The 53939-nt window shown below is 68.0% G+C and carries 62 protein-coding genes (1 of these 62 running past the window's edge); 29 read left to right on the forward strand and 33 right to left on the reverse strand.

Features of this window, described 5'->3' with window-relative positions:
- Nucleotides 1–143 precede the first annotated feature (143 nt).
- The 8 genes from ABT313_RS44230 to ABT313_RS44265 form a co-directional block, all read right to left on the reverse strand.
- Nucleotides 144–1148, reverse strand: coding sequence for an ImmA/IrrE family metallo-endopeptidase (locus tag ABT313_RS44230; protein ID WP_350867032.1), 1005 nt, complete (start codon nt 1146–1148; stop codon nt 144–146).
- Nucleotides 1126–1467: a hypothetical protein gene (locus ABT313_RS44235; protein WP_350867034.1), complete on the reverse strand. Its 342-nt coding sequence runs from the start codon at nt 1465–1467 to the stop codon at nt 1126–1128. The genes ABT313_RS44230 and ABT313_RS44235 overlap by 23 nt, the downstream gene beginning before the upstream one ends.
- Nucleotides 1460–1699, reverse strand: coding sequence for a colicin E3/pyocin S6 family cytotoxin (locus tag ABT313_RS44240; RefSeq protein ID WP_350867036.1), 240 nt, complete (start codon nt 1697–1699; stop codon nt 1460–1462). The genes ABT313_RS44235 and ABT313_RS44240 overlap by 8 nt, the downstream gene beginning before the upstream one ends.
- Nucleotides 1700–1938: 239 nt before the next feature.
- Complete coding sequence (locus ABT313_RS44245; protein ID WP_350867038.1) at nt 1939–2577, reverse strand: DUF6338 family protein; 639 nt, start codon at nt 2575–2577, stop codon at nt 1939–1941.
- Entirely contained in the window at nt 2577–2774 is a 198-nt protein-coding gene (locus ABT313_RS44250) for a hypothetical protein (protein ID WP_350867039.1), read from the reverse strand. Before ABT313_RS44250 ends, ABT313_RS44245 begins: the two co-directional genes overlap by 1 nt.
- A gap of 545 nt (nt 2775–3319) precedes the next feature.
- Complete coding sequence (locus ABT313_RS44255) at nt 3320–4141, reverse strand: P-loop NTPase family protein (protein WP_350867041.1); 822 nt, start codon at nt 4139–4141, stop codon at nt 3320–3322.
- Between the two features lie 113 nt (nt 4142–4254).
- Complete coding sequence (locus tag ABT313_RS44260; protein ID WP_350867043.1) at nt 4255–5964, reverse strand: SulP family inorganic anion transporter; 1710 nt, start codon at nt 5962–5964, stop codon at nt 4255–4257.
- Nucleotides 5965–5982: 18 nt separating this feature from the next.
- The gene (locus tag ABT313_RS44265; protein WP_350867045.1) at nt 5983–6651 is read right to left on the reverse strand and encodes a GAP family protein; all 669 of its coding nucleotides are present in this window, start codon (nt 6649–6651) and stop codon (nt 5983–5985) included.
- A 118-nt stretch (nt 6652–6769) separates the two neighbouring features.
- Between ABT313_RS44265 and ABT313_RS44270 the strand changes: the two genes are divergently transcribed.
- Together ABT313_RS44270 and ABT313_RS44275 are read left to right on the forward strand one after the other, a co-directional pair.
- Complete coding sequence (locus ABT313_RS44270) at nt 6770–8662, forward strand: alkyl/aryl-sulfatase (RefSeq protein WP_350867047.1); 1893 nt, start codon at nt 6770–6772, stop codon at nt 8660–8662.
- A gap of 34 nt (nt 8663–8696) precedes the next feature.
- A complete protein-coding gene (locus ABT313_RS44275) occupies nt 8697–9155 on the forward strand; it encodes a DUF4395 domain-containing protein (RefSeq protein ID WP_350867049.1) in 459 nt (152 codons plus the stop codon).
- A 9-nt stretch (nt 9156–9164) separates the two neighbouring features.
- Here ABT313_RS44275 and ABT313_RS44280 read toward each other — a convergent pair whose 3' ends face one another.
- Complete coding sequence (locus ABT313_RS44280) at nt 9165–9791, reverse strand: histidine phosphatase family protein (protein ID WP_350867050.1); 627 nt, start codon at nt 9789–9791, stop codon at nt 9165–9167.
- Nucleotides 9788–10714 (reverse strand): phosphotransferase, encoded by a 927-nt coding sequence (locus tag ABT313_RS44285; protein ID WP_350867052.1) that lies wholly within the window; start codon nt 10712–10714, stop codon nt 9788–9790. Before ABT313_RS44285 ends, ABT313_RS44280 begins: the two co-directional genes overlap by 4 nt.
- A gap of 67 nt (nt 10715–10781) precedes the next feature.
- Between ABT313_RS44285 and ABT313_RS44290 the strand changes: the two genes are divergently transcribed.
- Nucleotides 10782–11330, forward strand: a complete 549-nt coding sequence (locus tag ABT313_RS44290; protein ID WP_350867054.1) for a hypothetical protein — start codon at nt 10782–10784, stop codon at nt 11328–11330.
- On the opposite strand, the gene ABT313_RS44295 is transcribed toward ABT313_RS44290, so the two are convergent.
- Both ABT313_RS44295 and ABT313_RS44300 read right to left on the reverse strand, forming a co-directional pair.
- The gene (locus tag ABT313_RS44295) at nt 11270–11734 is read right to left on the reverse strand and encodes an NUDIX hydrolase (protein WP_350867056.1); all 465 of its coding nucleotides are present in this window, start codon (nt 11732–11734) and stop codon (nt 11270–11272) included. The genes ABT313_RS44290 and ABT313_RS44295 overlap by 61 nt on opposite strands.
- A gap of 10 nt (nt 11735–11744) precedes the next feature.
- Nucleotides 11745–12239 carry a hypothetical protein gene (locus ABT313_RS44300; RefSeq protein WP_350867058.1) on the reverse strand — a complete coding sequence of 165 codons (495 nt, stop codon included), beginning with the start codon at nt 12237–12239 and terminating at the stop codon, nt 11745–11747.
- Nucleotides 12240–12302: 63 nt separating this feature from the next.
- On the opposite strand from ABT313_RS44300, the gene ABT313_RS44305 reads away from it, so the two are divergent.
- A complete protein-coding gene (locus ABT313_RS44305) occupies nt 12303–12887 on the forward strand; it encodes a mycothiol transferase (protein ID WP_350867059.1) in 585 nt (194 codons plus the stop codon).
- 128 nt (nt 12888–13015) lie between these two features.
- Here the strand turns inward: ABT313_RS44305 and ABT313_RS44310 are convergent, their stop codons facing one another.
- The 4 genes from ABT313_RS44310 to ABT313_RS44325 all read right to left on the reverse strand — a co-directional run bounded on the left by ABT313_RS44310 (nt 13016) and on the right by ABT313_RS44325 (nt 17602).
- On the reverse strand, nt 13016–14863 hold the full coding sequence (locus ABT313_RS44310; RefSeq protein WP_350867061.1) for a heparinase II/III domain-containing protein: 1848 nt from the start codon (nt 14861–14863) through the stop codon (nt 13016–13018).
- A 356-nt stretch (nt 14864–15219) separates the two neighbouring features.
- The gene (locus ABT313_RS44315) at nt 15220–15978 is read right to left on the reverse strand and encodes an SGNH/GDSL hydrolase family protein (protein ID WP_350867063.1); all 759 of its coding nucleotides are present in this window, start codon (nt 15976–15978) and stop codon (nt 15220–15222) included.
- 49 nt (nt 15979–16027) lie between these two features.
- Nucleotides 16028–16936 (reverse strand): SGNH/GDSL hydrolase family protein, encoded by a 909-nt coding sequence (locus ABT313_RS44320; protein WP_350867065.1) that lies wholly within the window; start codon nt 16934–16936, stop codon nt 16028–16030.
- 291 nt (nt 16937–17227) lie between these two features.
- Nucleotides 17228–17602, reverse strand: coding sequence for a VOC family protein (locus ABT313_RS44325; protein WP_350867067.1), 375 nt, complete (start codon nt 17600–17602; stop codon nt 17228–17230).
- 120 nt (nt 17603–17722) lie between these two features.
- Here ABT313_RS44325 and ABT313_RS44330 point away from each other — a divergent pair, with 120 nt between their 5' ends.
- Nucleotides 17723–18133 carry a VOC family protein gene (locus ABT313_RS44330; RefSeq protein WP_350867069.1) on the forward strand — a complete coding sequence of 137 codons (411 nt, stop codon included), beginning with the start codon at nt 17723–17725 and terminating at the stop codon, nt 18131–18133.
- 75 nt (nt 18134–18208) lie between these two features.
- Complete coding sequence (locus tag ABT313_RS44335; protein WP_350867070.1) at nt 18209–18718, forward strand: DinB family protein; 510 nt, start codon at nt 18209–18211, stop codon at nt 18716–18718.
- A 3-nt stretch (nt 18719–18721) separates the two neighbouring features.
- Here ABT313_RS44335 and ABT313_RS44340 read toward each other — a convergent pair whose 3' ends face one another.
- Complete coding sequence (locus tag ABT313_RS44340) at nt 18722–19210, reverse strand: carboxymuconolactone decarboxylase family protein (RefSeq protein ID WP_350867072.1); 489 nt, start codon at nt 19208–19210, stop codon at nt 18722–18724.
- A gap of 166 nt (nt 19211–19376) precedes the next feature.
- On the opposite strand from ABT313_RS44340, the gene ABT313_RS44345 reads away from it, so the two are divergent.
- Nucleotides 19377–20273, forward strand: coding sequence for an RNA polymerase sigma-70 factor (locus ABT313_RS44345; protein WP_350867074.1), 897 nt, complete (start codon nt 19377–19379; stop codon nt 20271–20273).
- Nucleotides 20274–20290: 17 nt separating this feature from the next.
- Here ABT313_RS44345 and ABT313_RS44350 read toward each other — a convergent pair whose 3' ends face one another.
- Complete coding sequence (locus ABT313_RS44350) at nt 20291–20602, reverse strand: hypothetical protein (RefSeq protein WP_350867076.1); 312 nt, start codon at nt 20600–20602, stop codon at nt 20291–20293.
- Between the two features lies 1 nt (nt 20603).
- A complete protein-coding gene (locus tag ABT313_RS44355; protein WP_350867077.1) occupies nt 20604–21563 on the reverse strand; it encodes a 2-hydroxyacid dehydrogenase in 960 nt (319 codons plus the stop codon).
- Between the two features lie 90 nt (nt 21564–21653).
- On the opposite strand from ABT313_RS44355, the gene ABT313_RS44360 reads away from it, so the two are divergent.
- The 4 genes from ABT313_RS44360 to ABT313_RS44375 all read left to right on the forward strand — a co-directional run bounded on the left by ABT313_RS44360 (nt 21654) and on the right by ABT313_RS44375 (nt 24324).
- Nucleotides 21654–22658 carry a magnesium and cobalt transport protein CorA gene (locus tag ABT313_RS44360; RefSeq protein WP_350867078.1) on the forward strand — a complete coding sequence of 335 codons (1005 nt, stop codon included), beginning with the start codon at nt 21654–21656 and terminating at the stop codon, nt 22656–22658.
- 75 nt (nt 22659–22733) lie between these two features.
- Nucleotides 22734–23102 (forward strand): hypothetical protein, encoded by a 369-nt coding sequence (locus ABT313_RS44365; RefSeq protein WP_350867080.1) that lies wholly within the window; start codon nt 22734–22736, stop codon nt 23100–23102.
- 69 nt (nt 23103–23171) lie between these two features.
- Nucleotides 23172–23855, forward strand: a complete 684-nt coding sequence (locus tag ABT313_RS44370) for a hypothetical protein (RefSeq protein WP_350867082.1) — start codon at nt 23172–23174, stop codon at nt 23853–23855.
- Nucleotides 23856–23907: 52 nt separating this feature from the next.
- Nucleotides 23908–24324, forward strand: coding sequence for a VOC family protein (locus tag ABT313_RS44375; protein ID WP_350867084.1), 417 nt, complete (start codon nt 23908–23910; stop codon nt 24322–24324).
- A gap of 11 nt (nt 24325–24335) precedes the next feature.
- On the opposite strand, the gene ABT313_RS44380 is transcribed toward ABT313_RS44375, so the two are convergent.
- Entirely contained in the window at nt 24336–25655 is a 1320-nt protein-coding gene (locus ABT313_RS44380) for a Gfo/Idh/MocA family protein (protein WP_350867085.1), read from the reverse strand.
- A gap of 79 nt (nt 25656–25734) precedes the next feature.
- Between ABT313_RS44380 and ABT313_RS44385 the strand changes: the two genes are divergently transcribed.
- A complete protein-coding gene (locus ABT313_RS44385) occupies nt 25735–26733 on the forward strand; it encodes a LacI family DNA-binding transcriptional regulator (RefSeq protein ID WP_350867087.1) in 999 nt (332 codons plus the stop codon).
- On the opposite strand, the gene ABT313_RS44390 is transcribed toward ABT313_RS44385, so the two are convergent.
- The gene (locus ABT313_RS44390; RefSeq protein ID WP_350867089.1) at nt 26730–27218 is read right to left on the reverse strand and encodes an Lrp/AsnC family transcriptional regulator; all 489 of its coding nucleotides are present in this window, start codon (nt 27216–27218) and stop codon (nt 26730–26732) included. The two genes, ABT313_RS44385 and ABT313_RS44390, sit on opposite strands and share 4 nt — an antisense overlap.
- Before the next feature lie 118 nt (nt 27219–27336).
- On the opposite strand from ABT313_RS44390, the gene ABT313_RS44395 reads away from it, so the two are divergent.
- The 3 genes from ABT313_RS44395 to ABT313_RS44405 are packed head-to-tail and all read left to right on the forward strand — an operon-like array spanning nt 27337 to nt 30681.
- Nucleotides 27337–28425 (forward strand): thiamine pyrophosphate-dependent dehydrogenase E1 component subunit alpha, encoded by a 1089-nt coding sequence (locus tag ABT313_RS44395; RefSeq protein ID WP_350867091.1) that lies wholly within the window; start codon nt 27337–27339, stop codon nt 28423–28425.
- 4 nt (nt 28426–28429) lie between these two features.
- On the forward strand, nt 28430–29416 hold the full coding sequence (locus tag ABT313_RS44400; RefSeq protein WP_350867093.1) for an alpha-ketoacid dehydrogenase subunit beta: 987 nt from the start codon (nt 28430–28432) through the stop codon (nt 29414–29416).
- The gene (locus tag ABT313_RS44405; protein ID WP_350867094.1) at nt 29413–30681 is read left to right on the forward strand and encodes a dihydrolipoamide acetyltransferase family protein; all 1269 of its coding nucleotides are present in this window, start codon (nt 29413–29415) and stop codon (nt 30679–30681) included. Before ABT313_RS44400 ends, ABT313_RS44405 begins: the two co-directional genes overlap by 4 nt.
- 8 nt (nt 30682–30689) lie before the next feature.
- Here ABT313_RS44405 and ABT313_RS44410 read toward each other — a convergent pair whose 3' ends face one another.
- A complete protein-coding gene (locus ABT313_RS44410; RefSeq protein WP_350867096.1) occupies nt 30690–31397 on the reverse strand; it encodes a TetR/AcrR family transcriptional regulator in 708 nt (235 codons plus the stop codon).
- A gap of 107 nt (nt 31398–31504) precedes the next feature.
- Here ABT313_RS44410 and ABT313_RS44415 point away from each other — a divergent pair, with 107 nt between their 5' ends.
- Both ABT313_RS44415 and ABT313_RS44420 read left to right on the forward strand, forming a co-directional pair.
- Nucleotides 31505–32623, forward strand: coding sequence for a glycoside hydrolase family 113 protein (locus ABT313_RS44415; protein WP_350867098.1), 1119 nt, complete (start codon nt 31505–31507; stop codon nt 32621–32623).
- 12 nt (nt 32624–32635) lie between these two features.
- A complete protein-coding gene (locus tag ABT313_RS44420) occupies nt 32636–33736 on the forward strand; it encodes a dienelactone hydrolase family protein (RefSeq protein WP_350867100.1) in 1101 nt (366 codons plus the stop codon).
- On the opposite strand, the gene ABT313_RS44425 is transcribed toward ABT313_RS44420, so the two are convergent.
- Complete coding sequence (locus ABT313_RS44425; protein ID WP_350867102.1) at nt 33632–34861, reverse strand: MFS transporter; 1230 nt, start codon at nt 34859–34861, stop codon at nt 33632–33634. The genes ABT313_RS44420 and ABT313_RS44425 overlap by 105 nt on opposite strands.
- 124 nt (nt 34862–34985) lie before the next feature.
- Here ABT313_RS44425 and ABT313_RS44430 point away from each other — a divergent pair, with 124 nt between their 5' ends.
- Both ABT313_RS44430 and ABT313_RS44435 read left to right on the forward strand, forming a co-directional pair.
- Nucleotides 34986–35435 carry a MarR family winged helix-turn-helix transcriptional regulator gene (locus tag ABT313_RS44430; RefSeq protein ID WP_137256382.1) on the forward strand — a complete coding sequence of 150 codons (450 nt, stop codon included), beginning with the start codon at nt 34986–34988 and terminating at the stop codon, nt 35433–35435.
- A gap of 1 nt (nt 35436) precedes the next feature.
- Nucleotides 35437–35625 (forward strand): DUF3099 domain-containing protein, encoded by a 189-nt coding sequence (locus ABT313_RS44435; protein ID WP_137256383.1) that lies wholly within the window; start codon nt 35437–35439, stop codon nt 35623–35625.
- On the opposite strand, the gene ABT313_RS44440 is transcribed toward ABT313_RS44435, so the two are convergent.
- The gene (locus ABT313_RS44440; RefSeq protein WP_350867105.1) at nt 35591–36544 is read right to left on the reverse strand and encodes a cation diffusion facilitator family transporter; all 954 of its coding nucleotides are present in this window, start codon (nt 36542–36544) and stop codon (nt 35591–35593) included. The genes ABT313_RS44435 and ABT313_RS44440 overlap by 35 nt on opposite strands.
- Nucleotides 36544–37428, reverse strand: a complete 885-nt coding sequence (locus tag ABT313_RS44445) for a LysR family transcriptional regulator (protein ID WP_350867107.1) — start codon at nt 37426–37428, stop codon at nt 36544–36546. Before ABT313_RS44445 ends, ABT313_RS44440 begins: the two co-directional genes overlap by 1 nt.
- Nucleotides 37429–37498: 70 nt before the next feature.
- Between ABT313_RS44445 and ABT313_RS44450 the strand changes: the two genes are divergently transcribed.
- Entirely contained in the window at nt 37499–38551 is a 1053-nt protein-coding gene (locus ABT313_RS44450; protein ID WP_350867109.1) for an SDR family oxidoreductase, read from the forward strand.
- Here ABT313_RS44450 and ABT313_RS44455 read toward each other — a convergent pair whose 3' ends face one another.
- The gene (locus ABT313_RS44455; protein ID WP_350867110.1) at nt 38552–39208 is read right to left on the reverse strand and encodes a hypothetical protein; all 657 of its coding nucleotides are present in this window, start codon (nt 39206–39208) and stop codon (nt 38552–38554) included.
- Nucleotides 39209–39335: 127 nt separating this feature from the next.
- Here ABT313_RS44455 and ABT313_RS44460 point away from each other — a divergent pair, with 127 nt between their 5' ends.
- From ABT313_RS44460 to ABT313_RS44480, 5 genes are all read left to right on the forward strand, one after another.
- Nucleotides 39336–39941, forward strand: coding sequence for a helix-turn-helix domain-containing protein (locus tag ABT313_RS44460; RefSeq protein WP_350867112.1), 606 nt, complete (start codon nt 39336–39338; stop codon nt 39939–39941).
- A gap of 109 nt (nt 39942–40050) precedes the next feature.
- Nucleotides 40051–41211, forward strand: a complete 1161-nt coding sequence (locus ABT313_RS44465; RefSeq protein ID WP_350867114.1) for an NAD(P)/FAD-dependent oxidoreductase — start codon at nt 40051–40053, stop codon at nt 41209–41211.
- Entirely contained in the window at nt 41208–42947 is a 1740-nt protein-coding gene (locus ABT313_RS44470) for a 2Fe-2S iron-sulfur cluster-binding protein (protein WP_350867116.1), read from the forward strand. The genes ABT313_RS44465 and ABT313_RS44470 overlap by 4 nt, the downstream gene beginning before the upstream one ends.
- Nucleotides 42944–43846 (forward strand): dihydrodipicolinate synthase family protein, encoded by a 903-nt coding sequence (locus ABT313_RS44475; protein ID WP_350867118.1) that lies wholly within the window; start codon nt 42944–42946, stop codon nt 43844–43846. The genes ABT313_RS44470 and ABT313_RS44475 overlap by 4 nt, the downstream gene beginning before the upstream one ends.
- Nucleotides 43843–44844: a proline racemase family protein gene (locus ABT313_RS44480; protein WP_350867120.1), complete on the forward strand. Its 1002-nt coding sequence runs from the start codon at nt 43843–43845 to the stop codon at nt 44842–44844. Before ABT313_RS44475 ends, ABT313_RS44480 begins: the two co-directional genes overlap by 4 nt.
- On the opposite strand, the gene ABT313_RS44485 is transcribed toward ABT313_RS44480, so the two are convergent.
- From ABT313_RS44485 to ABT313_RS44495, 3 genes are read right to left on the reverse strand one after another with little or no spacing between them, the layout of a single operon-like run.
- The gene (locus ABT313_RS44485) at nt 44841–46544 is read right to left on the reverse strand and encodes a glycoside hydrolase family 32 protein (protein WP_350867121.1); all 1704 of its coding nucleotides are present in this window, start codon (nt 46542–46544) and stop codon (nt 44841–44843) included. The two genes, ABT313_RS44480 and ABT313_RS44485, sit on opposite strands and share 4 nt — an antisense overlap.
- A gap of 6 nt (nt 46545–46550) precedes the next feature.
- The gene (locus ABT313_RS44490; RefSeq protein WP_350867123.1) at nt 46551–46904 is read right to left on the reverse strand and encodes a UBP-type zinc finger domain-containing protein; all 354 of its coding nucleotides are present in this window, start codon (nt 46902–46904) and stop codon (nt 46551–46553) included.
- Nucleotides 46905–46948: 44 nt separating this feature from the next.
- Complete coding sequence (locus ABT313_RS44495; RefSeq protein WP_350867124.1) at nt 46949–47581, reverse strand: HD domain-containing protein; 633 nt, start codon at nt 47579–47581, stop codon at nt 46949–46951.
- A gap of 35 nt (nt 47582–47616) precedes the next feature.
- Here ABT313_RS44495 and ABT313_RS44500 point away from each other — a divergent pair, with 35 nt between their 5' ends.
- Nucleotides 47617–48591, forward strand: a complete 975-nt coding sequence (locus ABT313_RS44500) for a GlxA family transcriptional regulator (protein ID WP_350867126.1) — start codon at nt 47617–47619, stop codon at nt 48589–48591.
- A 3-nt stretch (nt 48592–48594) separates the two neighbouring features.
- On the opposite strand, the gene ABT313_RS44505 is transcribed toward ABT313_RS44500, so the two are convergent.
- From ABT313_RS44505 to ABT313_RS44515, 3 genes are read right to left on the reverse strand one after another with little or no spacing between them, the layout of a single operon-like run.
- The gene (locus ABT313_RS44505; protein ID WP_350867128.1) at nt 48595–49431 is read right to left on the reverse strand and encodes a 5-oxoprolinase subunit C family protein; all 837 of its coding nucleotides are present in this window, start codon (nt 49429–49431) and stop codon (nt 48595–48597) included.
- Nucleotides 49428–50033 (reverse strand): 5-oxoprolinase subunit B family protein, encoded by a 606-nt coding sequence (locus ABT313_RS44510; protein WP_350867130.1) that lies wholly within the window; start codon nt 50031–50033, stop codon nt 49428–49430. Before ABT313_RS44510 ends, ABT313_RS44505 begins: the two co-directional genes overlap by 4 nt.
- On the reverse strand, nt 50033–50785 hold the full coding sequence (locus tag ABT313_RS44515) for a LamB/YcsF family protein (RefSeq protein WP_350867132.1): 753 nt from the start codon (nt 50783–50785) through the stop codon (nt 50033–50035). The genes ABT313_RS44510 and ABT313_RS44515 overlap by 1 nt, the downstream gene beginning before the upstream one ends.
- 98 nt (nt 50786–50883) lie before the next feature.
- Here ABT313_RS44515 and ABT313_RS44520 point away from each other — a divergent pair, with 98 nt between their 5' ends.
- The 3 genes from ABT313_RS44520 (at nt 50884) to ABT313_RS44530 (ending at nt 53528) form a co-directional block, all read left to right on the forward strand.
- Nucleotides 50884–51606 carry a GntR family transcriptional regulator gene (locus ABT313_RS44520; RefSeq protein ID WP_350867134.1) on the forward strand — a complete coding sequence of 241 codons (723 nt, stop codon included), beginning with the start codon at nt 50884–50886 and terminating at the stop codon, nt 51604–51606.
- A gap of 77 nt (nt 51607–51683) precedes the next feature.
- Nucleotides 51684–53108 (forward strand): aminopeptidase P family protein, encoded by a 1425-nt coding sequence (locus ABT313_RS44525; protein ID WP_350867136.1) that lies wholly within the window; start codon nt 51684–51686, stop codon nt 53106–53108.
- A gap of 192 nt (nt 53109–53300) precedes the next feature.
- Nucleotides 53301–53528: a hypothetical protein gene (locus ABT313_RS44530; RefSeq protein WP_350867138.1), complete on the forward strand. Its 228-nt coding sequence runs from the start codon at nt 53301–53303 to the stop codon at nt 53526–53528.
- Nucleotides 53529–53531: 3 nt separating this feature from the next.
- Here ABT313_RS44530 and ABT313_RS44535 read toward each other — a convergent pair whose 3' ends face one another.
- Nucleotides 53532–53939, reverse strand: partial view of an alpha/beta fold hydrolase gene (locus tag ABT313_RS44535; protein ID WP_350867141.1) — the 3' portion only. Its footprint extends 1002 nt past the window's final position; only the last 408 of its 1410 coding nucleotides appear in the window; its start codon lies beyond the right edge, outside the window; its stop codon occupies nt 53532–53534.

A 53939-nucleotide genomic window follows, 5' to 3' on the forward strand; every position in this document is an offset into this window, starting at 1 on the left:
GCCCTGCCACCTACGAATCAACCCACGCCACCCACCAACAGGTAGCGTGAACCAACCTCACACCAACCCTGTCCGTCGAACCGGGTCAACGCCAGACCTGGGTTGGCAGCTATCAGGGCGATCGGTCAGGTATGGCGAGAGGGCTATCGGTCTCTACGGCGCTTTTCGGCGTATTGGATGGCTCTCATGACCAAGTAGAGGTCGAAATCGGCGGTACCGATGAGGTCAGCGCACAGAGAGTCATTGGCGAGGCGATACCGGAGCAGTGTGAGGATGTCATCAGCCCGCAACAGATCGGGAGCATGTGAGAGCAGGCCTGCGGTCTTCGCACTGATCTTCACGGACATCGACGCAACTTGGTCCACTGGGTAGATGGGTTCGAGTGCGTCTCGCAAAACCTCTGCAACAGATCTGGAGTCGTCAGGAGCCGTTGTGCCGGTAGCGATCTGCGCTGTTTGCCACCACTCGATCATCTGCCCCTGGTGCGTCACGACTCCCTTCGCCAGAGCCGTCTTGTCCAGATAGGTCGGGTTCAGAGATCCGAACTCATCTTCGACCACATGCGCTCGGGTCCCGCGGCTGCTGACGTAGGGCCGCTGTAAGCCGGGAACGCGGAACGTGTAGCCAGGCGGCAGGTGCTTGGACAAGGCGATGATTCCTGCGGACGCTGACACATCGGCGGCCGCCAATTCTTCCAACAGCTCCGGCACCTCGCGGTATCCATCGGTGATGGAGTGCAGAAATCTCTGTGGGATGAGCAGCCGGGAGGCGAACCGGTTCGCTTCCCATTCTTGTCGCTCCGCGAGTGTGCGGCCAAGGTCCCTGTCGCTGCCTTCAGGCGCGACAGAGGATGGCGCAGTGGGATCTTGGTGGCATTCAACTATGTCGACGTGCCACGAGATCCGGATGTGGCCGTACTCATGTGCGGCCGTAAATCTCTTGCGAAAGGTGGGACTCTGCTGCCTGAGAAAGATCTTTGGCCGCTTCGAGTTCAGTTCCACTGCGAGGCCGTCACAGTTGAATGCCCACTCAATCTCCTCGACATCGGCGAACTCTCGCGCGAGAGCCAGGATGTCGATTGGCGGGCGGAGGTCTAGTCGCTCAACGAGCGTGTCGGCAAGCCGTTCAACTGCGGTCGGTGGGCTCATACCGTCCGGTTTGCTTCAACCATGCAAGCAACTTCTTGGCCTCGTCGTCGTTCTCGGCTCGTGCTGCCGCAGCAGCTGCGGTCGCCACATCTCTGATCTCTGCAACCGAACGATGATGTTTTCGAGCAGCGAACACGAACCGGAGCGACTGAGGGTGCTCAACCCACAACGCGTACTCAGCCGCGGTTAGACCCAGGAACTGTGACACTGAGTCAGGCGCTCCGGGAGTGTCGTGCCAGGCTTCGATGTAGTCGTCGATGTCGTCTGGCAAAGCACGACCCTGCAGAACTGCGTCAACGAACGTGGCTGTCTCAGACATCGATCCTCCTCCCTTTGCGTGGCTCCTTTATCATGGTACCGGTCCTTGCGTCCAGTGCGCCGATATGGTGTCCGCGCGAGTTGAAAACCTCAATCTCGCCGTGGAGTGGATCCCACGTGTACAACCGCCCATCTTTGGAACGCCAGCGTTTCTCACCGTTGAACGCACCCAGAGGCTCCAACTGGTCGAGATAGCACGGGTCCGGTCTTGGCTTGTAGAAGCCACCTGCCACCCCCTCGCCCCACCCTCCTGTCGCCGACTATTCGCGATGCACGAACGACTGGGCCCCCGCCCCCGGATAGCTTAGCCAGGAATCCGCCTGTACGCGCGCGGTGCCCTCGAACGGCGTGGCCCGCGTGGCTGAAACTCACGTGGGTTCTCGATCGCGACGAGCACGCCCGCAGGACCGTCAGATACTCGGTGTCTCGATCCGGCGTAGTTCCATACGGCTGGATGTCGTCCGTGAATCCGCTATTGTTTAGCTTCTGGCCCTTCGATGACCACGATGTGGTCGATCTTTCGGAACGGCATGATCAGACGATCGATCGACACCCAGCGAGGCGGCTTCCCAACTGCATCGGTGATTCGGATCGGCTTAGCTAATGCGACGTCGCGTTGGTCGCCTAGATCGTCCAGGCTGTAGGAATGAAGACGCCCCTCAACTAGGCGTCCGTCCGTGAGTTTGAGTCCGACCCACGGCAGTGTTCCCCTTGAGCGGGTGCCTAGCGCGTGGACCCATACGTTGCCTTCCGGGCGAAACTCTGGGCGACTGCGGCGCCGCTGGACGAAGTGAAGTCCAACCGAGAGGGCGGTCGCCAGCACGAGTGAGAGCGCGACGGTGCCGATGGCAGCGCGAGCGTGCTTCGCTAGGTAGTCGCTCCCGCATGTCGCCCACTCTCCGACGTCGAGTGTGAATGGCAGAGGCACGAGAGCGACTGCCAGCAGGGAGACGCCGGTGGTCGCAAGACCGATCGCGACAATCTCGATGAGTTCGCTCAGAGCGCCGGCGCCGGAGGTCGGTGGTCGGAAGCGGCTCAGCAGCCGCCGGTTGAGCCAGCCAGGGACCAGCGCAACAGCAATGAGGAGGGCCGGCAATGCGGTCGGTAGCACTACTCGCCAGAACCGGTATCGGCTGAGGGCTGCGTCTCGACGGTTGTAACTGGGTCAAGCGTTGCGGGCGGTGGGACGTAGTCGGCTTCGAAGCCGGGGGTGATGATCACCTGTGCGCCCTCGCGCACCTCTGTGGGTCCCGAGATCGAGGTGGTTTGGTGGTTGCTGGCGGCCGGATGGCTCTTATCATCAGTCATGCGGATCAGTATGGCCACGAGTGAGGACAGTTCTGATTCTCGACTCACCGTCCGCCTTGCTAACACGACTGCTAACAAGCCAGTGGATCAGGCTGGACTCAGGTAGACGTTGCCCCCTGGTCTGAGCGCTCGACCATGGCCCGAGGTGTGCCGATGGACACCGGTCGCGGGACTCGTAATGAGAAGGTCGTCGGTTCGATTCCGACAGGCGGCTCCACCAGAAGTACGCGCTGACCTGCGCAAACCCGGTTCGACACGGAACCGGGTAGTCCGGCCGGTTGCAGTTCGAGTTGCAGTTTGGTCGTTCTCACGGTGTACCGCCCGGCCACTCACGTCTCCCGTTGGCCCGTCTCTGACTGGCTGTGGGTTCCCGCATCGCCCCGCTAGCAATCATGGAAGGGACGGTCCGGCACGGCACGCGTCAAGGGCGCGCACACTACGCGCGTCGGCTACGCCGATCTTCGACCCTTGACCCGCACCGCACCTAAGGTCGGCAGCTATCGGGGCGATGCGGGAGGTCTGCCCGATCCGTTGACACGTAACCGTCAAGCGGTGCCGGGGCTGTCTCGGGCTGTGACCCACCAGCCGTTGGACAGTGCGAGTCGCCCAGACCGACAAGCACTGCGTTGCTCTGTGACCCACTGCTCCAAGTCGTCCACCGATTGGGCTATTGATCGCCCAGTGGTGTCGAGTAAATGAGTCTCCCACCGGGGATCATCCTTGGTCCATGCCGACCACCGATCCCAGGACATATCCGGCCAGCCGCCGTCGACGATCACGTCCGGGCGGTAGCGAGGATCTTCCGCATGTCCACGGTGCCAGGTGCTCCAACCGACGAACGCATCAACGACTGCAGGGGACCACTTGTCGCCGTCGCGTGAACTGAGACGCCGACGCCTCTCGTTATCTGCGACGTCCACCAGACACACCGCGATGCCATCGAGCAGCGGCGCGGATGGTGAAGCCAAGATCTCACCGAGCGGCGACTGTCCGGTCAGAAGAAGATCCAGCCCGCGGCTTTGATACTCCAGAGCTCGGCCGATCCACAGTTCCGTTGTTCGGTGTCGCCACTGTGTGTCCGCATCCTCCGGTACGCCGATCTCGTCGTGGTCATGGACAACCAGGCCATGCAGTCTGGTACCCAAGGCGTGGGCCAGCGTCGTCTTGCCCGAACAACTCGAACCGGTCAGCGTCAGCAACATCCCACCAACCTTGGCAGCCTCGCTGCTCCCGAGCGACTGATTTCCTCCGACGACAGTTGCAGTAGCAGTTGCAGTACGCGGCCGTTCGCGATCGTTCAAGGAAGGCCAATCGCCCTGTAAATAAGGCAATTCGAACCACAGCGAACAGACGCGAACGATGGTCACAAGCACTCGTAATGAGAAGGTCGTCGGTTCGATTCCGACAGGCGGCTCCACGTAGAACCCCAGGTCAGAGGCCACGCTCTGCCTGGGGTTTCTCTTTCCGGACGGGCCGGGCGTCACGTGTTCGGGCGGTGGGATTGGTTGCGGGCGGCGGTTAGTGCGGTGTCGATGTCTCGGTAGATCGTGAGTCCGGGGTCGTTCTGGGTGTGGTGGAGGACGTCGCGGACCTGGCCGATGTCGCGGGCGAAGTAGAGGCGGACGCCCTGTGAGGCGAGATCGTGGGTGAGTTGGTCGAGCATGCCGGCCGCGGTGACGTCGATGAAGGGTGTGGTCTCGCCGTCGAGCACCACGGCGTTGACCCCGGCCACGGCGAGGGCGCGAACATGATCGCGGATATGGTCCGCGTTGGCGAAGAAGAGCCCGGACTCCACGCGGACCACCACGATCCCCGGTTCCGGGTGAAGGTCGGGGTGCCGGTCAGCGTCCACCCATAGTCCGTTCCCGTCGGCGACGCGGACCAGGCGAGTCAGGTGCGGCCGACTGGCCCGGAACAGTAGCAGCGTCATCGACACGGCGATGCCGATGACCAGACCCGGCAGGGTGTCGAAGACCAGGACGCCGAGCATCGCCATGAGCGCGGCGAGGAAGTCCGCGCGGGCGGCCGGTCCGTAGATGCCGGCGAGCCGTTCGGTCCAGACGCGGTAGAGCCGGCGCAGCGCGGGGATGTCGATCAGTTCGACGACCGCGGCGATGACGACGGCGGCCAGGGTCGCCTCCGGCAATTGCTCGAACAGGCTGGTCAGGAACAGCAGCGTCACCACTGTGAGGGCGGCGACGGTCAGGCCGCTGAGCTGAGAGCGGGCTCCGGCTCCACCGTTCACCGCGGTCTTGGACAGACTGCCGTTGACGACCATCCCCGAGGCGAGGCCGGAGCCGAGGTTGGCCACGCCCAGGCCGGCGAGCTCGCGGTTGGCGTCGATGTCGTAGCCCGCCTGAGCGGCGTACGTCTTGGCCGCCGCCAATCCCTCGGCGAACCCGATCAGCAGAACGCCCCCAGCCGGCCCCACCAAGGCGAGATAGTCATCGATCCCCAACCCGGAGGGAAGACCTAGTGCCGGCAGGCCGGACTCGATCGGCCCGACGATCGCCACACCGTGCTGGTCGAGGTCGAGCACGGCAACGGCGATGATGCCGAGCAGGACCGCGACCAGCGAACCGGGTACGAGCGGCAGCCATCGGCGCAGCGCGAGTACGACCACGAGACTGAGCAGACCGACCGCCAGCGTTGCCCAGCTGATCTGGTCCAAGGATGTGAGCAGATGCCAGAGCTTGGCGAAGAAATCGCCCTCGCCGCCTTCGATGCCGAACAGCTTCGGGAGTTGCCCGACCACGATCGTCAGCGCGAGCCCGACGATGAATCCCTTCAGCACCGGCTCGGAGATGAGCGAAGCCAGAAACCCGAGCCGCGCGAGACCGGCGGCCACGCCGACCACCCCGGTGATCAGTGCGAGTGCGGTGGTCAGGGCGACGTACCGATCGCTGCCGCCCGCGACGAATGTGCCTACGATTCCTGCCGACAGGGCTGCGGTCGCCGACATCGGGCCGACCACCAGGTGTCGGGAGCTTCCGACCACCGCGTACAGGATCAGCGCGGGTACTGCGGCGTACAGCCCCACCACCGGCGGGACACCGGCGATCGTGGCGTACGCCAGCGACTCGGGCACCAACACTGCCCAAACCGTCAGACCTGCGATCAGATCCGGCCACACCCACCGGGAGCTGTATCCGGCGAACGACCCGAGCAGTAACGGGACCCTGCGCGTCATGCGGTCTCCCTCGCCGGACTACAGATTGCTGATTCCCTTGCCGATCAGGTCGACGCCGATGACGAGCAGAAGCACGCTCATCACCGCTGCGTTGTGGAACTGCAGCCACTGCTTCAGTTCGTCGAGCGGCTTGCGGAGCCGGTCGCGGGCAACGGCGTAGCCCAGCACCGGCACAGCCACGGTGCTCGCGGCGATCACCGTGTACACGGCCACCGCCAGGACATCGCCGCCGGTGGACAGCCCGCCAGAACCGATCGCCGTTCCCGCCGCCGCGCACAGCAGCAGATTTTTCGGATTGACCGCGGCCAGGACGAATCCGAGCCCGGCCGCCTTCGGCAGCGTGAAGCTGTCCATCGCCGACATCCACCCGGGAAGCGCCGCGGTCGTACCCGGCTTCGGCCGCCCACGCCACTGCCGGAAGGCGACGAATAGCAAAAGCACGCCCAATCCGATCTTGATCCACGACACCGCGGCCGACGGTTCGCCCGATCCCCCGAACCCGGCGTTGGCGAGCGCGGTGAACACACCTGATGCCACGGCGATGCCCGCGACCCACCCGATCACGAAGCCCACGCTGGTCCGGCCGGCTTTCGGCGCGAGCAGCATCAGAATCGCCGCGATAATGGGGATCGGGCTGATCGCAACCCCGATCGCCAGCGGCAGCAGTTGTCCGATGACCCCGTTCACGGCCGGCTCCGACCTGGCTGGTGCATCCGCATCACCCGAGCGTGACCGACGCCGACAGCGACGCACTCATCCTGCAGGGGTGAAGCCCGAGATGGTCCGGATGGTCAGACTCGGGGCCATGCCGACTCCACGTGATGCCAGCGCCTCCGTCCGCGAGCAGCACCGAGCCGCTCTCGCGACCTTGCCGATGTCTGATACCGCTGACTTCGATGCGACGTCTCGAGGTCTGCTGGCTGAGCCCAGCCCGGGGGTCGTGCGCGCCGCAAGCGGCGAAACGTTGTGGGACAACGACTCGTACGCCTTCCTGAGGGACGACGCCCCGGACGCCGTACACCCGAGTCTGTGGCGGCAGTCCCAACTGGTCGCCCGGCAAGGGCTGTTCGAGGTGGTCGACGGTATCTACCAGGTCCGCGGCTTCGACCTGTCGAACATCACATTCGTCGAGGGCGCCACCGGCCTGGTGGTCATCGATCCGCTGATCTCGTCCGAGACAGCGGCCGCCGCGCTCGCCCTGTACCGCGAGAACCGCGGCGACCGGCCGGTCCGCGCGGTCATCTACACCCACTCGCACGTCGACCACTTCGGCGGCGTCAAGGGCGTGGTCTCGCAGGACGATGTCACCGCCGGCCGGGTACGGATCCTCGCCCCGGAGGGATTCACCGAGCACGCCGTCTCCGAGAACGTCTACGCCGGCACCGCGATGGGCCGACGGGCGGGCTACATGTACGGCGCGGCGTTGGCCCGAGGCCCGCGCGGCCAGGTCGGCGCCGGACTCGGGCAGACGACATCGACCGGAACGATCACGCTCATCGCACCGACCGACTTCATCTCCACCACCGGGCACGAGGAGACCGTCGACGGGGTGCGGATGGTGTTCCAGATGGCACCCGACACCGAGGCGCCCTCGGAGATGCTGATCTACTTCCCCGAGCACAAGGCGCTCTGCGCGGCCGAGGACGCCACCCACAACCTCCACAATCTCCTCACCCTGCGCGGCGCGTTGGTCCGCGACCCGCGCAGCTGGGCTCGCTATCTGACCGAGACCCTCGACCTGTTCGGCACGGATGTCGAGGTTGTCTTCGCTTCGCACCACTGGCCTACCTGGGGCAACGAGCAGGTCGTCCTCTACCTCACCCTCCAGCGAGATCTGTACGCCTACCTGCACGACCAGACCCTGAGGATGTTGAACAAGGGCCTGACCGGCCCGGAGATCGCCGAGCTGATCCAACTGCCGCCGACCCTCGAGAACGCGTGGCACACCCACGGCTACTACGGCTCGGTGAGCCACAACGTGAAGGCCATCTACCAGCGGTACATGGGCTGGTTCGACGGAAACCCCGCCCACCTCTGGCAGCATCCACCTGTCGAGGCCGCCACCCGGTACGTCGAGTTCATGGGCGGAGCCGACGCCGTTGTCGCCAAGGCGCAGCGGTACTTCGACGACGGAGACTTCCGCTGGGTCGCTGAGGTCCTCAACCACGTCGTGTTCGCCCAGCCTGACCACGCCGCTGCCCGCGAACTGCTCGCCGACACCTATGAACAGCTCGGCTACGGCTCCGAGAACGGCACCTGGCGCAACTTCTATCTCTCCGGTGCCACCGAACTGCGCGACGGCTCCTTCGGTACCCCGACCCAGACCGCGTCGGGAGACATCGTCGACAACCTCAGCCCGGCGATGCTCTTCGACGCACTCGCGATCCAGATCGACGGACCGCGCGCCTGGGGCGAAACGTTTGCCATCGACGTCAGCTTCGACGACCTCGACGAACGCTATCGACTCCGTCTGTCCAACGGCGCTCTCGTTTACAGTTCAGCGCCACAACGCGGAGATGCCGATGTGACCCTGAGCCTGCCTCGCGCCTCGTTGCCGGTCCTCGCCCAGCAAACAACCGATCCTGGTCAGCTGGCTACTGCCGGCATCAAGATCACCGGCGACGCACAGATCCTCGACCGGCTCTTCCGGCTTCTCGACCCCGGCGACCCGAACTTCGGCATCGTCACACCTGACTGAGGCGCCTGTCCGCGCCTGACTCTTGGAGGAGCACATGGGTGGCGTTGGTGCGTGCCCGCTCCGGGGGCAGGTCGATCCTCGTCTGCTGCGGTTCAGTGCCGGGGCGACGGCGGGTGTGCTGGTCGTCGTACTGCTCATCGTTGACGTTGCTCGGCCGGTGGGGCTCGGGCTGCTCGCGTCTCAGGTTGCGGTGTTCGGGTTCACGGCGTTCGTGAGTTTCCACTGGTCGGTGTGGGCGCAGTTGTTCGCGCGCGTCATCTGGCCGCGGATCGCGGCGCCGGCTGCGTTGGAGGATGCTCGGCCGCCGAGGTTCGCGCAGTTCGTCGGCTTCGTGCTGACTGCCGCGGCGCTGATCACCTTCGTGCTCGAAATCGAGGTGGCCGGCTACGGCCTCACTGCTCTGACCTTCGCCTTGGCACTCCTCAACGCATCCACCGGGCTGTGCCTGGGCTGTGGCCTGTACCGCCTGCTCCGCCGACCGAAACCAGCCTGACCGCTCGGGCTATTCGTCCAGGTGGGCGGTCTCGTTGAGGGTGATTACCTGGTGGCTGTGGTGGGTGTCGTTGCGGCGGAGGGTGGTGATGCTGCCTGAGGTCAGGGGGAAGAAGACGCGGTCTGTGGAGGTCATCGGCATGCCGATCCAGGCGGCGATCAGGTAGCTCGAGGCGGAGCCGTGGGAGACGATGATCTGGGTCGGGGTCGGGCGGTTGAGGATGTCGTCCAGGGCGGGGTACAGGCGTTCGACCAAGGCGAGTCTGGTCTCGGCGCCGGCCGGGCCGTCGTGGTGGGCGAGGCGGTCGCCGTGCTCGGGGAGGGGGATGCGGCGTTCGGCGAGCCAGGCTTGCGGGTGGCCGTCCGCCTCGCCGTTGGATCGCTCGCGGAGGCGGGCGTCTAGTTGGACCTCGACGGAGAACCTCCGGGCGATCCGGTCCGCCGCCTGGCTGGCTCGGCGGAGGTCGGAGGAGAAGATCTCGACCGGCTCGGGGCCGATTCGGCTCGCGAGTACGTCGGCGATGCGTTCGGCCTGCTGGTGTCCGCGGGCCGTCAGGACCGAGTCGTACCAGCCGCCGACGAGGCCGTCGACGTGGTGCTGTGCCTCGGGATGCGTGACGAGGTAGATGTGTCTCATTCGGCCAGGTCCAGGAAGAAGAGCATGGAGTAGCTGTCTTCGGGGCCTTGTACGGCGGCGCCGGCGCGGAGCATGCCCGTCAGGATGTCGACGCCGGTCGCGGCGGCGTACGTGGCGATCAGGTCGACGGCGAGTTCGGCTTCACGGTCGGTCAGGTGGCGGGTTGCGTCGTACGCCTCGATCAGTTCCTTGATGCGGGTGAGGTCCGCGTGGCGGTCGGAGGTGCGGCCCCAGGTTTCGGCGATGCGGCCGAGGTCGTACAGCTGGAAGGACGTCATGCAGTCGTCGAAGTCGATCAGGGCCGTGAGCTCGCCGGTCGTTTCGTCGAGCAGGAGGTTGACCGCGCTGATGTCGTTGTGGACGAGGCCGTGTCGCAGCCCCGTCGGGTTGGCGTAGACGTCGGCGATCTTCTCCTGCAGGGCGGTCAGGTGGCGCCTGGCTTCGCGCAGTACGGGGAGGTCGGCGTACGGCGATCGCAGGAAGGTCTCGATGCGCTGGAGCGGATCGAGCCGCGTCGTCCGTGCGCCGGGGAAGCTCTGGTCGGCCGTGAGCACGTGCATCTCGGCGGCCAGTGTGGCGGCCTGCCGGCCGAGGCGCAGGTCGGTCGAGAAGTAGCCGTCCATCATGTCGGTCGGATGCGTGCCGGCGGCGTACATGAAGAGCGCTGCCGGCCGGTCGTCGATCGTGCCACAGAGCGATCCGTCGTCGGCGCGCACCGGAGCCGGCGTCGGGAAGCCGCGCTGCGCGAGGAACTCCGTCGCGTGCAGCTCGTACTCCACCTCGGCCGCCGTGCTGGTGCTGTAGCTCCGGGCAACAAACGCGCCGTCGACCAGCCAGCTGCGGTTCTTCTCGCCGCCGAGCAGCGGCACGACGTCAACCGGTTCGACGCCGCGCCCACGGAGGAAACTGGTCAGATCGCTCATACAACGCGACGATTCCACGGACCCGCGCCTCGACGCGAGCCAATTCCACCGGTGGTTGAATGCGCAGATGGACGTTCACCCCGTCGACCAGGCGCGATGGGACGACCTGGTCGAGCTCTTCGGTCCGAGCGGCGCGACACGCGGCTGCTGGTGCATGGCGCGCCGCCTGCCCCCGCGCGAGTTCGGCGGGAGCGATGAGAACCGCGCCGCGCTCGAGGGCTTCGTCCAAGCGGGGATGCCGGTCGGCCTCATCGGGTACGTCGATGGGCGTCCGGCCGCGTGGTGTGCGGTGGCGCCGCGGCCGGAGTACTACGCGATTGTCCACTCACGCACGCTGCCCATCGACGACCCGGACGACGACACGATCTGGGCCGTCAACTGCCTGTTCGTGAAGCGCGGCTACCGCGGGCGCGCGCGTCGTCGAGGCCTATCCGGTGAAGACGATGCCGGGCGATCCGGGGCGCGGCGTGCTGAGCACATTCCTCGACGCCGGATTCACGCCGTACGCCGAGCATCGCACCCAAGCCAAGCGCAACGTCGTCGTACGACGAACCCTCACCAGGACCAGTTCCCGTCGTCCGAGGTGAAGGTCCAGTCTTGCGGGCGTGCGCCGTAGGTCAGGTAGTCGATTGCCGGGACCGCGATCGGTGGATACGGGAGCTCCCGGAGTTGTCGTACGGCGTCCTCCGCGGAGAACCACCGGGCGTCCGTCACGGTCCCGTCCGGGTCGTCGATCGCGAACGTCGCGTCCTGCACGTCCACCACGTAGTTCCACGACTCCGATGTCACCCGACCGTCCACAACCGCGCGGGTCGTCCACACGAGCGCGAGATCCGTCTCGACCGCCAGCAGCCCCGACTCCTCCCGCAACTCCCGCACCGCACCGGCCGCAGGCGACTCGCCCTCCTCGACGGCACCACTCGGCAGATTCCAGTACGGCGCATCCCACGCCTCGTACTGATCCTGCACCAGCGCCACCAGCCCGCCGTACCGCGCAACCACACCCGCATACCGTCCCATCCGCCGAACCCTAGTCGGGCAGGTGCGGAAGGATCTCGTCGTGGGGCCAGGGCTCGGTGAGTACGGCGGACAGCCCTGGGTCCGGGGACGCGGTGAGGTACGGCGTTTCGTCGGGGTTGCGGACGGTCGCGATGACCGGAGCTCCAAGCAAGCCCCACGGGGCGATCTTGTTGGCCAGGAAGCCCTCCAGGCGGAGGTCGACGTACTCCGGCTCCCACCACACCGCGAACGTCGGCTGCAACTGAGCGGGATGGATGCCGAGCCAAGCGCCGAACGTCACCCGATAACCGCCGTCGAGCTGAACCGGCACGAGAATCCGGACGAAAGAGCCGGCACCAGGCACCTGCATCATCACGGACTCGCGAGGCGTCCCGTGACTGAGCCAGGTGTCGGGCGTGTGCTCCCGTTCCGGCAGGTCCAGGACGGGGTCCGGCAGGGTGAATCGGACGTGGCGATCGTGGGCGTCCAGAGCGCGACCACAGGTCGGACAGGTGTCGGCCAGCATGCCGAGAAGTATGGCTGATGGTTCCGGAAGGGGAGTGTCCGGAATGGGGTTTACGGTGCCGGTATGGCTGAGAATGAGTGGGTTTCGCCGTGGTGGGAGCCGCCGATTGCGGGGACCGAGGCGGAGCATCTGGTCGGGGCGCTGGACCGGATGCGGACGACGTTCCGGTGGAAGGTCGACGAGTTGGACACCGACGGGCTGAACACGCGGATCGGGAAGTCGTCGATCACGCTCGGCGGGCTGATGAAGCATCTCGCGGCCAACGAGGACTACATGTTCAACGTCAAGTTCCGCGGGCTGCCGATGGACGGGCCGTGGGTGGAGAACGGCTGGCGGGACGACAACGACTGGGAGTTCAACTCCGCGGTCGACAACACCCCGGAGGAGCTGTACGCCCTGTGGGACGGCGCCGTCGAGCGTTCCCGTGCGACACTCGCCGCGGCCATCGCGGACGGCGGGCTCGACCAGCCGGCCGACATCAGCTGGCCGGACGGGCAGCACGCGAGCCTGCGCCGGCTCGTGTGCGACCTGATCGAGGAGTACGGGCGCCACACCGGCCACGCCGACCTCATCCGCGAGGCCGTCGACGGACGGGTCGGCGAAGACCCGCCACGAGAGTGGAAGCCGGTCGGCGCGCTGACCCGCTGACGCGGAACCCGGAAGGTCCGTCGCAGTGGCTCGCGGATCCCCGGGCCATCACAATCAGCCGGCGAGACACGGCGCACGCTCGGCGCGAGCCGAACGACTCGATTGTGATGGCCTGCAGATCCGCCGCCCTACTTGATCCGCTGCAAGGTCCCGTCCGCCGCAACGGCAATGACCGTGGTCACGCCGTCGACCTTGAGGTTCACCAGCATGCGGGAGCCCTGCTGCGAGGTGGTGTAGCTGACGACGGCGTTGCTGCGGGTCGCGGCGACCACCGACAGGATGCTCGCGTCCTCGCCGGAGCGGTTGAACTTCACCACCGGCGCTGCCACCCGCTTGTCGATCGTCTTGTAATGCCATCCCTGGATCGGATCCTGCGCACCGGAGACGACCTCGATCGGCGTCGTCTGCTGCTGGAACGGGATCTGCAGCAGCGTCGTCTTCACCCGATCACCCGGCTTGGCGGCCACCGCGCGGTCGTTGCCGCTGACAACCACCTTCTGGTCCGACGGCAGGTGCCAGAGCGTCGAGTAGTCCTGGTCGGATCCGGACGTACCGCGGTCCAGCACGACCATCAGGTCCGGGTCCTTCAGCACGAGTACGTCGCGGGTCCGGTCGATGCCGGGCCCCGGCGAGTCCTGCAGCTCGTAGAACTCCGACGTCGTACCGATCGACGACCGCGTCAGGCGGGTCTCCGGGTGCCCGGTCGCCGACTTCACCGTCATCTCGTTGTGCGCGAACTGGCTCTTCGCCCAGAACCGCCAGTCGTCGATCTTGTACCCGGCGTGCCCGCCGTCGATCAGGATGTCGCGTCCGTGCGAGGTGTAGGTGATCGAGGTGTGGTCGTTGTGCCCGTGCAGCTTCTGCGACGGCCCGAACCGGATGCTGTACGTCGATTCCTGCGTGAACGGGCGCGTCTCGCCCCACCCGGTCCGCCCGAAGACGTACCCGGCGTCGAAGATCCCGACCCGCTGCGTCGGCCGGATCCCCTGCTTGCCGAGGGTGCCGGCGTACTCGAGAACGGTCCCGGGAACGGGCACCGTCCGCACGACCTCCGAGTCGCCCAGCTGCGGCAGGTTCCCGAGCGAGTTGGTCGCCAGCGCGAGCCATTTCGCGAGCTCCCGGCGGCGCGCGATGATCGTCGTACCGGGATCGACGCCGCATCTCCGCAGTACGTCGATGGCCCGTCCCCAGAGCGCGTAGTTGAACTGCGCGTACGCCGTCGACTGCTCGTTCGTGGACCCCTGCGTGTCGATGGAGGTCTTGATCGCACTCGTCAGCCGATCGGTCGCGATCTTCTTCAGGTCGGGGCGCTGCAGCGTGCAGCCGATCCCGAACAGCGCGAGGCTCTCATCAGTGCCGTGGTTCCAGTCGCCGCTGTAGTTCTTCTGCAGGAACCACGCGTGTTCCATCAACGCGTCGTCCAGCCAGGTGTACGTCAGCGGCAGCTTCGCGACATGCAGCCCGGACAGCACCGCCTCGCGCAGGCAGATCAGCACGTTGGTGCGGTGCATGGTCGACTCGTACGCGCCCACGTCGGACTTCCACGAGTACGGGTTGTCGTTGACCCAGTCGCGGGCGATGTTGCTGACCCGTTGCAGGGCGCGCTTGTCGCCGCGCGCGCCGGCGTTGATTCCTTGCCCCAGCCAACGGAGCGAGTGCAGCCACATGTACCAGCTCGGGTTCTTGTCCGGGTTGATCCGCCAGTTGATGTTCCCCTTGCCGTCGCCGACCTTCGTCGGCGGCGTCGTACCCCAGGTGAACTTGTCCTGGTAGAGGTTCGCGAGCGGGTTCGTGTGGTCGATCCCGCTGTACGCCGGGCAGGTGTAGGTGTTCTGCTTCGCCGGGGTCGGCGGTGCGGTCGGCGGTTCGGCAGTGCGGCTCACGGTCGGGTCCGGGGCCGCCTCCGGCTCGGAGCCGCCCCACGGGATCACCAGTACGGCGGCCAGTACGGCGGCGCTCACGAGCAGCGGGATCATGAGTCGGAGCGTCGTTCTGGTCGTGCGCAGATGTCTCGCGGGCATCGTTGGTCCTCCCCACATGCTTCGCGCATGCCTCTTCTGGCCTAGACCTGAATTCGGGTAGGGCGCTCCCCGGGAAAATGGTCAGGATGGTGTTTGTTGCTACGTCGCGGTTGTCTTCAGGAAACGTTGGCCGGACCGTCAAAGGTTGCTATCGGCATCGGATGTGCTGCCGGTCATACTCCGGTCAGATACGTCGCCATCGGTTCCCCCCGAGGTTCAGATTGGTTCCTCTGTCATATAGATGTTTCGAGGGGGGTAAAAAGTTGCATCGGATAGCCCACTCCGGTTCGGCGTTGCCCGGAAGGGCAGTGTCAGCCGCGCCGGATCGCCTGCAGAATCAGGGCATTCCGCGCGTTCTGACCGGCGGGCACGGTGGTGTGCCGGCCGTCGCGCAGGTCGCTATGGATCCGGTCGGGGCGTGCGGCGAGGAACTCGGCCCACGGCACGATCCGCAGGTTCGGGTGATGTGAGAGCGCCTGCTCCAGTTGGAGATCGATCCATTCGCTGTTGCGTTGATCGGCCACCTGGACCGACGCCGGCTCGTCGGTGCGCGAGACCTGTACGTTCACCCAGTACACGGTCCGGCCCGGTCCGGCGATCCGGAGCGCTCGCTCGACCTGTGCGGCGAACGCGGGCGGATCGAAGATGTCGTTCGACCCGACCGCCATCACGATCCGCTTCGGCAGGCCGTACGCGCGAGCCCACGAGGCCATCGCGTCGACCGCGGCCGAGGTCGGCTGGCCGGACCAGCTGTACTCCGCGAACGTCATACCCAGCTGTTGCCCGAGCAGCCGGCCCAGCGCCTCGCCGTCCTGTACGGCGATGCTGTCGCCGAACAGCACCACGCCGTTCGTCGCGACGACGTGACGGACATGGGCGCCGCTGGCGATGACCCGGTTGTTCCGCTGCCAGGAACCGAGCGTGCCTGATCCGTAGCTGCCTGTGGTGACGGCGGGCGTGGTCGTCTTCGCATGCGCGGCCGGCGCGTCGAAGTGCAGGAGCCCAAGGAGGAACGCCGTCAGAACCACGATGATCGCGGCCGACGCCGACCAACTCCGGATGTGTGACATGGCTCGTCCCTCCCGTACTGCGGACGCGGAGGAAGGCCAGGCGGTTGTCCTATCGGCCGCTCTTGATCGCGTCGGCGATCAGTTGGTTGCGGGCGCTGCCGCCGAGCGGCTCGCTGGTGTGTACGCCGTCGCGCAGGTACGGCGTGGGCCCGTCCGGCCGCGAGGTGAGGAACGTGGACCAGTCGATGATCCGCAGGTTCGGGTGGTCGAGGGAGGCGTCGTACAGCTCGTCGTTGACCCAGGCGCTGTTCGCGAGATCCGCATCCCGGATGGCGGACGGCTGCTTGGTGCGGCTGACGTACACGTTCACCCAGTACACCGTCCGGTCCGGGCCGGCGATCTTCATCGCGCGCTCGACCTGGGCGGCGAACGCGGGCGGGTCGAAGATGTCGTTCGTACCGACGGCCATCACGATCCGCCGGGGCAGTCCGTAGTCCCGCGACCACTCTTCGAGGGCGTCGACCGCGGCCGAAGTGGGTTGCCCCGACCAGTCGTGGAAGGCGATCGAGTCGCCTGTGCTGTCGGCCAGCCGGCGTTCGAGGGCCGCGCTGTCCTGTACGGCGATGCTGTCGCCGAACAGGAAGATGCCGTCGAACATGAGTGCGTCGCGGATCTGGTCCTCGGGCGAGATCCGCCGGATCAGGTCCTGCCACGGGCCGAGCGTGCCCGATCCGTACATGCCGGGGCCTTTCGTCGGCACGCTGTACGAGCCGGTGCCCTCGGCGGTGGTGTCTGCGTCGATGGCCCGCGGCTCGAGTACGACGAGTGCGCCGGCCAGCACCGCAAGTACGACCAGGGAGACGAAGATCGAGGCGACCGATCCCAGGAAGGCGCGCAGGAGCGAAACGCGCTCGTGGTGCGGGTGGATGTGGGCCTGCTTCAGCGTGCGAACACCCCCCAGCCTGAGTCGCCGTCTCCGCGCCGCGACATGACGTGGCGCGCCCCGAACCTGGTGCATCCCCCGGCCCCCACCTACTAAACGCCCCAGCCCGCCCGTTTGGTTGCATCGAGCGGTCAGTGCTTCAGCGTGTACCCCTCACCCGTCAGACGAGCCCGAAGGTCCTTGACCTCGTCCCGCCGCACCCCCCGCCGCCGAGGTTCCCCCTCCTCAGCAGCCTTCTTCTTCCTCCGCCTCCACCACTTCACCCCCCAAGCATCCCCGAAGACCTGGTTTTCGGCTATGCCGGAATGGCGGGCCGACGGAGCGTGGGCATTCGACCACGACGGGTGGACCCACGAGCCGGCGTGATCAGCCGGTGCGTTCGGCTTCGCTGCGTTCTACGCAGAATTCGTTGCCTTCGGGGTCCTTCATGGTGACCCAGCCGCGGCCGTCGGGCATGCGGTGGTCCTCGTGGACGGTGCCGCCGAGGGAGAGGATGCGGTCGACCTCTTCGTTGCGGGTGCGCTCGGTCGGACCCCAGTCGAGGTGCACCCGGTTCTTCACGGTCTTGCCTTCGGGTACGGCGATGAACAGCAGCGCCGGAACCGGCGCCGGCGCGACCACCAGCACCTCGTCGTCGCCCGGAACATCGCCGTCGGCGACCGGCCAGCCGGTCACGGTACTCCAGAACTGCGCCAGCGCGTAGGGGTCGGCCGCATCGATGGTGATGTGTCGCAGGATCATCCCGAGACCTTAACCGGACGGCCGGGTTCGAAGTGTCGCGGACTGTCGGCGGCCGGGTCTACTGTGCGGGCATAAGCGCCGTACCAGAAGGTCCGGCTTGTTGGGGGAAGGAACGAATCGATGGCATCCCGGCTCAATCCGTACATTCAGTTCAAGAGCGAAGCACGTCCGGCGATGGAGTTCTACCAGGGGGTTTTCGGCGGCGAGGTGGCCAAGAACACCTTCAAGGAGTTCGGCTCGGGCCACGGCCCGGAGGACGACGACCTGCTGATGCACGCCCAGCTCGAAACCCCGAGCGGGTTCACGCTGATGGCGGCCGACACCCCGCAGGGCATGCCGTACAACCCGGGCGACAACATCTCGATCAGCCTCAGCGGCGACGGCGACGAGCTGCGCGGATACTACGAGAAGCTGTCCGCCGACGGCGGCAAGGTGACGGTCCCGCTGGAGAAGCAGATGTGGGGCGACGAGTTCGGCATGGTGACCGACAAGTTCGGCATCAACTGGATGGTCAACATCGCCGCGAGCTGATCCCGCTGCGCATGCGCCGCGCCCGGGGTGAAATCCAGTACCCCGGGCCGGGCAGGCACGGCTAGCTTGGCCCGCATGGGACTCAACGACCTGCTGTACGACCCCATCCGGCACAACAACTGGGCGACCGGGAGCCTGACCCGGTTCTGCCTGGACCAGAAACTCACGTCCGAGCAGCTGGAGATCACCGGCGTCGGCACGTACGGCGGCATTCTCGCGACCCTCGACCACATCGTCCGGTGCGACGGCAGCTACCTGCGCCGGATCGTGGACCGGCCGCTGGACTATGTGGACAGCGACACCGCGACCGATCTCGAGACCATCGAGGGCTGGAACGCCGAGGCCGGCGCGCTGTGGGAGGTGTTCCTGACCCAGCCGATCGACGTCGAACGCGTGATCATCGTCGACAACAACACTCGCGGCACCCGGGTCGGCATCTTCATCGCGCAGGCGATCAACCACGCCAACCATCACCGCGAACAGGTCTGCGCGATCCTCACCGGCCTCGGCATCGAGCCGCCGGACATCCAGGCGTGGGAGTACGCCTGGGAGTCCGAGCGGATCTGGGATCTCGACAAGGCCTGAAGCTCAGTTGCCGACGGCGGCCGCCATCAGGCCCGGCTCGTACGAGCCGCCGAGCTGGTTGAACGTGACGGCCATCCGGTTGGTGGCGTTGATCATCGCGATCAGCGTCACCAGCGCGATCAGCTGGTCCTCGTCGTAGTACTTCGCGGCCCGGGCCCAGGTCTCGTCCGAGACACCCTCGGAGGCGTCGGCCAGCCGGGTCGCTTCCTCGGTGAGCGCCAACGCGGCCTGCTCCTCCTCGGTGAAGACCGTCGAGTGCCGCCACCCGGCGACCAGGTTCAGGCGGGTCGTGGTCTCGCCCTCGGCCGCGGCCTCCTTGGCGTGGATGTCGATGCAGTGCCCGCAGCCGTTGATCTGGCTGGCGCGCAGCATCACCAGGTTCTGCGTGGCGTGCGGCAGCGCCGTCTGCTGCAGCAGTCCGTGTACTGCGAACAGCCGCTTGGCCAGCTTGGCGCCGAACTCGTTCTGCATCACGTCGATACGGGGTTCCATCGTCGTCGTCCTTACTTGTGAGATCTACTGGATGACCACGAGATGCCGCCGGCGGGTGTGCCGTGACGGACCGAGGACGTGACGAGCGCCATACCGGACGTCGTGTCACAGAACTCCGGCGGCCGGCATCTGATGGGTGACACCCGCGCGCACAAGGAGTCCAGCCATGACCGGTACCGACCAGGCCACCGAGGCTTTCGTTGCCCATCGCAACCTCCTGTTCACGGTCGCGTACGAGCTCCTCGGCTCGGCTGCGGACGCCGAGGACGTCCTCCAGGAGACCTGGTTGCGCTGGGTCGGCGTCGACCTGGACACGGTCCTGGACCAGCGCGCGTACCTGGTGCGCATCGCCAGCCGCCAGGCGCTCCAACGCCTCCGTACGCTGGGTCGCCGCAAGGAGTCGTACGTCGGCCCGTGGCTGCCCGAACCGCTGCTCACCGCGCCCGATGTGGCCGAGGACGTGGAACTCGCCGACAGCGTCTCGATGGCGATGCTCCTGGTCCTCGAGACCCTCAAGCCCACCGAACGCGCCGTCTTCGTACTACGTGAAGTCTTCGGCCTCGAGTACGACGAGATCGCCGAGGCCGTCGACAAGAAGCCCGACGCCGTCCGCCAGATCGCCCACCGAGCCCGCTCCCACGTAGCCGCCCGGCGCCCACGCGGCGTCGTCTCGGCCGACCAGACCCGCGACGCCCTGGCCGCGTTCCAGCGCGCCGTGAACACCGGCGACCTTCAGGGCCTGGTCGACATCCTCGCCCCCGATGTGGTTTTCCTCGGCGACGGTGGCGGCGTGGTCCAGGCCCTGCCGCGCCCGGTGGTCGGCGCCGACAAGGTGGCCCGCATCCTCGCCCTGGCCATCACCCGCCTGGCCGACGCCTCACTGGAGGTAACCCAGATCAACGGCCAACCCGCCCTGATCCTCCGCTTCGGCGGCGAGGTCGACACGGTCACCGTCCTCCACGTCGACAACGGCCTGATCGCAGGCATGTACTCGGTCCGGAACCCCGCGAAGCTCTCCCACCTGGCGGAGGAAGTCACGCTGACCCGCGACTCCGGCGCCTGAGCCGCTGCGTTGGATGGTCAGGCGGGGTTGGTGAATGAGACTGGTTTGCCGGTGGTGTGGGCGTAGGCGATCTCGCGGGTTGTGGACTCGCCGAGGTAGCCACCGGGGTTGACGACCAGGACTCGGTCGGCCAGGTCGATCTTTCGCAGGTGGAGGGCGCCTAGTGCGATCTTCTGCTCGTCGCTGAGTTCGCGATCGTCGGGGCGGGAGAAGACGCTTGGGGCGACGACGATGGCGCCGGCGAGGGTCAGGTCGAGATTGGCCGCGAGCATCTCTTCGCTGAACCGGGCAGAACCGCAGATGCACACAATCTCAGGTCGGTCGGGCACGTCACACCAGGTCAGCGGATTCGGGGACCGGGGTGAGGGGTGTGCCGTCGGTCAGCCACTGGCGGACGTTGGAGACGACCAGGTTGGCCATCGCGGTCCGGGTGGGGATGGTCGCGGAACCTACATGGGGGAGGAGGACGGCGTTCGGGAGCGGCATGAGGTCGGGGTGGACCTTGGGCTCGTGTTCGAAGACGTCGAGTCCGGCGGACAGGATCGTGTTGGTGCGGAGGGCGTCGACGAGGGCCTGCTCGTCGACGACGGTGCCGCGGGCGACGTTGATGAGAATGCCGTCCGGTCCCAGTGCCTTGAGGACGGAGGCGTCAACCAGGTGCCGGGTGTCGTCGCCGCCGGGGATGACGATCATCAGGATGTCTACGTCGGCGGCCATCTCGACCAGCGAATCGTAGTACTGGTAGGCAACGTCCTTCGGGCGGCGGTTGTGGTAGGCAACGGTGACGCCGAAGGGCTGGACTCGGTCGGCGATGGCTTGCCCGATGCGGCCCAGACCGAGGATGCCCATCCGGCGGCCGTGCAACGTTGCGGGAGTCAACGGGTACGGGCGGCCCGCGGCCCACTTGCCTTCGCGGAGGTACTGCTCGGCCCGCCCTAGCTCGCGCACCGTCATCAGCAGCAGACCGAGCGCAGTGTCGGCGACCTCGTCGTCCAGCACGCCAGGCGTGTTCGTGACGACAACACCACGCGCGGCAGCAGCGCCGGCGTCGATCCGGTCGTACCCGACGCCGAAGCTCGCCACCAGCCGTACGGCGGGAAGGCCGTCGAGGAACGCGCCGTCGATCGTCGTACCGCCGGTGGCGACGGCAACGATCTCGTCCCGGCGGGCCGCGAGTACGGCGTCCGGGTCGCTCTGCTCCCACAGCCGGATCAGCTCGCAGTGGTCAGCCAAGCCCTCGGCGACTGCCGGGTGCATCGGGCCGGGCATGAGTACGACTGGCAGTCCCACGGCAGCTCCTCACGGATGTTCACCACTGCTTTCCCGGCCAACCCTATTTCCTATCGGCCGCGAGTACGACGATCGGGGGAGGAGGTCACCATGATCATCGACTGCGCTTACTACCGGGACGGACGCCGCCAGCACGTCGAGGCGATGTCGGTCGAGGATGCTGCGGCCCACTGTCAGCAGGGTGGATTCGTCTGGCTGGGCATGTTCGAGCCCACCGCCGAGGAACTCGCCCAGACGAGGGAGAGCTTCGGCCTGCACGAGCTGGCCGTCGAGGACGCGCAGACCTTCCATCTCCGGCCCAAGGTCGAGCCGTACGCCGGTGAGGTGGAGCTGGTCATCCTCCGCACCGCCCGGTACGACGACGATCGCAGCGAAGTGGACTTCGGCGAGGTGAGCATCTTCGTCGGGCCGTCGTTCGTGATCACCGTGCGTCAGGGGGTGGCCAGCGACCTCCACGGCGCCCGGATCCGGCTCGAGCAACGTCCCGAGCTGCTGGAGTGCGGTACGAGCTCCGTACTGTGGGCGATCCTCGACCAGGTCGTGGACAGCTACGGTCCCGTCGTCGCCGAGCTCGAACGCGACATCGAGCGGGTCGAGCAGACGGTCTTCGCCGGCGCCGTCGCGCCGACCGAGCAGATCTACTTCCTCCGTCGCGAGGTCACCGACTTCTACCGGGCCGTGCACCCGCTGCTCGCCGTACTCGCGACGATCGAGCGGGGCGCCCGGGACACCCCGCTGCTGCCGTACTTCCGCGACGTCCACGATCACCTCGTGCTGGTGAACGAGGAGGTCGCCGCCCAGCGCGACCTGCTGGCCACGGTGCTGGAAGCGAACATGGCGGTGATCGGCGTCGAGCAGACCAAGGTCAGCGTCCGGCAGAACGCGTCGATGGAACAGCTCACCAAGCTGGCCACGATCTTCCTGCCGCTGACCTTCCTGACCGGATTCTTCGGGCAGAACTTCGGCTGGCTGGTCGATCACATCAACGCCGAGTGGGACTTCCTCGTACTGGGCATCGGCGGGCTGGTGGTGCCGTGTATCGCGCTCGCGATGTGGTTCCGCCGCCAACGAACAGCCCGACGGCAAGCTGCCTGACGCATCAGATTCATGCGGTGTTCCGACGGCGACACGAGGGTCGGGTGAGCAGGATCCATCCCCTCGGAGGTTGTGATGCGAAAGCTCCCCGCCCTGATCGTCGCGACGACCGTCCTCGCCGCGGTCGCGCTCCCACCCGCCTCGGCCGCCCGTCCCGCGACCCAGGCCCATACCAAACCGTATGGTACGGCGGCTGCGGTTGTCGCCGAGCCGCCGACGTACGACGCGACGCCGCTCAAGTCGTACGCCGCGTTCGACGCGAACCAGGCGGTCGCCGTCGACGCGAAGTACTTCTACGCGGTCAACAACCAGACGATCACCAAGCACGACCGCCGCACCGGTGAGCCGCTGCTGCAGTTCGCCGGCGACAAGGACGGCCCGATCATCCACATGGACAGCGGCATGGTCCTCGGCGACAAGCTGTACGCCGTCCACTCGAACTAAGGTCGCGGCTGGTGATCCAGCGCCTACTGCGGGGCACTCGGCACGGCACCTCGCCGCACGGGTGCAAAGGTGACGATGCTCCGCATCGACCCCTTCGCCCCCGCGCGCCGATGCACCGCACCGAGCACCTCCTCGCTACGGCGCTGGATCACCAGCCGCAACCTCTCCGACTGGCCGATGGAGAGCTCGATCGAGGTGTTCGACACCAAGACGATGCGCCACATCGACTCGTACTCGTTCGGCATCTACCGCGGCTCGCTGACCTGGCTGGACCGGCACGACGGCGCGTGGTGGGCCGGGTTCGCGAACTACGACGACGTCTCCGACGAGACGGGTGAGCCGTACGGCCAGACGTACAACACCCAGATCGTCAAGCTGAACGACAAGTTCGAGCCGCTCGCGTCGTACACGATCCCGAAGCAGATCCTCGACCGGTTCAAGCCGATGTCGAACTCGGGCGGCTCATGGGGTCCGGACGGCCGGCTCTGGCTGACCGGCCACGACCTCGGTGAGGCGTACGTGATGGAGCTGCCGACCGCGGGCTCCGAGCTGCGCTGGATCGCGACGGTCAACCTGCCCAACGTACAAGGCCAGGGCATCGCGTGGGACCGGTCGGACCCGCGGCACCCGACGTTCTGGGCGATCAGCCGGCCGAACCGGCTGGTGCACACGTTCTCGATGCCGGTCAGCTCGATCAAGACCCCGACCGCCAAGGGCTGGTCGGTCCTCGGCCCGGGCCAGTTCCGGAAGTAATCGCCGGAGGTAGCGGACGATCGTTGTCCGCTACCTCCGAAATGCTGGATGCATGACCACCACAGCAACGTTCCACGCGTACTTCGGGTACCGCGACGCGCCGGCCGCACTCCGCTGGCTGGAGAAGGCCTTCGGGTTCGAGACGACCATGGAGGTCCCGGACGACAAGGGCGGCATCATGCACGCCGAGGTGCGGTACGGCGGCGTCGCGTTCACGCTCTTCACCGACGAGCCGGGGTACGACCGGCCGACGCGCAAGGGCGACACCGTCGGCCACGGGATGTACATCGCGTTCGACACGCAGGACGAGGTCGACGCGGTGTACGCGACCGCGACGGCAGCCGGCGCGGAGTCGGTCTGGACGCCGGAGCTGTCGGAGTGGGGCAACTACCGCTGCCGCGTCGCGGATCCGGAGGGCTACGAGTGGACCTTCGGCACCCACCGCCCCGGCCAACCGGCCAACTGGTAGAGCTGGACCGGTTACAACTGTTGCCAGCCGCCCAGGTTCAGGTCCGTGATCGTCACGGGCTGGCCCGTGGCGAGGGACTGGTTGGCGGCGATGCCCACGGCAACGGCTCGTACGCCGTCGTTGACGTCGGCGGCGCGGGCCAGCGGGTCGTTGGTCGGCCCTACGAAGAGGTCGGTGTACAGCAGGCGGTCACCGCCGCCGTGACCGCCTTCGCCGCGCGGGATCTCGACCTCGACCGCCGTGGCCCAGTGCTTCTGCAGGACCAGTCGCTCGCCGTTGGTGCGAACATCACCGGCGATCACCCGGTCGGACGGGTAGCTCGGGTCGATCTGGTCGTCGACGACCGCGGCACGTTCGACAACCTCCAACTCGGCCCGCCCGAGGGTGCCGTTGACCGACACCTTGTAGCCCTCCCACGGCGAGTGCGCGTTGAGCGAGTAGCTCAGCCGCGCCCCGTTCGCGTACTCCGCGATCACGGACATGTTGTCCTCGATCGTGATCCCCGGCCCGAACACGTCCTGGTCGCGCAGGTACCCGTCGTACTTCTCGCTCTCGTAGTACAACTGCCGGTTCGTGTCGTCGTTGCGTAGGTCAAGCAACCACGGGTCGTTGGCCGAACCATCGACCGTACCGCGGGCCGGTCGTTGCCCGAGGCCCCGAGCCGCCGCGTTCTCGTCGCCGTAGAAGAACAGTCCACCGGACGCGAAGACCCGCGTCGGCGACGACGCGATCCACCAGTTCACCAGGTCGAAGTGGTGGGACGCCTTGTGGACCAGCAGACCGCCCGAGTTCAGCTTGTCGCGGTGCCAGCGGCGGAAGTAGTCGGCGCCGTGCCGCGTGTCGAGCACCCACTGGAACTCGACGCTGGTGACCTGGCCGATCTCGCCGTCCGCGATCACCTGCCGGAGCGCGCTGTTGCGCGGCGAGTAGCGGTAGTTGAACGTGACGACGACGGACTTGCCCGACTCGTTCATCGCGTCGACGATCTGCCGCGTCCCCTCGGCGTTGATCGTCAGCGGCTTCTCCACGATCACGTCCGCGCCGGCGCGCAGCAGCTGCGACACGACCGACGCGTGCGTGTAGTCCGGGCTCGTCACGACGACCCGGTCCACGGACTGCTCCTTGACCATCCGCTCCAGGTCGTCGGCGCCGTACTGCGGGAGCTCCGGGCCGCCGAGCTCGGTGACGAGCCGCTGGTGGAACGCGAGCCGTCCCGGGTTCGGATCGAGCAGGGCGACGAGCTCGGCTTCCTCGGGGTGCGCCTGGAACATCGCGCGGATGTACGACTGGGCCCGCGATCCGGTCCCGGCGACGGCATAGCGTCTGGCCACGGCGGTCTCCTTCTACTCGTGTAGATGACACACGCTAGCAATCGCTTTCCGGCGCGGTCAACCGTCGTACCATCACTGCATGCCGAAGGAGCCGGTCACGCGCAACGACGTGGCGGAGTACGCCGGGGTCAGCACGGCCGTCGTCAGCTACGTCGTCAACGAGGGCCCGCGCAAGGTCGCGCCCGAGACGCGCGAGCGGGTACTGGAGGCGATCCGCGCCCTCGGCTACCGGCCGAACGCGACTGCGCGGGCGCTGCGGATGGGGACGACGCGGACGTTCGGGCTGATCACGCCGGACGGCGGGAATCCGCTGTTCGCGGAACTCGCGAAGGCCATCGACAAGGCGGCCGGCGCGCGTGGGTACTCCGTACTCCAGACGAGCACGGACGGCGACCCGGCGACCGAGCGAGCCAAGGTCGCGGAGCTGCTGACGCGGCGCGTGAGCGGGTTGCTGCTGGTCGCGCCGAGCGAGGACCCCGAGCTGATCGATGCCGGGGTGCCGGCGATCGCGATCAACCGGGTCCTGCCGACAATCAGCTCGGTCCGCCCGACCTATCGCGAGGGCGCCCGCCGCGGCGTCGAACACCTGATCAGCCACGGCCACCGGTTGATCGGCCTGGTCATCGGCGGCTCCGGGAGCTCGGTGATCGGCGCAGCGCCGCACGCTCGTCCGGAGCGAGAGCTGGGCTGGGCGGATGCTCTCGAGGCGGCCGGATTGCCCGAGGGACCGATCGCCCGGGCGACCTTCTCCCGCGAGGGTGGCTACACCGCGGCCCGGCGATTGCTCGAGGCCGACCAGAGGCCGACCGCCATCTTCGCGAGCTCAGACCTGCAGGCCATCGGCATCCTGCGAGCCCTCCACGAAGCCGGGCTCCGCGTTCCCGAAGAGGTCGCAGTCGTGGCGTTCGACGGCACCCCCGAAACCGAATACACCTGGCCACCGCTCACCGTGGTCCGCCAGCCCCTCGAACACCTGGCCCACGAAGCTGTCCACCGCCTGATCGAAGGCGAGGAGGCTGTCGAGGCGCTCACCCTCCCAACAGAGTTGATCCTCCGTCGGTCCTGTGGTTGCCCCTAGAGGGTGCCGACGTCTTCGAAGATGAGGGCTGTGCGGGTGGCCAGCACCTCGGGGATGGCTTGGAGCTTTTCGAGGACCAGGCGGCGTAGGCCTTCGTTGTCGGCCGCCCGGACCAGGAGGATGGCGTCGAAGTCGCCGCCCACCAGGGCCATGTGCTTGATCTCGGGGATCGCCTGGAGCTGTTTGCGAAGGGTCCGCCATGAGCTCTGGCGCAGACTCAGCGTGACGTACGCCGACGTCGCGAGTCCCAGCCGGAGCGGGTCGACCGTCACCGTGAAGCCGGTGATCACGCCGGTGTTCGTGAGCCGCTCGACCCGCGCATAAGCGTTCGCCCGGGAGATGTGCACCTCGTCCGCCAGGGCCCGGATCGAGAGCCGTCCGTCGCGCCCGAGCGCCTCGATGATCTGTCGATCGATCTCGTCGAGCGCGGGAGCGACGACAATCTGTCCAGGACCGGCCCGGTGGACCATCATCTCGTCAGACATTCTGCGCCCCAATCTCCACGCTTGACATCAAACGTCTCGCGATTCTCCCAGCTATAGATCCACTTGGCCAGAAGGCAGGACGATGTGGCTACCGTCCGTCTCCTGCGCTGGAGGGTCCATGACCACCGTCGAGGAGCAGTTGCTCCCCTCCGCGGAACCCGTCTGTCTGATCGATCAGCACGGCGTACCGCATGACAACCCGTCGTACGAGCTGCCCACCAAGGAAGCTCTCCTCGACGGCTACACAGAGTTGATCCGCGGCCGCCGCTTCAACGACCAGGCGAGTGCGCTCGTCCGGCAGGGCCGGCTCGCGGTCTACCCGTCCTCGCACGGGCAGGAGGCCTGCCAGGTCGCCGCGACGATGGTCCTCCGAGAGGGGGACTGGCTGTTCCCGACGTACCGCGACTCGGTGTCGATCGTGAGCCGCGGCGTCGACCCGATCGAGACGCTGACACTGCTCCGCGGCGACTGGCACTCGGGCTACGACCCGTACGCGCACAAGGTCGCGCCGCAGGCGACCCCGCTCGCGACGCAGCTGCCGCACGCGGTCGGCGTCGCGCACGCGGCCCGGCTCAAGGGCGAGGACACGGTGGTGATGGCGCTCGTCGGCGACGGTGGGACGAGCGAGGGCGACTTCCACGAGGCGCTGAACTTCGCGGCCGTGTTCCATGCGCCGGTCGTGTTCTTCATCCAGAACAACGAGTACGCGATCTCGGTCCCGCTCGCCAAACAGAGTGCCGCGCCGTCCCTTGCACACAAGGGCATCGGGTACGGCGTCCCGGGAGAACGGGCCGATGGCAACGATCTCGCCGGCCTGCTCGCGGTCTTGAGGACGGCGGTGGACAAGGCCCGCAACGGTGAGGGACCGCAGCTGGTGGAGGCGCACACGTACCGTGTGCAGGCGCACACCAACGCCGACGACGCGACCCGGTACCGCCAGGACGACGAGGTCACGCCGTGGCTGGACCGCGACCCGATCCAGCGGCTGACGGCGTACCTCGAGCAACAGGGCTGGCTGGACGACGAAACCCGTCAGCGCGCAGAAGCCAAGGCCGTCGAGGTGGCCACGCAACTGCGCGACGGGCTGATGCCGGAGCCCGAGGTGGATCCGGCCGACCTGTTCAAGCACTTGTACGCCGAGGAGACCCAGCAACTGCGCGAGCAGGCGGCGTTCCTGCGCGACGAGCTGGCGCGAGAGGAGGCCTGACGCCATGACGCACACGAAGATCTCGATGGCCCAGGCGCTCAACCAGGCGTTGCGGGACGCGATGCACGCCGACGACACGGTCGTGATGTTCGGCGAGGACGTCGGCGCGCTCGGCGGCGTCTTCCGGATCACCGACGGGCTGACCGCGGAGTTCGGCGAGAATCGTTGCTTCGACACCCCGTTGGCCGAGGCCGGCATCGTCGGGATGGCGGTCGGCATGGCGATGAACGGGATGCGCCCGGTCGTCGAGATGCAGTTCGACGCGTTCGGGTACCCGGCGTTCGAGCAGGTCGTCTCGCACGTCGCGAAGATGCGCAACCGGACCCGCGGCCGCGTCCAGCTGCCGATGGTGATCCGGATCCCGTACGGCGGCGGCATCGGCGGTGTCGAGCACCACAGCGACTCGTCCGAGAGCTACTTCGCGCACACACCCGGGCTGACCGTGGTGACGCCGGCAACGGTCGCGGACGCCTACGGACTGTTGCGTAAGGCAATCGAGTTCCCGGATCCCGTTGTATTCATGGAACCGAAGAAGCTCTACTGGGCCAAGGAAGAGGTCGACCTCACCGAGGACCAGCCCGGTATCGGCACGGCCGTCGTACGGCGTGAAGGCGCCGACGCGACGTTGATTGCCTACGGCCCCGCGTTGCCGGTCGCGCTCGAAGCGGCCGAGGTCGCGGCGGCCGAAGGGCGTCAGCTGACCGTGGTGGATCTGCGTTCGGTGGTGCCGTTCGACGACGAGACGGTGTGCGCGGCGGTACGGCGTACCGGCCGGGCCGTCGTGGTCGCCGAGTCGAGCGGGTTCGCGAGTGTGTCGTCCGAGATAGTTGCCCGGGTCACCGAGAAGTGCTTCCACTCGCTGGCCGCGCCGGTGAGGCGGGTGACCGCGTTCGACATCCCGTTCCCGCCGCCGAAGCTGGAGAAGTACCAGCTGCCGAGTGTCGACCGGATCCTCGACGCGGTCGACGACCTGCAGTGGGAGGACTCGTGAACACCTTCCTGCTTCCCGATCTCGGTGAAGGGCTGACCGAGGCGGAGATTGTTCGCTGGCTGGTGAAGGTCGGCGACGTGGTCGTCGTCGACACGCCGGTCGCGGAGGTCGAGACGGCGAAGTCGATCGTCGAGCTGCCGTCGCCGTACGCCGGCGTCATCGAGGAGCTCCACGGCGAACCCGGTACGACGATCCCGGTCGGCAAGCCGCTCATCACGGTCGGCGATCCGGCGGGGAAAGCGTACCGCGAGGAAGAGCGCGCCGGTTCGGGGAACGTGCTCGTCGGCTACGGCACGACCGAGCTGTCCGGCGCGGGCCGGCGTCGCCGGCCGCGGCTTTCCGGAAAGAAACTGCCACCCGTTGCCGAAAATGTTCCGCAGAGGCGGGTTCCGCTGGTGATCTCGCCGCTGGTACGGCGGTTGGCGCGCGATGCCGAGGTCGACCTGCGCACGCTGGACGGCACTGGTCCAGACGGCTTGATCGTCCGCCGCGACGTGGAACTGGCCATCGCCCGCCGCACCCAACTGGAGCCGACCGCCGTCCCAGCCGCAGTCGCCTCACGCACCGGGCTCGCGGAGTTGCGCCGTACGCCGATGAGCGGCTTCCGTAAGGCCGTCGTCGCCACGCTGACCCGCAGCCGCGCCGAGATCCCCGAGGCCACCACCTGGGTTGATGTGGACGCGACCGCACTCGTCGACCTGCGTGCATCGTTGCGCTCAGCAACAGACCCTGGACCGGGCCTGCTCGCTCTGATGGCGCGCTTCGTCGTCGCCGGCCTGCTCAAGTACCCCGAGCTCAACGGGTACGTCGACACCGAGCGCGAGGAACTCGTCCAGTACGACGGCGTGAACCTCGGCCTGGCCGCGCAGACGGACCGCGGTCTCGTCGTACCGGCCGTCGCCAACGCGCACACGATGACGACTCGTGGACTCGACGTCGAGATCCGCCGGCTGACCGAATCCGCCCGGGACGGCAGGCTGACCCAGCAGGAGCTGACCTCCGGGACGTTCACGCTGAACAACTACGGCAGCTTCGGTGTCGACGGCAGCGCGGCGATCATCAACCATCCACAGGTCGCGATTCTCGGCGTCGGCCGGATCATCGACCGCCCGTGGGTGGTGGACGGCGAACTCGCCGTCCGCAAGCTCACCCAACTGTCGCTCGTCTTCGACCACCGCGTCTGCGACGGCGGCACCGCAGCCGCCTTCCTCCGCTTCATCGCCGACGCCTTCGAGAACCCAGCTTCGGTCTTCGCAGATCTCTAGCGCACGTCTTAGGAGAGTTGGCGCGGTCTGAGGCCGACCAGGATGACTCGGAGGCCGGAGGCGAAGCGAGCCTCCGGGCCGGAGCGGCTTTTGCGGTTGAGGTACGCGGCGAGGTGGCCGGCGTCGACGCCCATCCGGCCGGCCGACTCGGTGGCCCAGCGGGCGTCGTTCAGCCCGCTGCGGCGTACGACGGAGAGCCAGGCCGAGTCGGTGACCGCGGAGCCGACCAGGTAATGGAAGATCGCCGACACCGCGGCGTCCAGGTGCGTTCCCTTGAAGCCGGCCGCGTCCAGGACGGACTCGACCCGGTCGATGAGCGCGTTGTAGTTCGGCCCGAGCCCGCCGTGGGAGGCCAGTAGCCGCGCCGCCCACGAGTGCTCCCACAGCGCGTCGTACGCCGCCTGGACGACGGCCGTGACGTGGTCGCGCCAGTCGCCGCGCTCGGGTCGGGGGACGAGCGCGGCCGCGAAGATCTCGTCGACCACGAGCTCGAGCAGGTCGTCCTTGGTCGCGATCCGCCAGTAGAGCGCCGACGTCGCGGCCGCATCCAGCTCCGCGGCCATCACCCGCATGGAGAACTTGTCGAGGCCCTCGCGGTCCAGCACCCGGATCGCGGTCCTGACGATGTCGTCCCGGCTCAGCCGCGCCCGCGTCGGCTCCGGCTCGTCCCGCAGCCACACCGAGCCCAGCACCGAACGCCGATCCGCTTCTCGCACTAAAACAGTGTGTCACAAACAAACACACCGTTTCACGCGACCAAAGTCGGCCGGACGGCGACCTCCGTACGACGACCAGCGCCGCGTGCCGGCGAAGACTCGAAGCCATGACCGCAATCAACCGGGCCCAGTTCCTCCGCCGCGCCGCCGCCCTCGGACTGATCACCACCGCGGGCATCACGACGACCGCCGCCGCGGCGAGTCCCAGGCTCGCCCTGAGGGGCGTCGCGTACGACACCGGCGGCGGGCCGGCCGAGGAGGACAGCCGGGCGCGCTGGCGCAACAGCACGATGCGCGGCGAGATCCACGCCATCCGGCGCCGGCTGCACGCGAACTGGGTGAGCGTCTACGGCAGCGACGTACGACGCCTGATCGACACCGCGACCGCCGCGCTGGAGGAGGGGCTGGTCGTGTCCATCCAGCCGCGCTCGTTCGACGAGCCGCAGGAGGCGGAGCTCGAGAAGCTGCGCAAGGTCGCGGTCGAGGCCGAGCGGCTGCGGCGACGGCACGACCGGGAGGTGATCCTCGTGGTCGGCTGCGAGTTCATGCTGTTCACGCCGGGGATCGTGCCGGGAGCGACCTTCTTCGAGCGTGTCGAGTACCTGACCAAGGGCGAGTACGACATGGCCGAGCTGCAACGGAAGTTCCGGGCGTTCGTCGCGCGGATGGTGGATGTTGCCCGCAGCAACTTCGACGGCCGGATCACGTACGGCGCCGCGTCGGATCTCGAACAGGTGGACTGGTCGATCTTCGACATCGTCGGGCTGGACTACTACTCGTACCACGCGAACCGTGCCGACCACACGAAGGAGCTGGCGCGGTTCCGCCGGTGGGGCAAGCCGATCCTGATCCTGGAGTTCGGCTGTTGCACGTTCACGGGTGCGGCCGAGCTGGGCGGGATGGGGTGGGACATCGTCGACTACAGCGGCGACGTCCCGGTCATCCCACCGAAGTACGTCCGCAACGAGCAGGAGCAGGCGGACCACCTGGCCAACATGCTGGGTGTCTTCACCGATGAGGGGTTCCTCGGCGCATCGCCGTACACCTTCATCTCACCTGACGCTCCACACCGGCCGCACGACCGTCCCCATGACGAGGACATGGCCGCGTTCAGTCTGTGCAAGGTGCTACGGATGCAGGACGGCGACCCGGCCTCGCCGTACCACTGGCTGCCGAAGAAGTCTTTCCATGCGGTCAGTGCGTTCTATCGGCACCAGGGGTCGTGACAGTCTGCGGGGATGAGCTCCACACACTTGGGTGTCTACAGCGACTGGATCGAGCACTCTACAGCGCCGACCGTACGGGAGTCCGCACAGCCAGCGGCGGATCAGGTTCGCGAGATCGTGCGGCGGATGGTGTCGACCGCCGGTGACGACGACGGGCCTTCCGACGTACGCATCGAGCGGCGCTGGACTGCCGACGGGCTGGTAGGCGAGGAGATCTCGTACTCTGTCGGCTTCGGCCCCCGGACGCGTGCGCGACTGCTGAAACCCGCCGACGCCGACGGACCGCTGCCCGGCGTGCTCGCTCTGCACGGCCATGACGGGTTCAAGTACTACGGCCGCGAGAAGATCGCCGACACCGACGAGCCGCCCGCGGCAGAGGTGCGGGAACTGCGGGACCAGCTCTACGAGGGCCGCGCTTTCGCGAACGATCTGGCGGCGGAGGGGTACGTCGTACTCGTGCCGGACGCATTCGCCTGGGGGAGCCGCCGCTTCCCGTTGGCGGAGATGCCGTCGCAGGTCCGGGCGGACGCGGTCGACGGAGACGCCGCCGCTTACAACGCTGCTGCTGGCCGGCACGAGCATCTGGTCGAGAAGTACTGCACGATGCTCGGTACGACGTTTGCCGCGGTCATCGCCAGGGAGGACCTGATCGCCCTCGACTACCTGCGTGGCCGCGACGACACCACTGACAGGACCGCAAGCATCGGACTGTCCGGTGGCGGCTGCCGCTCTGCCCTGCTGCGAGCGGTGAGCGGCGACCTCACCGCTGCCGTTGTGGTCGGGATGATGGGCACCTACAACTCCCTGCTCGACCAGAACGTCGTGTCGCACACCTGGATGCTGATGCCCCGCATGTTCCCGCCGGAGCTCGACTGGTCGGACGTCGCCGCCTGTCAGGCCCCGGCGCCACTCCTGGTGCAGTACAACCGGCAGGACGCACTGTTCCCGCTGGACGGGGAGGTGGCGGCCGATGAGCGGATCTCGGCGCACTACGCCGCCGCCGGATCCTCAGCGTCGTACGTCGGTCAGTTCTTCGACGGGCCCCACAAGTTCGACCGGACGATGCAGACCGCCGCGTTCGCCTGGCTGCGCGACGTCCTTGCGGTCCAGTAGGCCGGAGATGAGAGCGACGAGCAATCCGGAGACAGCGAGGGCCGCGCCGACCCAGTTGGGGGCGGTGTAGCCCAGGCCGTGCTCGATGGTGAGTCCACCGAGGTATGCACCGGCTGCGTTGCCCAGGTTGAACGCCGCGATGTTGGCTGCGGACGCCAGCGCCGGGGCGCCCTTCGCCTTGTCCATCACACGTTTCTGCAGCGGAGCGACAGTGGCGAAGCCGGCAGCGCCGAAGAGGGCGATCGTCACGGCAGATGGGAGTTTGGCGTGGGCGGTGAACACGAAGGCGACCAGCACAGCGGCTAGGAGTGCCAGGATCAAGTAGAGACTCGGCATCAGCGATCGGTCTGCTGCCTTGCCGCCCAGCAGGTTGCCGACGACGAGCCCGGCGCCGAACAGCACCAGCAGCCAGGTCACTGCGCCTGCCGAGAAGCCCGCGACGCCGGTCATCATCGGTGCGATGTAGGTGAAGGACGCGAACACTCCGGCGAAGCCCAGCGCAGTCATAGCGAGCGCCAGCCACACCTGAACGTTCTTGAACACAGCCAGCTCGGTCCGCAGCCCCGGCCCTTCAGCAGTGCTCTGTCGCGGCACGAGGAACACGATGCCGAGCAAACCGACCACACCGAGCGCAGTGACAGCCCAGAACGTCGAACGCCAACCGAAGTGCTGCCCGAGCGCAGTCCCACCCGGTACGCCGAGCACGTTGGCCACTGTGAGCCCGGTGAACATCAGCGCGATCGCACTCGCCTGCTTCGCCTTCGGCACGAGCGACGCGGCGACCACCGATCCGACCCCGAAGAACGCCCCGTGGGACAGCGCCGCCACGATCCGCCCGGTCATCAGAACGCCGTACGACGGAGCGAGCGCGGACAGCAGGTTGCCCGCGATGAACACGCCCATCAGCGCGATCAGCACGGTCTTGCGGGAGACCTTCGAGCCGATCGCGGTGAGCAGTGGAGCGCCGACCACCACGCCGAGCGCGTAGCCGGAGATCAGCAGGCCGGCGGACGGGATGCTGACGCCGAAGTCGGTCGCGACCTCCGGCAGCAGGCCCATGATGACGAACTCGGTGGTGCCGATCCCGAACGCACCGATTGCCAGGGCGAGCAGGGCTGCGGGCATGACTCGACTTCTCCCTCGAATGTAGTCTTATGACTGTTACCGGCGTGCGCGATAGTTGCACACGCGGGCTATTGCACAAGCGCTATGATTGCGCATGCAAGCGTGAAGTTCAAGTGGAGGTGTCGTGGGACTACCGGATGACGCCGCGGAGGCGCGGGCGCAGGGGTGGCGCACCCTGGCGGCGCTGCACGCCCGGATCGAGGACGAGCTCGAGCGCGCGCTGCAGAAGCAGCACGGCCTGTCCGTGAGTGAGTACAGCGTGCTGGACGTCCTGGCGCGGCAGGACGACTACCACCTGCGGATGAACCAGCTGTCCAACGCTGTGGTGCTCAGCCAGTCCGCCACTACCCGCCTGGTGAACCGGCTGGAGGACCGCAAGCTGCTCGAGCGGTACCTGTGCCCGACGGACCGGCGTGGCATCTACACCGAGGTCACCGAGGCCGGCCGCGAGCTGCTCGACCAGGCGCAACCGACGCACGACGCCGTACTGACCTCCGCACTGAAGAACGCCTCCGAGCTGCCCGAGCTCTCGCCGCTGGTCGACGCCCTCGGGAAGCTGTCGCTGGCGGTGTGACATGGCGCGCCGGTGGGACAACCGCAAGGCCTACTACTGGCTGATGGGCAGCTGCCTGGCCCTGATCGGGCTGGCCTGGTTCGTGGTCCGGCTGTTCTCGATCCCGGTTGCGATCGGGATGAGCGCGGTCGCCGCCGTACTGCCGCCGATCGCCGTCATCGTGGCGAACTGGGGTCACGATCAGCGCTGACGCGCGCATCCGCGGGTGTCGGGTCGAGGTAGAGGTGCCGCACCATCGGGAACGCCTCCCGCACCCGTACGTCGACCTTCTCGGCCAGCTGTTCGACAGCGGCGCCTGTGGTCTCGGAGTCGTCCAGGTCAACGCTGGCAACGACCAGGACCTGATCCGGCGCCAGCTGCAGCGTGAGCAGATCTAGTACGTCGTCGATGCCCGGTGTGCTCGTGATCAGCTGGCGCAGTTCGCGCTGGGTGTCGACCGGCAGCGCGCGTCCGATCAGCATGGTCTTGTTGTCCCGGCCGAGCGTGAAGGCGACCACGATCAGCAGCAGTCCGATCGCGATCGACGCGGCGCCGTCCCAGATGTGATTGCCGGTGACGACTGCCAGGGTCACTCCGGCCGCAGCGATGAGCAGTCCGATCAGGGCGGCCGAGTCCTCGAACGCCACGGTCTTCACGGCCGGCTCGGCCTCTCGGAGCTGCGTGAGGAACGGGACGCCGGCCTCACGAGCCTCGCGCCGGAGCTGGAGCACCGCCCGGAGCCAGGAGGTTCCCTCGAACACGAACGAGATCCCCAGCACCGGATAGATCACCGCCAGGGCAGCGATCGGCGAAGGCGCGACGATCGAGCGCAGGCCCTCGGTGATCGAGAAGCCGGCGCCGAGGACGAGGATGCCGACTGCGGCGAGCAGGGACCAGAAGTACCGCTCCATGCCGTAGCCGAACGGGTGCCGGGCATCGGCCGGCTTGCGGCTGCGGTGCAGCGCGGCCAGCAGGAACACCTGGTTCAGCGTGTCCGCGACGGAGTGCGCTGCCTCGGCGAGCAGCGCGGTGGATCCGGACAGCAGGCCGGCGACGATCTTGGCGATCGCGATCGCCAGGTTCGCCGTACCGGCCACGAGGACTGTTGCGTCCGACTCTTCTTCCGCCATCACCTCCGCGTGCCCGCGGCGTCGTCACCCCAAACGAGGATGTCGATGAACGCTGCAGCCAGTGGGTCGGGCTCGCCGCGGGTGTACGCCGTCAGCGTGCGACGCAGTGGTGGGTCCAGGTGGAGGACGCGGCTGTCTCTGGGGAGGCCGATGTTGTCGGGGACCAGCGCGGGGCCGAGCCCGGCTGCGGCAAGAGCCGGTGCGGCGGCGGTCTGCTCCGTGCGTACTGCGATCCGCGGCTCGAAGCCTGCCTGCGCGCAGGCGTGGTCGAGGACGTCCGCGAGCCCGTGACCTGGGGCGTAATGGACCCACGCGCGGTCGGCCAGGTCCTGCAGCTTGATGGTGTCTCCGCTGGCTGCGGGATCGTCGGAGGCGACCACGACGACGAGCTCTTCGGTGCCGAGCGTCCGCGTGACGCCGGACCAGTCGCTCGGCTCGGGTCCGACGGCGAGGTCGGCTTCGCCGGCGTTCATCGCCTCGATGAGCTCCTCGGTATGGCGGTGTTCGAAGAGCCGGATGCCGACGTCGGGATGCGTCTGTCGCCACCGGCGGAGCGCGGCAGGGAGTACGCCGAGGGTGATCGAGTAGAGCGTGGCGATCTGCAGCTCGCCGACCTCGAGCCCCGCGGCCTGACGGGCGGCGCATCGGGCGCGCTCGGCGTCGGCGAGGGCGGCTCGCGCGTGCGGGAGCATCGCGCGGCCGGTCGGGGTGAGGCGGACCGTGCGCGGAAGTCGCTCGAGCAGGGGGCTGCCGGCTGAGCGTTCGAGCGTGCGGATCTGGTGCGAGAGCGCCGGCTGGGTGACGTGCAGGAGCTCGGCCGCCTTGGTGAAGGAGCTTTCGTCGACGACCGTGACGAAGTACTCGAGCTGCCTGAGTGTTGCCATGATCTGAGCTTATGGCTTCGGTGAAAACAATGCCTTGGTTTTATCCGCGCAGGTCAGTAAGGCTGTTGGCATGGAGAGCGTCGCATTGGTCGTGGGTGCCCGGGGTGTCATCGGGACGAATCTGGTCGAACATCTGGCCTCGCTGCCGGACTGGCGGGTGATCGGCCTGTCCCGTCGCGGCGGTGTCGACGTACCCGGTCGGGTCCGGCATGTCGGGGTCGATCTGCTCGATCCGGACGACACGCGGACCAAGCTTGCGAGCCTGACCGACGTGACGCACGTGTTCTATGTCGCCTACCAGGACCGGCCGACCTGGGCCGAGTTGGTGGCGCCGAATCTGGCGATGCTGGTGAACGTCGTGGACGCGATCGAGCCGGTCGCGCGCGGGCTTCGGCACGTCAGCCTGATGCAGGGCTACAAGGTGTACGGCGCGCACCTCGGGCCGTTCAAGACACCGGCCCGGGAGGACGATCCGCCGCATCTGCCGCCGGAGTTCAACGTCGACCAGCAGCGGTTCCTGGAGGAGCGGCAGCAGGGCAAGGCGTGGACCTGGTCGGCGCTGCGGCCGTCCGTCGTCGGCGGTGCGGCGTTGGGGAATCCCATGAATCTCGCGGTCGCGATCGCCGTGTACGCGTCGATCTCGAAGGAGCTCGGCGTACCGCTGCGCTTCCCGGGCAAGCCGGGCGCGTACGACGCGCTGCTCGAGCTGACCGATGCCGGTTTGTTGGCGAAGGCAACGGTCTGGGCGGCGACCTCGCCGGCCGCGGCGAACCAGGCGTTCAACATCACGAACGGCGACCTGTTCCGGTGGAACGAGCTGTGGCCGCGGTTGGCGGCCTGGTTCGGTCTCGAAGCGGCGCCGCCGCTGCAGATGTCGTTGCAGGACGTGATGGCCGACAAAGAGTCGCTCTGGAAGGAGATGCAGGCCGCGCACGGACTGGCCACGACGTCCTTCGCCGAGGTGTCGTCGTGGCCGTTCGCGGACTTCGTCTTCGGATGGGACTACGACTTCTTCGCCGACTCGTCGAAGGCCCGGCGTGCCGGATTCCACGAGTACGTCGAGACCGAGCAGATGTTCTACGCCATCTTCGCCGAGTTGCGGCGGCAGGGGATCATTCCCTGATCAGTCGCCGCGCAGATCGGTGCCATGGGTGCGGAGGAAGTAGATCGGGTCGGTGTAGGTGCCGGGGAGTTTGCCGAGCGACTGGATGACCGTCGACGGTCCGTTGGCGTGGCTCATGGCGTACAGGTACGCCGTACCTGCGTCCTTGTCGACGCCGATGAGCAGTGTGCTCACCTGGCCGCAGCGCTGGGCCACGAGGTAGTCGAATGCTCCCCAGGTCCCTGAACGGACCTGCTTGACCACAGGGGTCATCGCCTTGGTCAGCGGCAAGCGGATCGTGTACAGCGCCCCGCCTCGGGTCGTGGCCAGGAACGTGTCGTACGTCGTGGACTGGCCGAGCAGCGCCCACGTCTTCACGGCACTGAAGCCACCCGTCTGCCCGGTCGGCGTCCACCCGAAGCTGTTGATGACCCAGCGGCGAACGGTCCCGTTGCTGAGCCCGTAGAACTGGTTGCGCGCCGTCCGCCGATCAGGGTCGACCGAGAGCCCGATCGCGGAGTACGGACCCCAGCCTGCGCTGATCTGCGTGAAGGACGGGTTGGCGGGCTCGGCGGTGTTGGAGTTGTACGACGCCTGCCCGATGACGTTGCTGCTGGTGACGACGATGCCGGACTCCAGCGACGGCAGGTTGCTGCTCCAGTTCCAGATCGTGCTCAAACGAGCCTCGCCGGTGCCGAAGACGGTGCGAGCGCCGGGAGGGCACGCAGGAGCTTCATGTGGGTCACCAGTCCTCTCAGTGAGGTTGATGCGCGCAACGGATCCGAAGTTACCGCCTCGATGTGGCATGCTCCGGGCTGTGACGGCGATGGGTGCGGGAAAGCTGCTCGGGACCAACCTGCGGGCGCGGCGGGACGAGCAGGGCATCTCGCTGTCCGAACTGGCGCGCCGGTCCGGGATCGCCAAGGGCACGCTGTCGCAGCTGGAGTCCGGTGCGGGCAACCCCACGATCGAGACAGTGTTCAGTTTGTCGAACGCTCTGGGCGTACCGGTGTCCGCTCTGCTGGCCGAGTCGCCGGCGTCGGACCTGGTCCTGGTGCGGTCCGCGGATGTCGACGTACTGTCCGGTGAGGCGATCGATCTGCGGATGCTGCGGCGGCTCGAACACCCGGGCGGGTTGTTCGAGATCTACAACCAGGAGATCCGGCCGGATGCGGTCCAGCACTCCGACGGACACCCGGGCACCGAGCACCACATCGTCCTGGCTGGTCGGCTGCGTGTCAGTACACATGGGCAGACCGAGGAACTGGGGCCTGGCGACTACCTCGCGTTCCGGGCGGCCGGACCGCACGGCTACGAGGCTGTCGACGGCCCGGTGCGGTCGGTGCTGCTGCTCGAATATCCGCCGGATGTGTACCCGACGGCGGCCGGCGGGCCGCATTTGCCGGGATAGTTCCGGAAGAAGTCCGGGGGAGGTCCGGTTGAGTGCATTGACCGGTCGCCGGAACCGCGCGTACTCTCGATATCGTTCATTTTAGCGAACGTCTTCGAGGAGAGTTGTCATGCGCCGGTCCGCGACACCCGACGTGGTGGTGGTCGGCGCGGGCATGGTCGGGGCGGCCTGCGCGGAGGCGTTGTCGGCGGCCGGCGTGCGGGTGCTGGTCATCGACCGGGACGGGCCGGCCGCGGGGACGACGGCGTCCGGCGAGGGCAATGTGCTGGTCTCGGACAAGGAGCCCGGGCCGGAGCTCGACCTCGCAGTTGCGTCGCGAGCCGAGTGGGACGTGGTGCGTGGGCGCTTGCGCGAGGACATTGCCGATATCGAGTGGGAAGCCAAGGGCGGCGTCGTGGTGGCGACGGGTGATCCCGAGCCGTTGACCGCTTTCGCGGCGAAGCAGCAGGAGGCCGGGGTCGCGGCGCAGGTGATCACGCCGGCCGAGGTGTTCGACCTCGAGCCGCTGATCACGCCCCGGGTCGCGATCGGCGTGCACTACCCGGACGATGCGCAGGTGCAGCCGGTGCTGGCTGCGACGGCTCTGCTGGCGACCGTCCGGGAGCGCGGTGGCGAGGTGAGATCGGGGGTCACCGCGCTCGGCGTGCGGCAGTCGCGTGGTCGCGTGGTCGGTGTGGACACCTCGGACGGCGATATCGCCTGTGGGGCGGTGCTCAACGCGTGCGGGCCGTGGGCCGGTGCCTTCGGCGCGGCGGCGGGTGCGCCGATCGAGGTGCTGCCACGCCGCGGGATGATCCTGGTGACGGCGCCGTTGCCGGAGTCCGTGCGCCACAAGGTGTATGACGCTGACTACGTCGGCGCGGTCGGCAGTGGCGATGCCGAGTTGCAGACGTCCACGGTGGTCGAGTCGACGCGTGCCGGGACGGTGCTGATCGGGTCGAGCCGCGAGCGGATCGGGTTCGACGAGGCGGTTCGGGTGCGGGTGCTGCGGGAGCTTGCGCGGAAGGCGGTCGGGCTGTTCCCGTTCCTCGGCGATGTGCCGGTGATGCGGGCGTACGGCGGCTTCCGTCCGTATGCGCCGGATCATCTGCCGGTCATCGGTGCGGATCCGCGGGTGCTCGGGCTGTGGCATGCGACCGGTCATGAGGGCGCGGGGATCGGGCTCGCGCCGTCGACGGGTCGACTCGTCACCGAGCTGTTCCTCGGCCTGACGCCACATGTCGACCCCGCACCGTTCCGCGTCGACCGCCCGGCGGTGATCGCGTCATGAGCGCCTACCTTCGACCCCGCTCCGGCGATCCGGCCGAGGTCGGTGCGCCGCCTGCCGTGGACGTCACGGTGGATGGGCATCCGGTCACGGCTCATGCCGGTCAGACCGTGGCCGCCGTACTGCTGGCGAACGGCCGCGACACGTGGCGGACGACTCGCGTCCACAACCGTCCGCGCGGGACCTTCTGCGGGATCGGGGCGTGTCAGGACTGTCTGGTGACTGTCAACGGTCTTGCCGACGTGCGGGCGTGTCAACGGACGATCGCGACCGGCGACGCGATCACGACGCAAACCGGGGCGGTGCTGCCTGCGGCCTCGGTGTCCGAGCCGGTTATGCATCCGCCTGCAGCCGCGGAGGTTGTCGTCGTGGGTGCTGGTCCGGCGGGTGTCGCGGCCGCGCTTGCTGCTGCGGACGCCGGCGCGGAGGTGCTGCTGGTCGACAACGGCCGGGCGATCGGCGGTCAGTACAACCGGCAGCTGCCCACCGAGTTCGGCGCGCGGCGGCCGGATCGGCTTCAGCACGAATGGAGGACGTTCGCGGCTCAGCGCGAGCTGCTCAGCAGTCATCCGCGGATCGCTTATCTCCCGGAGACTTCGATCTGGGCGATCGAGCACCTTCGTCTGTGGGCGCAGCAAGGCCCGGCGGATGCGGCGGGCCGGCAGCCGTTCCCGATCGACGCGAAGGCCGTGGTGCTGGCGACGGGCGCCTATGACCGTGTGCTTCCCTTCCCTGGCTGGGATCTGCCTGGTGTTTACACCGCCGGCGCGGCCCAGGCGCTGGCCAAGGGGCAACGCATCGCGATCGGGCAACGCGTCCTGGTCGCGGGCACCGGCCCGTTCCTGCTCCCGGTGGCCGAGTCCCTGCTCGGTGTCGGCGCGGATGTCGTCGCGCTGCTCGAGGCCAACTCGCTGCCCACCGTTCGCAAGGGCTGGTCGACCGATCCGTTAGTTGCCCCCAGCAAGCTTCGGGAAGCCGTCGGGTACGGCGCGTTGCTGGCCCGGCATCGCGTCCCGCTCCGCCACGGCTGGACGGTGATCGCCGCGCACGGGACGTGTCACGTCGAAGCCGTCACCATTGCGCGGCTCGACTCCAACTGGCGCCCGGTTCCCGGGAGCGAACGCCGGATGGATGTCGACGCGGTCTGCGTGGGCTTCGGGTTCACCGCCAACCTCGAGCTCGCGGTCTCGGCCCGCTGCAACCTCACCACGGGTCCTGACGGCGGCCCGGCGGTCGCGGTCGACGGCAACCAGCAAACGACCACCTCAGGCATCTACGCCGCGGGTGAGCTGACCGGCATCGGCGGTGCCGCGTTGTCCAGCGCAGAAGGCGCTTCGGCCGGTGCCTCAGCAGCTCGGCACGCACGTGGTGGTGAGTCTCCTTCCGTGGACTCAGCAGCTGTCACGCGCGGGCGACGGTTTGCGGCGGCGTTGGCCAAGGCGTACCCCGTGCGGGACGGGTGGAAGAGCTGGAGTACCGCGGACACGATCATCTGCCGCTGTGAGGAAGTCACGCGGGGAGAGCTCGAAACTGTCGCCGGAGAGCGCGGTCTCGACGACGGCCGGGCAATGAAGCTCAGCAGTCGCGCGGGGCTGGGGATGTGTCAGGGGCGGGTGTGTTCGCGCACCGTTGCCGCGTTGCTGGCCGCGCCGGGCGACGTACCGAAACCAAGCATGAAACGACCGATCGCCGTACCAGTGCGGCTGCGCGATCTGGCCCAAGCCGAGGAGGAGCTATGAGCGAGAAGTTGGACGGCGTGATCGTTGCGACCGCGTTGCCGTACGCCGAGGACGCGTCGGCGCCGGCGGGGTTGCGCCCGGACCTGGACAAGTACGCCGAGCACTGCCGCTGGCTGGTGGACAACGGCTGCCGGGGCGTCGGGCCGAACGGGTCGCTCGGTGAGTACTCGTCGCTGACCGACGACGAGCGGCGGGCGGTGGCGAGGACCGCGATCGAGGCGGTCGGTGACGACGGTGTCGTGGTCGTCGGCGTACACGGTGTCGGGTCTCACCAGGCGCGCGCGTGGGCGGAGAAGGCAGCCGAGGACGGAGCCGACGGCGTGCTGTGCCTGCCGCCGACGATGTACCGGGCGAACCGTGGCGAGGTGATCAACCACTTCACCGAGGTCGCGAAGGCCGGGCTGCCGGTGATGGTCTACAACAACCCGCTCGACACCAAGGTCGACCTGACCCCGGACCTGCTCGCCGAGATCGCCGGGATCGAGAACGTCGTCGCGGTGAAGGAGTTCTCCGGTGACGTCCGCCGGATCCTGGAGATCCGTGAACTTGCGCCGGACCTCGCCGTGATCGCCGGCGCTGACGACCTCACGCTCGAGGCGCTGCTGATGGGTGCGACCGGCTGGTTCGCCGGCTTCCCGAACGTGTTCCCGAAGGAATCGGTCCGTTTGTACGACCTGGCTCTGGAGGGCAAGCTGGAAGAGGCCCGCGCGCTGTACGAGCCGCTGGTCGCCGCGTTCCGCTGGGATTCACGGACCGAGTTCGTCCAGGCGATCAAGTACGGCATGGACTACGTCGGCCGGTACGGCGGACCGTGCCGCCCGCCGCGCGGACCGCTCGTCCCCGAGCACGTAGCCCAACTGGAGCAGGACATGAAGAAGGCAGTGGAGTCGTTGGCATGAGGTCCGTCCGGACGATCTCCGCGATCGACTCGCACACGGAGGGCATGCCGACCCGCGTCGTCACCGGCGGGGTCGGCGTGGTCCCGGGTGCGACGATGGCCGAGAAGCGCGAGTACTTCATCAAGCACCTGGACGACCTGCGGTTGTTCCTGATGAACGAGCCGCGTGGTCACGCCGCGATGAGCGGGGCGATCCTGCAGCCGCCGACCCGCTCCGATGCGGACTGGGGCGTGCTGTACATCGAGGTCTCCGGTCTGCTGCCGATGTGCGGTCACGGCACGATCGGCGTCGCGACCGTGCTGGTCGAGTCCGGCATGGTCGAGGTGACCGAACCGGTCACGCAGGTCCGGCTGGACACACCCGCGGGGCTCGTCGTCGTAGACGTTGCCGTGAGCAACGGTCGCGCGGAGCATGTGACGTTACGCAACGTCCCGTCGTACTCGCATGCATTGGACGCTTCGGTTGACGTGCCCGGACTGGGGAAGGTCACGTACGACCTGGCGTACGGCGGGAACTTCTACGCGATCCTGCCGTTGGAGCAGCTCGGGATCCCGTTCGACCGCGCGGAGAAGGACCGCATCCTGCAGGCCGGTCTGGACATCATGGACGCGATCAACGCGACGGATCGCCCGGTCCATCCGCTCGACCCGGGGATCAATGGCTGCAAGCACGTCCAGTTCACTGCGCCGGGTGGAGACGGCGCGGACTCCCGCAATGCGATGGCGATCCACCCGGGCTGGTTCGATCGCTCACCATGTGGCACGGGTACGTCGGCGCGCATGGCCCAGCTGCACGCCCGTGGCGAGCTCGCGCTCAACACCGACTTCGTCAACGAGTCCTTCATCGGCACCCGCTTCACCGGCCGCCTGATCGAGGAAACAACCGTCGGCCCACACCCGGCTGTCGTCCCCACCGTCACCGGTCGGGCCTGGATCACCGGCACCGCCAACTACCTGCTGGACCCCGATGACCCGTTCCCGACCGGCTTCGTGCTCTAGTGCCAGATCGAAGCGAGCTCGACAACCTCGAGCTCGCCGAGAGTGCAGTCCGCTCCGGACGCGGTGAGCGTCAGCCCGAGGTGACCCGGCTGCACACAGGCCGTCAAAGACGCCTCACCGTCGTTCGCAAACACCTCGACCGACGTCGTATCCACGACGATGTCGAGCTTCCTCACCTCGCCAATCGTCGGCTGCTCCGCCACGGTGCCGGTCTGTCGTTCGGCCGCGGGGGCGTGCGGGTGGTCGGGCGGGAGTAGGGCGATGCTGCGGGAGGTCACGCTGACTTGTGTGCCGTAGATGTTGAGGGTCAGGGTGCCGGCTGGTGCGAGGGTGACGTCGCAGGTGATGCGGAGCAGCGGCGATGCCGTGCCTAGCTGCCACGGGCTTCCCGGTGAAAGGACTCGGGCGGGCCAGTTGTGCCGGGTCCGCGAGAGGCGTTCTAGTTCGGGCATCGGCTTGCGGAACATCCGCAGGCCGGCTGCGGTGCGGTGCAGGGTCAGGTCGCAGGGAATGCTTACCTGTTGGTTGAACGGCATGTTCGGGTAGCGGCCGCCGCGCATCCAGGCGACCTGGACCCGGCGAGGAGCCGTCCCGCTGCCCGCAGCCCAGCTCTGGGTTGCGTAGAAGTGTGGTCCGCCGTCGACCTGCAACTGTGCGGTCTCCTCGACGAAGAACTTCCCGTCGAAGGAGCCGATCGAGTACCGGCCGTCGCCGCGCACGAGGACCCACCGCGTCTCGTCCGAGCCATCAACTCCGAGCTCGAAGAAGTCCGGGCATTCGAAGCTGTCCGAGATCGAGCTGTCCAGCGACTCCCAGTGCAGCAGGTCGTCGGAGCGCAGCAGCTGATAGCGATCGTCGCCGTACAGCACCATCACCCACTGTGCACGCCGGTGATCGCGGAACACCATCGGGTCCCGCTCCGGCAGGTCCATGATCGGGTTGCCGGCGTAGTGCGTCCAGGTCCGGCCGCGATCCAGGCTGTACGAGACGCACTGCGACCGGTTGTCGTTGCGCGACCAGAAGGCGACCATCGCCGGACCGTCGCCGTGCGCCGCGAGACCTGAGGTGTTGTCGACGTCCACGACGCAGCTGCCCGACTGCACGCCGACGTCGAGGGACTCCTCGAAGAACGCCGGCTCCAGCTCGGTCCAGTGCACCAGATCGTTGCTGACGGCATGGATCCAGCACTTGTTCCAGCGCTGCGCGAACAGGTGGTACTCGCCGTCGTGGAAGACCAGCCCGTTGAGGTCGTTGAGCCAGCCCTCCTCGCGTTCGACCGGGTTCAGCCGGTGCATCGCAAACTGCCGGGCGGTGAAGTGGAGCTGTGGTCGCAGAGCTTCCCGGTACAACGGGGATTTCGCGACCACGACGGCCGGCGTCGAGCTCAGGACGATGTCGCTCACGCGGACATAGCCCCACTCGCCGTCCGCTTCGTCGACGACCTCCAGGTGGGCATCCTGGCCGAGCCAGTCGGTCAGGTCGAAGGTCGCCGCATGCAGGCGCTCGGTGGCGCGGCCGGTCTCAGAGCGCACCACCCGCCCGTTGACGACGACGTTCAGGCAGGTTTTGTACTCGTAGTCGCCGCCGCAGATCTGGAAGTTCAGGTACGGCTGGGAGACGACGAACGGCGCCGAGACCAGCCGCCCCGGCGTGGACGTGGTGAAGTCGCCGATGACGACATCGGCGGAGAGGCCGGTCACGGGGCGTCAGCGGTGGAGCTTGCCCTGCCAGCCGGTGGGCACGTTGCCGCCCGGGACCGGCTGGTTCTCCGGGTGGGCGACCGGCGGGGCCAGCTCGGGGCCGTTGTAGTACTCGGCCTCGCCGTAGTGCCAGAACCAGTCCTCGCCCGGTTCGAAGCTGCGGACGATCTGGTGACCGGTCTCGGCCGCGTGGTGGGAGGCGTGCTGCTCGGGGGAGGAGTCGCAGCACCCGATGTGACCGCACTCCGCGCAACGGCGGAGATGGAACCACCAACCGTCGGCTGCCAGGCACTCGACACAGCCGGTGCCGCTCGGAGGGACAGAACTGTCGATGCCCGGGATTCCAGAACTCGCCGTCATACCGCACATCCTCGCCCGTCCCCGCTCCCCTCACAAGCAAGGCCCTACTCGGGCCAGGCGGAGTTCTTGATGACGTCGACGAAGTCGGTGTGGTGGAAACCCGGGACGAAGTGTTCGAGGACGTCGGACTTGACGTTGCCGAACGTCGTCTCGGGCCGGTCCCGGATGCCCTCGGTGAAGGCGGCGAGGATCTGGTTCTTGAAGTCCGGACGCGGGTGCGCGGCGACGACGGCATCGCGCTCCGCGTCGGTGATCACGTCGTACCCGAGGCCGAGGACGTCGAGTTCGACGCCGCGGGTGACGAGCGCGACCTCGGCGGGGAGGTGGAGCGGGATCTCCGGCGTCGTGTGCAGCGCGATGGCCATCCACACCCGGTCGGCTGCCTCGCCGGTGACGCCGTGCTCGTGGAGGAAGCGCCGGGCCTCGTCGGCGCCGTCGATCTCGAAGCGCTGGTCGATCCGGCGGTAGCGCTCGGTCAGGCCGAGGTCGTGGAACAGTGCGCCGACGTATAGCAGCTCGGCGTCGTACTCGAGGTCCTTGCCGCGGAGGGCGCCGAACAGGAACACCCGGCGGGAGTGGTCGAACAGCAGCGGGGACGCGACGTCGCGGACGAGTTCGGTGGCCTCGCGAGCCAGGGCGCTGTCGGGGATCCGGATCCCAGCGATGGTTTCGGTCATGACTCCAGGTTCGCGGTGCGGGTTACGCTGCTGCCATGTCCAATTCGCCATCTCAACCACAGATTCGGACACACCGAGTCGCGTTCGTGGTGTACGACGGGGTGACGCTCCTCGACGTGAGCGGACCGCTCGAAGTGCTCCATCAGGCCAATCGGGGCGGCGGCCGGTACGACACCGTGCTGGTGTCCGCGTCGGGCGGACAGGTGACGACGGCGTCGGGCGTCGTACTCGCGGGGGTGATCCCGGTCGCGGAGGTGGGTGCGGTCGACACGGTGGTCGTAGCCGGTGCCGATCACCTGGTCGAGGCTGTGCCGACCGAGGTGGCCGGGCTGACACGGGCGCTTGCGGACAGGGCTGAGCGGGTGGCGTCAGTGTGCAGCGGGGCGTTCGTACTCGCGGCCCTCGGCTTCCTCGACGACCGGCGGGCGACGACGCACTGGCGGCACGCGGCCGCGATGGCGCGGCAGTACCCGAGGGTGGACGTCGAGCCGGATGCGCTGCACATCACCGACGGGCGGTACGTGACGTCCGCGGGCATCAGCGCCGGCATCGACCTTGCGCTCGCTCTCGTCGAGGCTGACCACGGCCCCGACCTCGCACGGGCAACCGCTCGCGAGTTGGTGGTCTTCCTGCAGCGGCCGGGTGGGCAGTCCCAGTTCTCGACAGCATTGGACACCCCACCGGCTCGAAGCGATCCGCTGCGGGCGGTGGCCGAGGCCGTGGTGGCGGATCCCGCGGGCGACCACACCCTGCCGAACCTTGCGGCATCCGCGGCCGTCAGTCCGCGGCATCTGACTCGTCTGTTCCAGAGCGAGTTCCAGACCACGCCAAGTCGCTGGGTCGAGCGAGTGCGTCTCGACCGGGCTCAGCAGTTGCTGCTCGACGGCCACAGCATCACCAAAGCAGCTCGGCTCAGTGGGCTTGGCAGCGACGAGACCCTGCGACGTGCGTTCGCGAGACATCTCAGCATCACGCCGACGGAGTACCTTCGCCGCTTCCAGACAGCGTGAGCCTCAGCGGACGAGCCGCACCGGCTGGCCCGGCCTCAGCTGTGCGCAGGCGTCCAGGTCGGCGTCGGCGACGTACGCGATGACCGGGTAGCCGCCGGTGACGGGATGGTCGGCCAGGAAGATGACCGGCGTGCCGGACGGCGGGATCTGGATGGCGCCGCGGGCCATGCCTTCGCTCGCCAGCTCGCCGTCCCGGGCGCGTTCCAGCGGCTCGCCGTCGAGGCGTACTCCGACGCGATTGCTGTTGCTGCTGACCTGGTAGGTCTGCGAAAGCAGCGACTCCCAGGCGCCGTCGGTGAACCAGTCTCGTCGCGGGCCCGCAGTCACGCGGAGCGCCACCGTCCCACCGGCCGGATGTGCGACTGGAGCCAGGTCGACCCCGGGCATCGGTTCGACGTCGCGACCGACCGGGAGCGTCTGACCGGCCGTCAGCGGCGCGGGTCCAAGGCCGGACAGCAGGTCGGTCGACCGAGAGCCGAGGACCAGCGGTACGTCGATGCCGCCCCGGACCGCCAGATACGTCCGCAGACCCGTAGTAGGCGGACCGAGGCGGAGCACTTGGCCCGCGCGCAACGTCGCGGGAGCATTCAGAGGTACGCCGGTGCAGGGCGCGCCGGTCATGGCGACGACCAGGTCCACATCGGCGTGGATCACCAGTCCGCCGAAGGTGACCTCGAGCGCCGCCGCGCCGGGGCGATTGCCGACCAGCCGGTTCGCGAGCTCGTACGCAGACCGGTCGCAGGCACCCGACGCCGGTACGCCGAGTGCCGCCTGACCCGCCCGCCCGCGGTCCTGGATTGTTGCCAACGGCCCCGGTTCGAGAACGGTCAGGCTGCTCATCCACGACCCGCGTCGACGAACCGGACCCTCCGGCCCGGGTGGAACAGAGCGGCCGGATCACGCTCCTGGTCGAAGATCTTCGTCGTAGTGCGACCGATCAACTGCCAGCCGCCGGGGGATTCGCGCGGGTAGACGCCGCTGAACTCCCCGGCCAGCGCGACCGCCCCGGTGGGGACCTTCGTCCGGGGTGACGACCGGCGCGGAACGTCCCAGTTGCCGGTGGAGGTCAGGTAGCCGAACCCCGGGGCGAAACCGCAGAAGGCGACGGTCCACTCGTCGGCGGTGTGCCGCGCGATCACGTCGTCGTCGGAACAGCCGAGGATCTCGGCGACGTCGCCCAGATCGGCGCCGTCGTAGATGACGGGGATGTCGATCAGATCGCCGGCCGTCCGGCTGTCCCGGGTCGGAGTCACGTCATGCAGCGTGCGCGTCAAGGTGGCGAGGTCGCCGGTCGTGGTGACCAGCACGGTACGGGCGGCCGGGACGATGTCGACGACATCCGCCGGGGCGTCGGCCGTCAGCGCGGCGTAGTACCCCAGCACCTCGTCGAGATCGTCCAGCTCGACCAGCAGCGCCCGGTCGCCCGCCGGGAGGATTCGCATCAGCCGGTGAACGGGCGCAAGGTGACGCCCGCTCCCTCCAATGCGCCACGGACCCGCCGAGCGATGTCGACGGCGCCAGGGGTGTCACCGTGCACGCAGATAGAAGTCGGGTCGACCACCAGCGAGCCACCCGAGCTGTCTCGGATGGGCTGCCCGGTCGCCATCGCCGTACACCGGGCTGCGATCTCGTCGGCGTCATGCAGCACTGACCCAGCCTCGCGTCGCGACACCAGCGTCCCCTCGGGCGTGTACGCCCGGTCGGCGAAGGCCTCGTGCACAGCCGTCAGCCCGGCCTCCTCCGCGAGCCGCAGCCACACCGAGCCGGGAAGACCGAGCACAGGCAGGGTCTTGTCGTACTCCGCGACCGCGGTGACCACCGCGGCCGCCTGCTCCGCGTGGTGGCCGATCGTGTTGTACAGCGCGCCGTGCGGCTTCACGTACCGCACCTTGTCGCCCGCGATCCGGGCGAACGCGTCCAGCGCACCGATCTGGTACACGACCTCGTCGCGCAACGCGGCCGGCTCGATGTCGAGGAAGCGCCGTCCGAAGCCGGGCTTGTCGGCGTACCCGACGTGGGCGCCGATCGCGACGCCGCGCTCGACCGCCCCGGCCGTCACCCGGCGCATGATCGACGGATCGCCGGCGTGGAACCCGCAGGCCACGTTCGCGCTGGTGACAACGTCGAGCAGGGCCGCGTCGTCGCCCATCGACCAGGAACCGAATCCTTCACCCATGTCCGCGTTGAGGTCCATGCGGCCACCTCCCTCGACCGAGCCTAGAGATTGTTCAACAATCCTGCAAGAGGCTTGTTCTACTTTTCCTGACCGCCGCGGTGCGGGATGATGCGGAGATGAGTACGGGTGGGGCCGAGACCGAACGGCAGGCGTGGCTGCGAACTGTCGCCGCCGACGTCGCGCGACTGGACCGGAGCAGTTCCGCGGAGCGGGCCGCCGACATCCTTCGTCGCAGTATCACCGAAGGCGCGTTGCCGCCCGGCGCCCAACTCTCCGAGATCGAGCTGACCGAGGTCCTGGAGGTCAGCCGGAACACCCTGCGCGAGGCCTTCCGGCTGCTGACCCACGAGGGACTGCTCGTCTACAAGCTGCACCGCGGAGTCTTCGTCCCCGAGCTGGACGAGCACGACGTCATCGACCTCTACCGACTCCGCCGGGTCCTGGAGGTGGACGTCGTCCGCGGACTCGCCGACCGCGACCCGGAGCTGCCGGCCAGCCGGCTCGAGCCGCTGCAGGACGACGTCGAGGCCGCCGAGGCCGCCGCCCGCGCGGACCGCTGGCCGGTCGTCGGTACGGCGAACATGCGCTTCCACGAGCACCTGATCGGGCTGGCCGACAGCTCCCGGATGGACGCGATGACCGGCCGGCTGCTCGCGGAGTTGCGGCTCCTTTTCCACGTGATCGCGACCCCCCGCGAGCTGCACGAGCCGTACATCGAGCGGAACCGCAGGCTGTTCGAGCTGCTCGAGGCCCGCAAGTACGACGAGGCCGCCGCCGACCTGCACGAGTACCTGCTGCACTCCGAGCAGGCCATCCTCGCCGCCTTCCGATCCCGCTAGCCGATAAGGGCTTGCGCCGCCCGGTAAGTACCTGAGTTGATGAGCTGACAACGTCAGCTGCAAAGGGGAGCTCGCTCATGTCCGATGACGCCCGGACCGAAGAAACGCCGAAGTCGTACCGCCCCATCGACGCCAAGGGGTTCCGGGAGTTCATCTCACGTGGCTGGGGGCCGGTGGACCGCTCGGTTTCGGTGCCGGAAGGGCTCGCCGAGGCGGCTGCCGAGCACCGCCGCAAGCTCGCCGCGGCGCTGCCGGGTCGGCGGATCGCGCTCGCGGCCGGCCGGGCGCCGGTCCGGTCGAACGACACCGACTACCAGTTCCGCGCCGACAGCGACTTCGTCTGGCTGACCGGTTGCCAGGCCGAGGGCGCCGTACTGGTGATCTCCGGCGACGGCGACGCGACGTTGTACCTGCGCGAGACGGCCGGCCCGGACGAGGCGGACTTCTTCGCGAACGCGCGTGACGGCGAGCTGTGGATCGGCCCGGTGCCGGGCCTGAAGGACTGGTCGGACGCGCTGCAGATCGCCTGTCGCCCGCTCGAGGAGCTGCCTGCGGCGGTGCGCGGCGCGGTCCCGTTCATGCTCTCGGTGCCCGGCGTCGAGCCGATGCTGGACGCGCTGGTACGGACGTCGCCCACCGACGGCAACGCGTTGCGGCAGACGCTCGCGGAGCTGCGCCGGATCAAGGACGACTGGGAGCTCGACCAGCTGCGGGAGGCGGTCGCGGCCAGCGTGCTCGCGTTCGGCGACGTGGCGAGCGAGCTGCCGGAGGCGATCCGCGGCGGTGGCGAGCGCTGGCTGCAGGGCACCTTCGACCGGCGCGCGCGGACCGCCGGCAACGGCGTCGGGTATGCGTCGATCGTTGCTGCCGGCAACCACGCGCCGGTGCTGCACTGGGTCCGCAACGACGGCCCGGTGAACGAGGGCGACGTGATCCTGCTGGACGCGGGCGTCGAGACGCGCACGCTCTACACCGCCGACGTGACCCGGACGTTCCCGGCGACCGGCGAGTACACCGCTGCGCAGCGGCAGGTCCACGACCTCGTCCACAAGGCCCAGCTCGCATCGCTCGAGGCGGTCAAGGTCGGAGCGCCGTACCGCGCCTTCCAGTACGAGGCGCTGCGGGTGCTGGCCGAAGGGCTGCGGGACTGGGGTCTGCTCGAGGCGTCGATCGACGAACTGCTCGGCCCGGACGGCCAGCAGCACCGCCGCTACATCGTCTGCGGGACCGGCCACTACATCGGCCTCGACGTCCACGACTGCGACGCGTCCCGTCCGGAGGCGTACTTCGCCGGCACCATCGAGGCCGGTATGGCGCTCGCGGTCGAGCCGGGGCTGTACTTCCACCCGAACGACGAGACCGTGCCCCCGGAGCTGCGCGGCATCGGTATCCGGATCGAGGACAACGTCGTCGTCCACGCCGACCGGCTGGAGATCCTCACCGAGGACCTGCCGATCACCACCGACGGCCTGGAGCAGTGGACCAGGTCACACCTGAAGTAATCAAGCGATCGCTCAAAATTAACCGTCACAACCGGTAACACTCGCCCGCCCAGCACGATGTACAGAGCGGGGGAGGGTCGAACTCGGCCGGGCGCGTGGCTAGTGGGGGGCCGCGTCCCACGCGCCAGGCCGAGGCGGCCCCGACTGGGGCCAGGGGGGACCCAGCATCCCTGGGTACGGGGAGTAGTCATCATGAACCTACGGGTGCGAGTAGTGCACTACGGCAGCCGGCACTGGTACGCCGACATCGACGACGCCGACGATCCGCAGCCCGACGATCCGTTCTGGTTCGTCGACAACTGCCGGACCCAGGCGCAGGCACTGGAGACCGCTTGCGGCGAGCTTCGGTTGATGACGGGCCGGCTGGTCCGCGGGGACCAGCTCGACCGCGTCCTCGAAGTCACCGGCGTACCGGTCTGAGTTTCAGCCGGCCGGCGGTACGGCGGCGCAGCTGCTGCCGCGCCTCCGTACCTCACGCGCGATCAGGTAGTCGTCGATCGCGCCCTGCATGCACGGGCTCGAGGTGTAGCTCCCGTGTCCCCAGCCCTCGTAGGTGAGCAGCACTCCGGACCGGCCGAGCTGACGCTGCACGCTCTGCGCCATCCGGTACGGCGTAGCCGGGTCGTGGATCGCGTTGGCGAGCAGCACCGGCGTCTTGAGCCCGTGGACGTCCAGCACGTGCTGCGGGTTGTTCGCCTTCGGTGCGCCGAGACAGATCGACACCGCCATCAGCTGACCCGGGTAGCGCATGTCCCGGTTGTCGCGGGCCAGCCGCTGCAGGTGTGCGGCGTACTCGCGGTAGTCCTTGACCGGGAGGTTCCAGTCCTGACA

This window comes from Kribbella sp. NPDC000426 (genome assembly GCF_040300265.1).
In the GTDB taxonomy this organism is placed as follows: domain Bacteria; phylum Actinomycetota; class Actinomycetes; order Propionibacteriales; family Kribbellaceae; genus Kribbella.

Coding starts and splice junctions, on each gene's coding strand:
- ABT313_RS44460 (WP_350867112.1), top strand. CDS start 39,336: ATGCTCCGGGCTGTGACGGCGATGGGTGCGGGAAAGCTGCTCGGGACC.
- ABT313_RS44445 (WP_350867107.1), bottom strand. CDS start 37,428: ATGGCAACACTCAGGCAGCTCGAGTACTTCGTCACGGTCGTCGACGAA.
- ABT313_RS44260 (WP_350867043.1), bottom strand. CDS start 5,964: ATGACGCGCAGGGTCCCGTTACTGCTCGGGTCGTTCGCCGGATACAGC.
- ABT313_RS44385 (WP_350867087.1), top strand. CDS start 25,735: ATGCCGAAGGAGCCGGTCACGCGCAACGACGTGGCGGAGTACGCCGGG.
- ABT313_RS44290 (WP_350867054.1), top strand. CDS start 10,782: ATGGACGTTCACCCCGTCGACCAGGCGCGATGGGACGACCTGGTCGAG.
- ABT313_RS44330 (WP_350867069.1), top strand. CDS start 17,723: ATGGCATCCCGGCTCAATCCGTACATTCAGTTCAAGAGCGAAGCACGT.
- ABT313_RS44500 (WP_350867126.1), top strand. CDS start 47,617: ATGTCCAATTCGCCATCTCAACCACAGATTCGGACACACCGAGTCGCG.
- ABT313_RS44300 (WP_350867058.1), bottom strand. CDS start 12,239: ATGCTGGCCGACACCTGTCCGACCTGTGGTCGCGCTCTGGACGCCCAC.
- ABT313_RS44375 (WP_350867084.1), top strand. CDS start 23,908: ATGACCACCACAGCAACGTTCCACGCGTACTTCGGGTACCGCGACGCG.
- ABT313_RS44390 (WP_350867089.1), bottom strand. CDS start 27,218: ATGTCTGACGAGATGATGGTCCACCGGGCCGGTCCTGGACAGATTGTC.
- ABT313_RS44295 (WP_350867056.1), bottom strand. CDS start 11,734: ATGGGACGGTATGCGGGTGTGGTTGCGCGGTACGGCGGGCTGGTGGCG.
- ABT313_RS44530 (WP_350867138.1), top strand. CDS start 53,301: ATGAACCTACGGGTGCGAGTAGTGCACTACGGCAGCCGGCACTGGTAC.
- ABT313_RS44365 (WP_350867080.1), top strand. CDS start 22,734: ATGCGAAAGCTCCCCGCCCTGATCGTCGCGACGACCGTCCTCGCCGCG.
- ABT313_RS44320 (WP_350867065.1), bottom strand. CDS start 16,936: ATGCACCAGGTTCGGGGCGCGCCACGTCATGTCGCGGCGCGGAGACGG.
- ABT313_RS44440 (WP_350867105.1), bottom strand. CDS start 36,544: ATGGCGGAAGAAGAGTCGGACGCAACAGTCCTCGTGGCCGGTACGGCG.
- ABT313_RS44395 (WP_350867091.1), top strand. CDS start 27,337: ATGACCACCGTCGAGGAGCAGTTGCTCCCCTCCGCGGAACCCGTCTGT.
- ABT313_RS44505 (WP_350867128.1), bottom strand. CDS start 49,431: ATGAGCAGCCTGACCGTTCTCGAACCGGGGCCGTTGGCAACAATCCAG.
- ABT313_RS44510 (WP_350867130.1), bottom strand. CDS start 50,033: ATGCGAATCCTCCCGGCGGGCGACCGGGCGCTGCTGGTCGAGCTGGAC.
- ABT313_RS44435 (WP_137256383.1), top strand. CDS start 35,437: ATGGCGCGCCGGTGGGACAACCGCAAGGCCTACTACTGGCTGATGGGC.
- ABT313_RS44360 (WP_350867078.1), top strand. CDS start 21,654: ATGATCATCGACTGCGCTTACTACCGGGACGGACGCCGCCAGCACGTC.
- ABT313_RS44420 (WP_350867100.1), top strand. CDS start 32,636: ATGAGCTCCACACACTTGGGTGTCTACAGCGACTGGATCGAGCACTCT.
- ABT313_RS44450 (WP_350867109.1), top strand. CDS start 37,499: ATGGAGAGCGTCGCATTGGTCGTGGGTGCCCGGGGTGTCATCGGGACG.
- ABT313_RS44465 (WP_350867114.1), top strand. CDS start 40,051: ATGCGCCGGTCCGCGACACCCGACGTGGTGGTGGTCGGCGCGGGCATG.
- ABT313_RS44235 (WP_350867034.1), bottom strand. CDS start 1,467: ATGTCTGAGACAGCCACGTTCGTTGACGCAGTTCTGCAGGGTCGTGCT.
- ABT313_RS44340 (WP_350867072.1), bottom strand. CDS start 19,210: ATGGAACCCCGTATCGACGTGATGCAGAACGAGTTCGGCGCCAAGCTG.
- ABT313_RS44280 (WP_350867050.1), bottom strand. CDS start 9,791: ATGAGACACATCTACCTCGTCACGCATCCCGAGGCACAGCACCACGTC.
- ABT313_RS44490 (WP_350867123.1), bottom strand. CDS start 46,904: ATGACGGCGAGTTCTGGAATCCCGGGCATCGACAGTTCTGTCCCTCCG.
- ABT313_RS44520 (WP_350867134.1), top strand. CDS start 50,884: ATGAGTACGGGTGGGGCCGAGACCGAACGGCAGGCGTGGCTGCGAACT.
- ABT313_RS44515 (WP_350867132.1), bottom strand. CDS start 50,785: ATGGACCTCAACGCGGACATGGGTGAAGGATTCGGTTCCTGGTCGATG.
- ABT313_RS44480 (WP_350867120.1), top strand. CDS start 43,843: ATGAGGTCCGTCCGGACGATCTCCGCGATCGACTCGCACACGGAGGGC.
- ABT313_RS44495 (WP_350867124.1), bottom strand. CDS start 47,581: ATGACCGAAACCATCGCTGGGATCCGGATCCCCGACAGCGCCCTGGCT.
- ABT313_RS44270 (WP_350867047.1), top strand. CDS start 6,770: ATGCCGACTCCACGTGATGCCAGCGCCTCCGTCCGCGAGCAGCACCGA.
- ABT313_RS44230 (WP_350867032.1), bottom strand. CDS start 1,148: ATGAGCCCACCGACCGCAGTTGAACGGCTTGCCGACACGCTCGTTGAG.
- ABT313_RS44310 (WP_350867061.1), bottom strand. CDS start 14,863: ATGATCCCGCTGCTCGTGAGCGCCGCCGTACTGGCCGCCGTACTGGTG.
- ABT313_RS44470 (WP_350867116.1), top strand. CDS start 41,208: ATGAGCGCCTACCTTCGACCCCGCTCCGGCGATCCGGCCGAGGTCGGT.
- ABT313_RS44400 (WP_350867093.1), top strand. CDS start 28,430: ATGACGCACACGAAGATCTCGATGGCCCAGGCGCTCAACCAGGCGTTG.
- ABT313_RS44305 (WP_350867059.1), top strand. CDS start 12,303: ATGGCTGAGAATGAGTGGGTTTCGCCGTGGTGGGAGCCGCCGATTGCG.
- ABT313_RS44475 (WP_350867118.1), top strand. CDS start 42,944: ATGAGCGAGAAGTTGGACGGCGTGATCGTTGCGACCGCGTTGCCGTAC.
- ABT313_RS44250 (WP_350867039.1), bottom strand. CDS start 2,774: ATGACTGATGATAAGAGCCATCCGGCCGCCAGCAACCACCAAACCACC.
- ABT313_RS44335 (WP_350867070.1), top strand. CDS start 18,209: ATGGGACTCAACGACCTGCTGTACGACCCCATCCGGCACAACAACTGG.
- ABT313_RS44275 (WP_350867049.1), top strand. CDS start 8,697: ATGGGTGGCGTTGGTGCGTGCCCGCTCCGGGGGCAGGTCGATCCTCGT.
- ABT313_RS44525 (WP_350867136.1), top strand. CDS start 51,684: ATGTCCGATGACGCCCGGACCGAAGAAACGCCGAAGTCGTACCGCCCC.
- ABT313_RS44415 (WP_350867098.1), top strand. CDS start 31,505: ATGACCGCAATCAACCGGGCCCAGTTCCTCCGCCGCGCCGCCGCCCTC.
- ABT313_RS44345 (WP_350867074.1), top strand. CDS start 19,377: ATGACCGGTACCGACCAGGCCACCGAGGCTTTCGTTGCCCATCGCAAC.
- ABT313_RS44325 (WP_350867067.1), bottom strand. CDS start 17,602: ATGATCCTGCGACACATCACCATCGATGCGGCCGACCCCTACGCGCTG.
- ABT313_RS44285 (WP_350867052.1), bottom strand. CDS start 10,714: ATGAGCGATCTGACCAGTTTCCTCCGTGGGCGCGGCGTCGAACCGGTT.
- ABT313_RS44425 (WP_350867102.1), bottom strand. CDS start 34,861: ATGCCCGCAGCCCTGCTCGCCCTGGCAATCGGTGCGTTCGGGATCGGC.
- ABT313_RS44315 (WP_350867063.1), bottom strand. CDS start 15,978: ATGTCACACATCCGGAGTTGGTCGGCGTCGGCCGCGATCATCGTGGTT.